41 protein-coding genes are annotated in these 49466 nt (G+C 63.4%); 14 read left to right on the plus strand and 27 right to left on the minus strand.

Going from position 1 to position 49466, the window contains the following annotated elements; genetic code table 11:
* Positions 1 to 197 precede the first annotated feature (197 nt).
* Together NKI38_RS26850 and NKI38_RS26855 are read right to left on the minus strand one after the other, a co-directional pair.
* Positions 198 to 1280 carry an acyltransferase family protein gene (locus NKI38_RS26850; RefSeq protein ID WP_352662975.1) on the minus strand — a complete coding sequence of 361 codons (1083 nt, stop codon included), beginning with the start codon at positions 1278 to 1280 and terminating at the stop codon, positions 198 to 200.
* Between the two features lie 128 nt (positions 1281 to 1408).
* Entirely contained in the window at positions 1409 to 3316 is a 1908-nt protein-coding gene (locus NKI38_RS26855; protein WP_352662978.1) for a propionyl-CoA synthetase, read from the minus strand.
* Positions 3317 to 3456: 140 nt separating this feature from the next.
* Here NKI38_RS26855 and NKI38_RS26860 point away from each other — a divergent pair, with 140 nt between their 5' ends.
* Positions 3457 to 4272, plus strand: coding sequence for a DUF2259 domain-containing protein (locus tag NKI38_RS26860; protein ID WP_352662981.1), 816 nt, complete (start codon positions 3457 to 3459; stop codon positions 4270 to 4272).
* A gap of 354 nt (positions 4273 to 4626) precedes the next feature.
* Here the strand turns inward: NKI38_RS26860 and dhaK are convergent, their stop codons facing one another.
* The 14 genes from dhaK to NKI38_RS26930 form a co-directional block, all read right to left on the minus strand.
* The gene (dhaK, locus tag NKI38_RS26865; RefSeq protein ID WP_352662984.1) at positions 4627 to 5613 is read right to left on the minus strand and encodes a dihydroxyacetone kinase subunit DhaK; all 987 of its coding nucleotides are present in this window, start codon (positions 5611 to 5613) and stop codon (positions 4627 to 4629) included.
* A 95-nt stretch (positions 5614 to 5708) separates the two neighbouring features.
* Complete coding sequence (locus NKI38_RS26870; RefSeq protein WP_352662987.1) at positions 5709 to 6131, minus strand: hypothetical protein; 423 nt, start codon at positions 6129 to 6131, stop codon at positions 5709 to 5711.
* Positions 6132 to 6142: 11 nt separating this feature from the next.
* Complete coding sequence (gene ptsP / locus NKI38_RS26875; RefSeq protein WP_352662990.1) at positions 6143 to 7729, minus strand: phosphoenolpyruvate--protein phosphotransferase; 1587 nt, start codon at positions 7727 to 7729, stop codon at positions 6143 to 6145.
* On the minus strand, positions 7713 to 8015 hold the full coding sequence (locus NKI38_RS26880) for an HPr family phosphocarrier protein (RefSeq protein WP_352662993.1): 303 nt from the start codon (positions 8013 to 8015) through the stop codon (positions 7713 to 7715). The genes ptsP and NKI38_RS26880 overlap by 17 nt, the downstream gene beginning before the upstream one ends.
* Positions 8016 to 8037: 22 nt before the next feature.
* A complete protein-coding gene (dhaM, locus tag NKI38_RS26885; RefSeq protein ID WP_027040441.1) occupies positions 8038 to 8427 on the minus strand; it encodes a dihydroxyacetone kinase phosphoryl donor subunit DhaM in 390 nt (129 codons plus the stop codon).
* Positions 8424 to 9026 carry a dihydroxyacetone kinase subunit DhaL gene (dhaL, locus tag NKI38_RS26890; protein ID WP_352662996.1) on the minus strand — a complete coding sequence of 201 codons (603 nt, stop codon included), beginning with the start codon at positions 9024 to 9026 and terminating at the stop codon, positions 8424 to 8426. The genes dhaM and dhaL overlap by 4 nt, the downstream gene beginning before the upstream one ends.
* A 72-nt stretch (positions 9027 to 9098) precedes the next feature.
* Positions 9099 to 10742, minus strand: a complete 1644-nt coding sequence (locus NKI38_RS26895) for a dihydroxyacetone kinase subunit DhaK (RefSeq protein ID WP_352662999.1) — start codon at positions 10740 to 10742, stop codon at positions 9099 to 9101.
* Between the two features lie 84 nt (positions 10743 to 10826).
* A complete protein-coding gene (locus tag NKI38_RS26900; RefSeq protein ID WP_352663002.1) occupies positions 10827 to 11840 on the minus strand; it encodes an ABC transporter ATP-binding protein in 1014 nt (337 codons plus the stop codon).
* On the minus strand, positions 11833 to 12945 hold the full coding sequence (locus NKI38_RS26905; protein WP_352663005.1) for an ABC transporter ATP-binding protein: 1113 nt from the start codon (positions 12943 to 12945) through the stop codon (positions 11833 to 11835). Before NKI38_RS26905 ends, NKI38_RS26900 begins: the two co-directional genes overlap by 8 nt.
* A gap of 2 nt (positions 12946 to 12947) precedes the next feature.
* Positions 12948 to 13151, minus strand: a complete 204-nt coding sequence (locus NKI38_RS26910; protein WP_352663008.1) for a hypothetical protein — start codon at positions 13149 to 13151, stop codon at positions 12948 to 12950.
* 343 nt (positions 13152 to 13494) lie between these two features.
* Positions 13495 to 14445 carry a carbohydrate ABC transporter permease gene (locus NKI38_RS26915; RefSeq protein WP_056589989.1) on the minus strand — a complete coding sequence of 317 codons (951 nt, stop codon included), beginning with the start codon at positions 14443 to 14445 and terminating at the stop codon, positions 13495 to 13497.
* Positions 14442 to 15389 (minus strand): carbohydrate ABC transporter permease, encoded by a 948-nt coding sequence (locus NKI38_RS26920; RefSeq protein WP_502899393.1) that lies wholly within the window; start codon positions 15387 to 15389, stop codon positions 14442 to 14444. The genes NKI38_RS26915 and NKI38_RS26920 overlap by 4 nt, the downstream gene beginning before the upstream one ends.
* Positions 15390 to 15499: 110 nt before the next feature.
* Complete coding sequence (locus NKI38_RS26925) at positions 15500 to 16831, minus strand: ABC transporter substrate-binding protein (RefSeq protein WP_352663014.1); 1332 nt, start codon at positions 16829 to 16831, stop codon at positions 15500 to 15502.
* 275 nt (positions 16832 to 17106) lie between these two features.
* A complete protein-coding gene (locus NKI38_RS26930; RefSeq protein ID WP_352663017.1) occupies positions 17107 to 17796 on the minus strand; it encodes a PIG-L deacetylase family protein in 690 nt (229 codons plus the stop codon).
* Positions 17797 to 17824: 28 nt separating this feature from the next.
* On the opposite strand from NKI38_RS26930, the gene NKI38_RS26935 reads away from it, so the two are divergent.
* From NKI38_RS26935 to nhaA, 5 genes are all read left to right on the plus strand, one after another.
* Positions 17825 to 18715 carry a DMT family transporter gene (locus NKI38_RS26935; RefSeq protein WP_352663020.1) on the plus strand — a complete coding sequence of 297 codons (891 nt, stop codon included), beginning with the start codon at positions 17825 to 17827 and terminating at the stop codon, positions 18713 to 18715.
* Positions 18716 to 18762: 47 nt separating this feature from the next.
* A complete protein-coding gene (gene hrpB, locus NKI38_RS26940; RefSeq protein WP_352663023.1) occupies positions 18763 to 21375 on the plus strand; it encodes an ATP-dependent helicase HrpB in 2613 nt (870 codons plus the stop codon).
* Between the two features lie 31 nt (positions 21376 to 21406).
* Positions 21407 to 22732 carry an ActS/PrrB/RegB family redox-sensitive histidine kinase gene (locus NKI38_RS26945; RefSeq protein WP_352663026.1) on the plus strand — a complete coding sequence of 442 codons (1326 nt, stop codon included), beginning with the start codon at positions 21407 to 21409 and terminating at the stop codon, positions 22730 to 22732.
* A gap of 85 nt (positions 22733 to 22817) precedes the next feature.
* Positions 22818 to 23381 (plus strand): ActR/PrrA/RegA family redox response regulator transcription factor, encoded by a 564-nt coding sequence (locus NKI38_RS26950; protein WP_183445738.1) that lies wholly within the window; start codon positions 22818 to 22820, stop codon positions 23379 to 23381.
* 226 nt (positions 23382 to 23607) lie between these two features.
* A complete protein-coding gene (gene nhaA / locus NKI38_RS26955) occupies positions 23608 to 24804 on the plus strand; it encodes a Na+/H+ antiporter NhaA (RefSeq protein WP_352663029.1) in 1197 nt (398 codons plus the stop codon).
* Between the two features lie 9 nt (positions 24805 to 24813).
* Here the strand turns inward: nhaA and NKI38_RS26960 are convergent, their stop codons facing one another.
* The 3 genes from NKI38_RS26960 to cueR all read right to left on the minus strand — a co-directional run bounded on the left by NKI38_RS26960 (position 24814) and on the right by cueR (position 27317).
* Complete coding sequence (locus NKI38_RS26960) at positions 24814 to 25314, minus strand: MmcB family DNA repair protein (RefSeq protein WP_352663077.1); 501 nt, start codon at positions 25312 to 25314, stop codon at positions 24814 to 24816.
* A gap of 81 nt (positions 25315 to 25395) precedes the next feature.
* The gene (locus tag NKI38_RS26965) at positions 25396 to 25728 is read right to left on the minus strand and encodes an SMR family transporter (protein WP_352663032.1); all 333 of its coding nucleotides are present in this window, start codon (positions 25726 to 25728) and stop codon (positions 25396 to 25398) included.
* A gap of 1199 nt (positions 25729 to 26927) precedes the next feature.
* Positions 26928 to 27317, minus strand: coding sequence for a Cu(I)-responsive transcriptional regulator (gene cueR / locus NKI38_RS26970; protein WP_352663035.1), 390 nt, complete (start codon positions 27315 to 27317; stop codon positions 26928 to 26930).
* Positions 27318 to 27544: 227 nt separating this feature from the next.
* Here cueR and NKI38_RS26975 point away from each other — a divergent pair, with 227 nt between their 5' ends.
* Positions 27545 to 28162, plus strand: a complete 618-nt coding sequence (locus NKI38_RS26975; protein WP_352634364.1) for a L,D-transpeptidase — start codon at positions 27545 to 27547, stop codon at positions 28160 to 28162.
* A gap of 168 nt (positions 28163 to 28330) precedes the next feature.
* Here NKI38_RS26975 and NKI38_RS26980 read toward each other — a convergent pair whose 3' ends face one another.
* From NKI38_RS26980 to NKI38_RS27000, 5 genes are all read right to left on the minus strand, one after another.
* Entirely contained in the window at positions 28331 to 28900 is a 570-nt protein-coding gene (locus tag NKI38_RS26980; protein WP_352634366.1) for a NifU family protein, read from the minus strand.
* Between the two features lie 188 nt (positions 28901 to 29088).
* On the minus strand, positions 29089 to 29580 hold the full coding sequence (locus NKI38_RS26985) for a universal stress protein (RefSeq protein WP_352634367.1): 492 nt from the start codon (positions 29578 to 29580) through the stop codon (positions 29089 to 29091).
* A 100-nt stretch (positions 29581 to 29680) separates the two neighbouring features.
* A complete protein-coding gene (gene trpS / locus NKI38_RS26990; RefSeq protein ID WP_352663038.1) occupies positions 29681 to 30748 on the minus strand; it encodes a tryptophan--tRNA ligase in 1068 nt (355 codons plus the stop codon).
* 118 nt (positions 30749 to 30866) lie between these two features.
* A complete protein-coding gene (gene murJ / locus NKI38_RS26995) occupies positions 30867 to 32474 on the minus strand; it encodes a murein biosynthesis integral membrane protein MurJ (RefSeq protein WP_352663041.1) in 1608 nt (535 codons plus the stop codon).
* A gap of 46 nt (positions 32475 to 32520) precedes the next feature.
* Positions 32521 to 35325, minus strand: coding sequence for a [protein-PII] uridylyltransferase (locus NKI38_RS27000; protein WP_352663044.1), 2805 nt, complete (start codon positions 35323 to 35325; stop codon positions 32521 to 32523).
* Positions 35326 to 35589: 264 nt separating this feature from the next.
* Between NKI38_RS27000 and NKI38_RS27005 the strand changes: the two genes are divergently transcribed.
* The 3 genes from NKI38_RS27005 to NKI38_RS27015 all read left to right on the plus strand — a co-directional run bounded on the left by NKI38_RS27005 (position 35590) and on the right by NKI38_RS27015 (position 39462).
* A complete protein-coding gene (locus NKI38_RS27005) occupies positions 35590 to 38094 on the plus strand; it encodes a heavy metal translocating P-type ATPase (protein ID WP_352663047.1) in 2505 nt (834 codons plus the stop codon).
* A 43-nt stretch (positions 38095 to 38137) separates the two neighbouring features.
* A complete protein-coding gene (gene copM / locus NKI38_RS27010; protein ID WP_352663050.1) occupies positions 38138 to 38527 on the plus strand; it encodes a CopM family metallochaperone in 390 nt (129 codons plus the stop codon).
* An 89-nt stretch (positions 38528 to 38616) separates the two neighbouring features.
* Entirely contained in the window at positions 38617 to 39462 is an 846-nt protein-coding gene (locus NKI38_RS27015; protein WP_352663053.1) for an aldo/keto reductase, read from the plus strand.
* 142 nt (positions 39463 to 39604) lie between these two features.
* Here the strand turns inward: NKI38_RS27015 and NKI38_RS27020 are convergent, their stop codons facing one another.
* Positions 39605 to 40195, minus strand: a complete 591-nt coding sequence (locus NKI38_RS27020) for a TetR/AcrR family transcriptional regulator (RefSeq protein WP_352663056.1) — start codon at positions 40193 to 40195, stop codon at positions 39605 to 39607.
* Positions 40196 to 40447: 252 nt separating this feature from the next.
* Between NKI38_RS27020 and NKI38_RS27025 the strand changes: the two genes are divergently transcribed.
* Positions 40448 to 41269, plus strand: a complete 822-nt coding sequence (locus NKI38_RS27025; protein ID WP_352663059.1) for a DUF3313 domain-containing protein — start codon at positions 40448 to 40450, stop codon at positions 41267 to 41269.
* 70 nt (positions 41270 to 41339) lie between these two features.
* Complete coding sequence (locus NKI38_RS27030; RefSeq protein WP_352663062.1) at positions 41340 to 41930, plus strand: methyltransferase family protein; 591 nt, start codon at positions 41340 to 41342, stop codon at positions 41928 to 41930.
* Here the strand turns inward: NKI38_RS27030 and mutS are convergent, their stop codons facing one another.
* Entirely contained in the window at positions 41931 to 44660 is a 2730-nt protein-coding gene (mutS, locus tag NKI38_RS27035) for a DNA mismatch repair protein MutS (RefSeq protein WP_352663065.1), read from the minus strand.
* 213 nt (positions 44661 to 44873) lie between these two features.
* Here mutS and NKI38_RS27040 point away from each other — a divergent pair, with 213 nt between their 5' ends.
* On the plus strand, positions 44874 to 47153 hold the full coding sequence (locus NKI38_RS27040; protein ID WP_352663068.1) for an NADP-dependent malic enzyme: 2280 nt from the start codon (positions 44874 to 44876) through the stop codon (positions 47151 to 47153).
* 181 nt (positions 47154 to 47334) lie between these two features.
* A complete protein-coding gene (locus NKI38_RS27045; protein ID WP_352663071.1) occupies positions 47335 to 48426 on the plus strand; it encodes a GGDEF domain-containing protein in 1092 nt (363 codons plus the stop codon).
* A gap of 28 nt (positions 48427 to 48454) precedes the next feature.
* On the opposite strand, the gene NKI38_RS27050 is transcribed toward NKI38_RS27045, so the two are convergent.
* The gene (locus tag NKI38_RS27050; protein ID WP_352663074.1) at positions 48455 to 49156 is read right to left on the minus strand and encodes an antitoxin Xre/MbcA/ParS-like domain-containing protein; all 702 of its coding nucleotides are present in this window, start codon (positions 49154 to 49156) and stop codon (positions 48455 to 48457) included.
* Positions 49157 to 49466 lie beyond the last annotated feature (310 nt).

Genomic DNA, 49466 nt, shown 5'->3' on the forward strand with positions numbered 1-49466 from the left:
GCTACAACTTCTCCCTCCTGCTCAGGTGGCTGAAGGGTTTTTTGTCCCTCTTGATCGCTCTCTTCCAACTCCGGCCCAAGCCGGTCGCCGCTTAGAGCGCGGATTGTTCACGGTCGACTGGTTAGGAACCCCGCAGCGGACAGTACCCCCCTGCGCGGACTGGTTTCCCAGGTGCCCGTTGGTCAAGGAGATCTCGCCTACGCGGCCTTGAGCCGATAGCGGAAGACGGTGTGGTCGAGCAGCAGCCGGATGCGTGGTTCGGCCTCGGTCGCCACCAGCCAGCTTGCCGCGATCATCGTCGCGCCGACGACCGCCATCGAGAAGAGATGCGGCAGTCCCGCGCGGACCAGGACGCCGAGCAGGGCGGCGCCGACGACATCGTGGAGCAGGTAGAGCGGATAGGTCATCAGTCCGATCCGGCGCCAGCCGCTCCAGGACAGGTCGAGCCGCAGCGACCATGCCATCAACGCGAAGCCGACAAGGAAGATCAGGATCGGCGGCGCGAACGGCATCTCTCGCCCGACTTTCAGGATATGAACGTCGACCGAACTGGCGATCTGCAGCACGCCGCCGCCCAGGAACAGGGCGCAGAAGGCAAGGCGGGCGGCTGTCACCGCCTTGAAGCGCATCAGCCACAGCATGACGCCGGTCGCGAAGAAAACGCCGTGGTGCACCAGAAGCAGGTCGAGCGTGCGTGTTTCGGCGAGATCGGACAAGCCGAGCGGGTAGTAGAGGCACCAGAACAGCGTGCTGGCCAGGCCGATGGCGATGGCCACCATTTCCATCAGATGGAAGCGGCCGAGCCGCAGCAGGATCCAGACGATACCGTAGAAGGCGATCTCGATGCCGAGCGTCCAGTAGACGCTATCCACCCATGGCGCGTAGGGGGCGAACAGGCCGGTGCGGACGAGCCGGATGACAGCATCGGTCGGCCAACTGAGGCCGACGGTCAGAAGCACCACCGCGGTGATTGGCGCGCAGATCCACACCGCCGGCGCCAGCCGCTTCACCCTTGCCTCGAAGAACCGCAGCGGCGTCGATGTCTCGGCGCTGAAGGCGATGACGAAGCCGCTGATGACGAAGAATATCTGGACGCCGACCCAGCCGGATTCGACCCAGGCGCCTATTGCCGGCTGCGGGGGAACGCCGCCCGTGGCGCGCGCCGAAACGCCGTCCGGATACGCCCACACCCAGAAGCCATAGTGGTAGACCATGACCATGACGGCGGCGAGAAACCGCAGGATGTCGACGCCGCCAAATGTGATCTTCTTTTGAGCCATACCGTCCCGCCGGATGGCCCCCCACTTCGGACCTTAAGGCGCGTTGCTGCGTTGCACAATAAAAGATTGGATGCAGCAGGTAAGACATTTGCTTCAGCGCCGGCGCTGCCATACGCGATTGGCAGCCGCTAAATCCCGATCCCCCGCGCCTTCAGCGCAACTGCGATCTCGTCGAGGATGACCGGGTCGTCGATCGTCGCCGGCATCGCCCATTCTTCCTTGTCGGCGATCTTTTGCATGGTGCCGCGCAGGATCTTGCCAGAGCGTGTCTTGGGCAGGCGCTTGATCGTCACCACCGTCTTGAAGGCGGCGACCGGGCCGATGCGTTCGCGCACCAGGCCGACCACTTCGGTCTCGATCAGGCCGATATCGCGCGTCACACCAGCATTCAGCACCACGAAGCCGAGCGGAACCTGCCCTTTCATCGCGTCGGCAATGCCGATGACCGCGCATTCGGCGACATCGGGATGGGCGGAAAGCACCTCCTCCATGGCGCCGGTCGACAGCCGATGGCCGGCGACATTGATGATGTCGTCGGTGCGGGCCATGACGTAGAGATAGCCGTCCTCGTCGACCATGCCGGCATCCGCCGTCTTGTAGAAGCCGGGGAACTCGTCGAGATAGGCTTGGCGGAACCGATCATCGGCATTCCACAGCGTCGGCAGGCAGCCGGCCGGCAGCGGCAGCTTGACCACCACATTGCCCAGCGTGCCGCGCGGCACTTCATGGCCGGCATCGTCGAGCACGCGGATGTCGTAGCCGGGCATCGGCACGCCGGGCGAGCCGTATTTCACCGGCAGGAGGCCAAGGCCGGCGGGATTGATCGTCATCGGCGAGCCGGTTTCGGTCTGCCACCAATGGTCGACCACCGGCACGTTCAGCTTCTGCTCCGCCCATTTGATGGTTTCCGGGTCGGCGCGCTCGCCGGCAAGAAACAGCGTGCGGAATTTCGACAAATCGTATTTCTCAATGAACTCGCCCTTCGGGTCCTGCCCCTTGATGGCGCGGAACGCGGTCGGCGCGGTGAACAGTGCGACGACGCCATGTTCCGATATCACCCGCCAGTAGGTGCCGGCATCGGGTGTGCCGACAGGCTTGCCTTCGAACAGGATGCTGGTGCAGCCATGCAATAGCGGCCCGTAGACGATATAGGAATGGCCGACCACCCAACCGACATCGGATGCCGCCCAGAACACCTCGCCCGGCTTGACGCCGAACTCGTTTTCCATCGTCCATTTCAGCGCGACCATGTGGCCGCCATTGTCGCGCACGATGCCCTTGGGCTGGCCGGTCGTGCCCGAGGTATAGATGATGTAGAGCGGATCGGTGGCAAGCACCGGCACGCAGTCGACATTGGCGCCGGCCGCCCGTTCGCGGGCGACGGCATCGGCGTAGTCGATGTCGAAATGCTCCTTCAACTCGCAGCGCAGTTGGTCGCGCTGCAGGACCAGGCAGGCATCCGGCTTATGGCGGGAGATCTCTATCGCCTTGTCGAGCAGCGGCTTGTAGGCGACGACGCGGCCCGGCTCCAGGCCACAGGATGCGGAAATGATCAGCTTCGGCCTGGCGTCGTCGATGCGGGTGGCAAGCTCATGCGAGGCAAAGCCGCCGAACACCACCGAATGCACGGCGCCGATGCGGGCACAGGCCAGCATGGCGATAGCCGCCTCGGCCACCATCGGCATGTAGATGATGACGCGGTCGCCCTTGCCGATGCCGCGGTTCTTCAGCACCGAGGTTAGCGCGACGACTTCGCGCTTCAGTTCGGCATAGGTGAATTTCTTGACCGTTCCGGTAATGGCGCTGTCATGGATCAGCGCGATCTGGTCGGCGCGTCCGCCCGCGACGTGGCGGTCGATTGCGTTGTAGCAGGTGTTGCAGGTGGCGCCGGTGAACCAGCGTCCGTAGACCCCAGCCGTGGCATCGAACACTTTGTTATAGGGCGAATACCAGTCGATGGCGCCGGCCGCGTCCGCCCAGAATTTTTCCGGGTCGCGTTTCCAGCCGTCATAAACCTCGTGATAGCGTGAAGCCATCCGGTTCCTCCCCAGGAATGATTTTCTTCCCTCCAAATAGCGTGCTCTAACCTTGGCCGCAAATGCACGCCATTGTGGTGATGACATTGAGCTGGGGCACTTGGGGGCAAGCTGCTATGAAATTGCGATTTGGGGCTTCTTTGCTTCCATCCTTACTGGGTGTCGTGCTCGCGATCTCCACCGGAGCCGCTCAGGCCGGCGATGCCGCGGCACGGCGTATCATCGGCTTTTCGCCCGACGGTGCTTATTTCGCCTTCGAGCAATATGGAACGCTCGATGCCGGTGCCTCGGATTCAGGCTGGTCGGAGATCGACATCATCGACACGCGCACGGATGAATTCGTCGGCGGCAAGCCGATCCTCGTCGTCGACGAGTCGGAGGAGGCGATTTTGACCCTGGAGCAGGCGAGGGCGCAGGCCGCTGCCAGGGCGGCGCCCGTTCTCGCCAGATATGCCATCGCATCTCAGGGCGAGCAGACAGCTTCCGACAAGTTCACCTTTCCGGGTGAAACGGTTGCCTACAACGACATCTCCCGCCTCGAACAGGTGTCGCAGAATTGGCTGTCGCCGCTCTATGACGAAACGGGCATTTCGACCATCCAGCTCGATCAGATCCTGGCGGCCAGCACGAGCGATTGCTCGGCGAGTTTCGATGCGACGCAGCAAGGCGACCAGGCACTTCAAGGTGAAAAGGCACTTCAAGGTGAGAAGGCGGGCAAGGCGCTCGGCTTCCGGCTGACGCTGCAAGGGCAAGACGGCAAGCCGTTCAAGATATTGCACGAGGACAAGGCCGTGCCGGGTTCAAGAAGCTGCCCGACCTCCTACAGCCTGTCGGAATCCTATAAATTCACCCCGGCCGGCAAGCCGGCGGTGATCGTCGTGCTGGTGCAGCGTTTCAGCCAGGGTTTCGAAGGGCGCGATCGCCGCTTCCTTGCGGTCACCGGCCAGCCGCGCTGACACGACCACGGCCCAAAGTTGCCCGTCGATGACTATTGATTGTTCTAGATCGGCAAGGCCACAAGCATGAAGCCAATGCCGCCAGCGATCAAAATAGCTGTCGCCAGCGCTTTCCTGTGACGTTCGAAGCTCGTCGGAGCCCGCTCCCAATTGTAACGCATACGCAATCTCCCCAAGACCCAGACAGGTTTTACCTTACTCTAGGGAAGAAAAGCAACGGCCGAGCGGTCGGTTCCCTTGCTTGTCGCCTCGCGCTGGCGACTATTTCTGGGGCGATTCCGGCCGGGAACAGGCTGCGGATGTTGCGGATCAAAGGGAGAAGATGGTCGCAGAAAAGCATGGCGGAAGCCAAGGCTACACGCCCCAGCGTAGCGCCGCCGTGTGTACAGGCGCGTCCCAGAATGCGGTCGTCTCGTCGTCGAGCATGGTGAGCGTGATCGAGCAGCCGGCCATGTCGAGCGAGGTGACGTAGGAGCCGACCAGTGAACGGGTCACCGTCACGCCATGCTTCTCGAAAATCGCCCGCGCGCTGTTGTACATCAGATAGAGTTCCATGAGTGGCGTGCCGCCGAAGCCATTGACGAACAGCAGCGCTGGGCCTTTCGCCCTGTCGCCGAGATCGCCCAGGATCGCGGCACAAATCTCCTGCGCGATTGCATCGGCGCTTTTCAAGGTGTCGCGCCGGCGGCCGGGCTCGCCATGGATGCCGACGCCAAATTCCATCTCACCGTCGCCGATGTCGAAAGTCGGCTTGCCCGCCGCCGGCACCGTGCAACTGGTCAGCGCCACGCCCATCGAGCGGGTGGCGGCGTTGACGCGGTCGCCCAGCGCCTTCAGTGGCGCCAGCGCCAGACCATGTTCGGCCGCCGCTCCAACGACCTTTTCCACCACCAATGTACCGGCGACGCCGCGCCGGCCCGTCGTATAGGAAGAATTCTCGACGGCGACATCGTCATTGGTCACGATCTGCTGGATGCCTTCCGACATCTCGGCCGCCATGTCGAAGTTCATCACGTCGCCCTCATAGTTCTTGACGATGAACAGGCAGCCGGCGCCGGTGTCGACGGCTTCCGCCGCCGCCAGCATCTGGTCCGGTGTCGGCGAGGTGAACACCTGGCCGGGGCAGGCGGCGTCCAGCATGCCGTGACCGACAAAGCCGGCATGCAGCGGCTCGTGGCCGGAGCCGCCGCCGGAGATCAGCGCCACCTTGCCCGGCCGCAAGGCCTTGCGGCGGATGAATTTGTGCTCGTCGCCAAGCACGAGGATGTCGGCATGGGCGGCCACGAACCCGTCAAGGCTTTCGGTCAGCACCGTGTCCACCGAATTCATGAATTTCTTCACGGCCGTCTCCTCCCGAAATAGGCCTGACATCAAAGCAATTCCAGGAAAAGTGTGTAACGGTTTTCCGTCCGGAATTGCGTACAAACTCCAAGGGGTCAGCCACCCTTGCCGGTGATGCTGGTGATCTTCTGGATAAAATCGTTCACCGCCCTGTCGAGCGCGGCGTTCTGCTTGTCGTCGCCGAAATCGGGCACAACAAGCGAAACATGCCGCGTCTTCCGCATCCCTGCGGCGACGGACATTTTGCCGGGATGGGCCTGATGGTAGGCGGCGAGAAACTGGTCACGCTCGGCGGGGCTGAAATGGCACACCGAAAATATAGCCGGCAAATGTTTTGACGGAATCGGGATCGAATAGCTGGGGCTCGAAATCTGCGTGACGAAGCTGCGATGTTTGCCGAGCGCATCGGCGAGGCGCTGGCGCATACCGGACGGGCGCTGGTCGATGACGTGCGACAGGATCGTCTTGTAGGCGCGGATCGCCTCTTCGGAACCGGGTTCGGGTTTCTTGTCGATCATGCCAGCCGCGCCTAAATCGAAATGTCGGCGATGGCCGCCTTGGCCATGGCAAGTTGCGCCGGAGCGACGGAAAGGTCGCGCAGGCCGGCCTCGAGCAGTGACGGGATCGAGGCGGGATCGCCGCCGGCATCGCCGCACAGGCTGACCGGGATATTTTCACGTTGGCCAAACGCGGTGACGGCAGCGATCAGCCGCAGCACGGCCGGATGACGGACCGAATTGAGATGTGCCACGGCGACGTTGTCGCGGGCCGCCGCCATGACGTATTGGGTGAGATCGTTGGAGCCGATCGAGAAGAAGGCGGCTTCGGTAAAGGCTTCCGGCACGATCGCGACGGAAGGCACCTCGACCATGATGCCGAGTGGAGGCATCTTGTGTGCGACGCCGCGAGTGACAAGTGCAGCCTGTTCTTCGGCGAACATCGCCGCTGCCTGCCTATATTCCTTCACAATGGCGATCATCGGGAACATCACTTTCAGGCTACCGTGCACGGCGGCGCGCAGCAGCGCACGGATCTGTACACGAAACACCTCCGGTCTTGCCAGCGACAGCCTGATGCCGCGCAGGCCGAGGAACGGATTGCTCTCCTCGACGGTGAAGCCCGGAACCGGCTTGTCGCCCCCGGCATCGACGGTACGGATCGTCACCGGCTTTTCGCCGGCCCATTCCAGCACCTTGCGATAGGCGCGATACTGCGTCTCCTCATCAGGAAGCGTCTTGCCGAACAGGAATTCCGTGCGCATCAGGCCGACACCGTCGCAGGTGGCGATGTCGATACCGTCAACCTCGGACGGGTCGGCGATGTTGACCTGCACGCGCACCGGCGTGCCGGTCCTGGTGGCTGCCGGCCGCGCCAGGAACGTCCCGGCCCGGTCGCGGCGCGTCGAGAACGACGACAACGATTGGCGAAAGGCGTCGATATCGGCCTTGGAGGGCGACAGCACGATGCTGCCATGTTCGGCGTCGAGCAGGGCGATGCCGGCAAGATGAGCCGGCGAAGCCCCAAGACCGACGATCATGGGTACACCGCGCGAGCGCGCCAGCATGGCGACATGGCTGGCCGTGCTACCCGCCCTCAGCGCGATGCCGCCGCCGCTGCTCCAGTCGGTTTCGAGAAAACGCGTCGGTGCGATATCTTCACCATAGAGGATGGCGCCGGCTGGTACCTGGACGTCACCATCCTCGGTCAGCGCCCGCAGCACTTGGTCCCTGATGTCGCGTATGTCGGCGGCACGTGCGCGGAAATAGTCCTGGTCGGAAGCGTCGTAGCCAGCGATTTCGGCGTCGAGCGCCTGCCGCCAGGCTTGATCGGCCGGCTGGCCGGCGTAGATAGCGGCGAAGGCCGGGCTGCTCAGCGCATCATCTTCCAGCATGGCGATCTGGAATTCGAGTATGTCGGCCGCAACGCTCTCAGCCGCGTCTATCAATGCCGTGAGACGAGCCGCCGCAATGGCGATTGCGGTTTCGAGCGCGGTCTTCTCGTCGTCGGCTGTTTCTTTGCCGACATACGATACGATAGTCTGGTCGAGATCGAACAGCGGCCCTTCGGCATAGCCGGCCGAGGCCGAAATGCCTTGCAGCCTAAGCGGTTCGGACATGGTCCGTGCCTTCGTCGAAATCGCGGCGCACCAGCTCGACCAGCGCGTCAACGGCATCATCGGCGCCGTCGCCACTGGCCCGGATGTGTAGCACCGTACCTTTCGGCGCCTTGGTCGCCATCACCTTGACGATGCTCTTGGCGTCGAACCATGGCCCGTTGGCGGCCAGCGCTATTTCCACCTCTGCGGCAAAAGTCTTGGCCAGCTTGGTGAACTTCACCGAAGGACGCGCGTGCAGGCCCACCTCGTGGGTGATTACAACGGTCGCTTCGGCGGATACGGACATGTTCTTCAAGTTTCCCGTTCACTCACGACGGCGACAATTCATGCGCCGTCGCCACCACTTCTTTCAGGGAGGCACCGCCGGACGCCTCGGTCGCCGCCATCACCGCGCCTTCGACGATCGGAGCGTTGCAAACGATGATCTTTTGCGACCGTGGCTCGCCGATCATCTCCACCGCCATTTCTGAGTTGGTCTCGGCGCCGCCGAGATCGACCAGGATGGCGACGCCGGCTTCCGACCAGGCCTTGTCGATGGCGCCCATGATCGCCTCGACATTGGTGCCGAGTCCGCCATGACCGTTTCCGCCGCACCATGCAAGTGGCACTTCATCGCCCACCATCTGCCGCACCATGTCGGCCGTGCCCTCGGCAACCAGCGGCGAATGCGAGACGATGACGATTCCGACATTGCTCATGCGCTTTTTCCGATGGTTTGCGCCACTGTGCGCACCAGCAGTGCGGTTGAGCGCGCGCCGGGATCCATGTGGCCGATCGAGCGGTCGCCGAGGAACGAGGCGCGGCCGCGCAAGGCCTTCATCGGCACGGTCGCATCGGCCGCAGCGTCGGCGATATCGGCGATTTCCGGGGCCGTCTTTCCCTGCAGCAATGCGTCATGCACCAGCTGCAGCACGTCGAGCATTGTCTTCTGCCCGACCTGCGATTTGCCGCGCGCGGCCACCGCTTCGATGGCCTTGCCGAAAGCCGCCGTCACATCGGCGCGATCGGGCTCCGTCGAAATCTCCTTGCCGAGCGCCATAAACAAGGTGCCGAACAGCGGACCGGAGGCGCCACCGACCGTCATCACCAGCTTGGTGCCGATCGCCTTCAGCGCCTCGGGCAGCGATTTGGCGGCAAACTCCTCGGCATCGGCCCGCACTGCCTCGAAGCCTCGCTTCATGTTCAGCCCATGGTCACCGTCGCCGATCGCTTGGTCGAGCGTCGTTAACTCTTCGGCATGCGCGCCAATCGTATCCGCGGCGGCCGCGATCAGTTCGGCAAGGTTCAACGCCGCCATGTCACCTGCGTTCCCGGTTTCCATCTTGCCGGCAGTATCGAAAGAACGCTCATTCGACAACTGGAGCATGTTTCAGGCCGCTTCATGCAGCGCGGCGGCGGCCGCGAAGACTTCAGCCATCGCATAGGCGCCGGGGTCGACCACGCCTTGCAGCTTGCTGCCGACATAGGCGGATCGTCCGGATTTCGCCCTGCCCATGGCGGCCGTAGCCTCGGCACCGAGTCGTGCCGCTGTTGCCGCTTCGTCTAAGCCATTGGCGGCGAGCGCTTTCAGGGCTGGTTCCAAGGCATCAACCATCGTGCGATCCCCCATCTTGGCGCCGCCATAAAACGTCATCCGTTCGAGGCCGGCAAGCAGCGCCTTGGCCAGGTTTGCGCCACCGTCCTGAGCCTGCGCCGCCGCCGTGAAGAAGATCGACAGCAGCACGCCGCTGGAGCCACCCATGGACGCGCTCAGAATGTCGCCTATCGCGCCAAGGGTCGCCGCAGGTTCGGCAAGCGGCAGCGTATCAAGCCGCTCCAGCACACTGCGCGCGCCGGTCGCCACCGTCGAGCCGGTATCGCCGTCGCCTGCCTTGGCGTCCAGTCCGTTCAAGGTAGCTTCGAGCGCGATCAGCCTTTCGCAGATGGCGACGACAAGGCGCCTGGTGCGTGCATTCTGGCTGGGCTTGCGTGTCGCGCTTGCGCTGGCTGGTCTTGCCAGCGGCACTACGGAAGGCGAAACGACGGGTTTTGCCGGCATCCAGGCCTGTGGTCCGACCGGCGCCAGCAAGGCTGTCTCGCGCGCTGCGTCGAGCCGGATCAGCGACAGCGAGAAGCCGTTCATGTTGAGCGCCGTCATCAGCGGGCCTGGGCCGATGGTCAGCTTGATCGCTTTGGCCAGCGGCGAAGCCAGCACCGCGTTGGCGATAACAGACATTTCGAGCGGCGGCACCGAGCCGAGATTGTTGATCAGCAAGGCATGACTGGCTGTGGGATCGATTCGCACCGCCAGGCGCTCCGCCATGGTCGCCACCAGCCTGTCGGCGCTTTGCAGCGCAATCCGCTCGACGCCCGGCTCGCCATGAATGCCGAGCCCGAGTTCGCCATCGTTTTCGCCAAACCTGTCTTCGTGCGGCTGGCCGGGGATCGAACACGACGAAAGCGACATGCCGAGCGAAACGATATCCATCGCTGCCGCGCGAGCGGCTGCCGCGACGGTCGCCAGGTCACGGCCGGTTTCCGACAGATGGCCTGAGATCTTGTGCACGAACAAGGTGCCGGCAACGCCGCGCGGCTGGGTGATATCAGGCAAAGCGATGTCGTCGGCGACGATCACCATCTCGACGCGAAACCCTTCGGCGCGCGCCTTCTCGGCCGCCAGGCCGAAATTGAGGCGGTCACCTGTGTAGTTCTTGACGATCAGCAGGCAGCCGGCCGGGCCGGTCACTGCGCGAATGGCCGCCAGCACGGCTTCGACGCTCGGTGAGGCAAAGATCTCACCCGAGATCGCCGCTGTCAGCATGCCCTTGCCGACAAAGCCGGCATGCGAAGGTTCGTGTCCGGCGCCGCCGCCGGAGACGATGCTGACTTTCATCTTGTCCCACTCGGCACGCAGGATGACCTTGATCTCGGGATAGCCGTCGAGGCGCGCGAGATCGCCTGATCCGATGGTCCGCAACAGACCGTCCAGCGCCTCGGTGACGATCGTTTCCCTGCGGTTGAAAAAGTGCTTCATCGAATTCGTCCCGTACTCGCAAAGTCAAAACCCGGCGCTGAGCCGCTGGCAGGCAAACACCGAAAACCGCTCACATCAGCCCGTTCACATCAGTCTTTGTCCATCGGCGCCGAAATATAGCGGCGACCGATAGCGGATCACCACCTTGTCGCCTTGCGCCAGATCCGTGTCGGGATCGGTCAGCGTCACCAGCTTCTTCGGCCCCACCGTCACATGCAGGTGGTTCTGGTCGCCGAGATGCTCGACCCAGTCGACCACGCCGTCGGCATGGCCATTGGTTGCCTTTTCGATCGTCAGATGTTCGGTGCGCGCGCCGATCGTCTTGGTTCCGGTCGGTGCGCCGCCGTCAGGCAGCAGCCCGGTCGGCAGAAGATTGATCGCCGGCTGGCCGAGCCTTGCCGCGACATGCAGGTTAGCCGGCTCAGAATAGATCGTCCGCGGAGAACCGATCTGCACCAGTTCGCCATCGGCAAGAATGCCGATGCGGTCGGCCATGGTCATTGCCTCGATCTGGTCATGCGTGACGTAAAGCATGGTGGCGCCAAGCTCGGTCTGGATGCGTTTGAGCTCAAGCCTGAGATCCCCGCGCAGCTTGGCGTCGAGCGACGACAGCGGCTCGTCCATCAGATAGATCGAGGGCTTGCGCACCAGCGCGCGGCCGATGGCGACGCGCTGCATTTCGCCGCCCGAAAGCTTGGTCGAACGGTTGGCGAGCTTGTGATGGATGCGCACCATCTTCGCCACCTCCTCGACCCGCCGGCGGATCTGGTCTTCCGGCATTTTCCGCGCCGGCGAGCGCAGCGGGAAGGCGAGGTTGTCGAACACCGACAGATGCGGATAGAGCGAATATTGCTGGAAGACGAAGGCGGTGTCGCGCTCGGCCGGCGACAGTGTCGTGGCATTGTGACCGCCGATTTCGATCGTGCCGGAATCCGGCCGCTCCAGCCCGGCGATGAGCCGCAGAGTCGTCGTTTTGCCGGCCCCGGTCGGCCCGAGCAGCACGACGAACTCGCCATCGGATATATGCAGGTCGAGGCCGTTGACGGCGGCATGATCGCCAAAACTCTTGGTCACGTTCCTGATGTGCACGTCAGCCATGACGGGCCCTCCGCTCAGAGGCGACATCGTGGATCGCGGTTCTCACCGCCCGGCCGGATACTTTCTCGAACAGCGATAGCCGCGCGCTGCTCAGCGTCAGGCCGACATGATCGCCGGTCGAGAGCCGGATTTCGGCCGGCACGCGTGCCTTGATGATGCCGTCCGCCGTCTCCACCGCGACAATCTGCGTGGTGCCGAGATATTCGGTGCCATAGATGGCGCCGCGCAGCTTGGAGGCATCGTCGAAGCGGATGTGCTCCGGGCGAATGCCAAGCGCCATGTCGGCCGGCGCGATATCCTCGCGGACCTCCGGCACCGCCACTTTCGCACCTTGCACGACGATCTCCCTGGCACCCTTGGCAAGTCCGCCGCCGAAGCCCAGAAAATTCATCGGCGGCGAGCCGATGAAATCGGCGACGAACATGGTCGCCGGGCGGTCGTAGATTTCGCGTGGTGTGCCGAACTGTTCGATGACGCCGTGGTTCATCACCGCGATCTTGTCGGCCATCGACATCGCTTCCATCTGATCGTGCGTGACATAGACGGTGGTGGCGTGGATGCGGTTGTGCAGTTCGCGCAACTCATGGACCATCAAATCGCGGAATTCGGTATCAAGGGTCCCCAGCGGTTCATCCATCAGGAAGCATTTTGGCCGCCGCACGATGGCGCGGCCGAGCGCCACGCGCTGGCGGTCGCCACCGGCAAGACCGGAGACGGATTTGTTGAGCAGATGGTCGATGCGAAGCAGTTTTGCCGTCTCCTCGACCCGCGTGCGGATTTCGGCCGACGGCACGCCTTGCGCCAGCAGCGGGAAACCGATGTTCTTGCGCACGTTCATGTGCGGATAGAGCGCGAACAGCTGGAAGACGAAGGCGATGTCGCGCTCGCGTGCCCGCAGCATGGTGACGTCGTCGCCGCCAAGCAGGATCTGCCCGCCGGTCGGCAATTCGAGCCCGGCAATCATGCGCAGGGTCGTCGTCTTGCCGCAGCCTGACGGCCCGAGCATGACGAAGAACTCGCCATCCTCGACGACGAAGTTGGAATCCTGCACGGCGACGAAATCGCCGAAGGCCTTTCTTAGGTGCTGGACGCGGATTTCGGCCATGATTATTCCGGAAACTTCGAGACGATGATGAACATCACGGTGCCGGCGAGCATGGTGATGAAGGAATAGGTGTAGAGCGACAGCGCGAAGGGCTGGAACAGCATCAGGAAGCCGATGGCGATCAGCGCCGTCGCGATGTTTTCCATCAGCCCGCGGCGTGCCCAGAGAGGCCATGATGATTTCCTGGAGATGGCGGCGCGCGTCATACGTAGCCTTCCTTTTCCACGTCCAAAGGGAGAGATGGCCGCCAGGTGGTTCCCCCACTCCGTCGCTGCTCCGCAGCGCTACCTCTCCCCCCTCCGGCGGGCGTGGTAGGGAGCCTGCGTGATTTCGGCTCGCCCCCATCCTCACCCCCGTCGATCGGGGTAGAGGGGTCGAGAAAAGCTCGACGGAGTGGGGGTCGACCTGGCGCGGCGCCAGACGATACATGTGCCCGCTTGCCATGCGCGCTGTCGCTAAATGCTAAGCGTTCGCAAATGTGTCGATCCCGTAGCCGTGAACGAGGAGAGGGGAAACGGTGACACCGGCGGTCTCTTATTCCCACATCAATCATTTGCGCACCGCGCCGAAGGTGATGCCGCGCAGCAGCTGTTTGCGCAGCAGGATTGTGAAGACCAAGATAGGCACCAGGAAGATCGTCGTGCCGGCCGCTACCGCCGGCCAGTCCTGGCCGCCTTCGCCGATGATGGTCGGGATAAAGGGCGGCGCAGTCTGCGCCGTGCCGGAGGTCAGAAGCGCCGCGAAGGCATATTCGTTCCAGGCGAAGATCAGGCAGAAGATGGCGGTCGCGGCGATGCCGGTGGTGGCTTGCGGCAACACGGTGCGCCAGAAGGCCTGCAGCCGCGTATAGCCGTCGATCATCGCCGCTTCCTCATATTCGCGCGGGATCTCGTCGATGAAGCCTTTCAGCAGCCACACCGCCAGCGACACGTTGACCGCCGTGTAGAGCAGGATCATGCCGAGTGCCGTGTCGGACAGGCCAAGCTCGCGGTACATCAGGTATATCGGAATGGCGACGGCGATCGGCGGCATGAAGCGCGTCGACAGGATAAAGAACAGAAGATCGTCGGCGAGCGGCACCTTGAAGCGCGAGAAGCCGTAGGCCGATAGCGTGCCGAGAAACACCGCGCAGAAGGTCGAACCGAAGGCGATGATCAGCGAATTGACGAAACGCGGCAGGAAGTTGGACGGACCTGCGATCACCATGTTGCGCTTGCGCGTGGTCTCGTCGCAGAAGCCCGTCGCCGGGCCTAGCGAGTTGATGTAGTCCGGCGTCTGTCGGGTCCGCGTCGTGAACAGATTGCAGTAGCCCTCGAGGCTCGGCTGGAACAGGATCTTGGGCGGATAGGCGATCGAATCCGGTGGCGTCTTGAAGCTGGTGGCGAAAATCCACAGCAGCGGCACGATCGAGATCAGCGCGTAGAGCACGATGATCGTGCCGGCGATGCGCTTCGAGTTGGCCGAGGGGGCGACGACCGAATGGGCTGTGGTCAGGCTCATCTCTGCTTCACCTTGTTGAGCGCCTTGACGTAGATGTTGGCGAGACCAAACACCGCGACGAACAGGATGATGGCAAAGGCCGAGGAATAGCCGGTGCGCCAGCTTTCGAAGGCCTGCCGTTTCAGCGTGATCGATGCGACCTCGGTGGTCGAGCCAGGCCCGCCGCCGGTCAACAGATTGACCATGTCGAACATCTTGAAGTTCTCGATACCGCGAAACAGGACCGCCAGCATGATGAAGGGCAGCGCCATCGGCAGCGTGATCGACCAGAACTGCCGCCAGTTCGAGGCGCGGTCGACCTCAGCGGCCTCGTAGATGTATTCGGGGATCGAGCGCAGTCCGGCAAGGCAGATCAGCATCACGTAGGGCGTCCACATCCATGTGTCGACGATGATGATCGACCAAGGCGCCAGCGAGACGTTGGAGAGCATCTGGATATCGGTCGGCGGGATCCTCGTGACGAACGAGATGGCATAGGCGAACAAGCCGATCTGCGGCTCGTAAAGGAAGCGCCAGAAATTGCCGACCACCGCCGGCGACAGCATCATCGGCACCAGGATCAGCGTCGTCCAGAAGGCATGGCCACGGAATTTCCTGTCGATCAGCCAGGCCAGCGTGAAGCCGATCAGCGTCTGCAACAGGATGGTCCAGAACACGAAATGCGCCGTCGTCTGCATGGCGATCCAGATATCCTTGTCGCCGAGGATACGCTGGTAGTTGGCAAAGCCGAGATTCTTCACCACCTCGTTCGGCCGGTTGGCGCGATAGTTGGTGAACGACAGATAGATAGCCCAGAACAGCGGAAAGATGTTGATGGCGAGCAGCAACAGGATCGTCGGCGAGATGAACAGCCAGGCGAGGCCCTTGTCGCTGATGCCCCGGACCTTGCGGGCCAACGGCTCCGGGGTCGCCCGGGCAACGTTATCCGCGGTCCGATTGAGCATGGTAAGTCCTGCTTCGGTCACTTGGTCGTCTCTGTCATGGAATTTATCTGAACCGCGTCCCGTGCCAAGGGCGGCACGGGACGCGTCGGTCTTAGCTCGGGAGGAGCCTATTACATCTTGCCGTCGTCCTCGAAGACCTGCGTCCAGTCCTTGACCAGGCCGTCGAGTGCGTCCTTGGCCGAACCCTGGCCGGCGACGACATAGTCGTGGAAGCGCTTCTGCGAGGCCTGCAGCAGCGGTGCGTAGCTGGGCTCGGCCCAGAAGTCCTTCACGATGGCCATCGAGTCGAGGAAGGTCTGCGCGTAGGGCTGGCTGGCCGGGAAGGCCGGATCCTTGACCACCGCGTTGAGGCAGGAATAACCGCCGAGCGACCACCACTTGGACTGCACGTCCTTGTTGGCGAACCACTTGATGTATTTCAGCGCTGCTTCCTGCTTGTCGGAATAGGACACCACCGAGATGCCCTGGCCGCCGAGCTGGGCGAACTGCTCGCCGTCAGGTCCCTTCGGGTTGACGAAGTAGCCGATCTTGTCGCCGCCGACATTCTCGTCCTTCTGCAGGCCCGGCCATGTGAAGGCGAAGTTCATGTGCATCGCCACCTGGCCGGATTTGAAGGCATCGACGCCTTCGCCCATGTAGCTGTTCGAGGCGCCAGGCGGAGTGCAGCAATCATAGAGCGCCTTGTAGAACTCCAGGCCCTTCACCGACTTGTCGGAGTTGACGAAGCCTTCCATTTCGTAGGGCTTCTTGGGGTTCTCGTACTGGAAGCCGTAGCTGTAGAGCACGTCCATGGCGCCCATGGTGATGCCTTCCGAGCCGCGCTCGGTGTAGATCGAAGCGCCATAGACGGTCTTGCCGTCGATCTCGCGCTTCTGGAAGAACTCGGCGACCTGCTTCAACTGATCGAAGGTGGCCGGCGGGCCGAGATCCCAGCCGTACTTCTCCTTGAACTCCTTCTGCAGCTCCGGCTTGGAAAACCAGTCCTTGCGATAGGTCCAGCCGACGACGTCGCCCATGGCCGGCAGCGCCCAGTAGTTCGGCGTGTTCTTCGGCCATTCCGAATAGCCGACGACGGTTGCCGGCACGAAGTCGTCCATGCTGATCTTCTCCTTGTCGAAGAAGTCGTTCAGCTTGACATAGTGGCCGTTCTCGGCGGCGCCGCCGATCCACTGGCTGTCGCCGATGATCAGGTCGCACAGCTTGCCGTGCGAATTGAGCTCGTTGAGGAACCGGTCGGCATAGTTGGTCCACGGCACGAATTCGAATTTCATGCCGATACCGGTTTCCTTGGTAAAATCCTTGGACAGTTCGACAAGCGCGTTTGCAGGATCCCAGGCGGCCCAGCACAGCGTCAGGTCTTCAGCGTGCGCGACGTTCGAGACGGCTGTCGACGCTGTAATCGCCGAGGTGAGTCCCAACGCCAGTTTCAAGCTCGATTTCATGCCTTCCTCCCATTTGCGAAACGCGTCCGGATGACGGTTTCAAAAGCCCTCAACCCCTCTCCTCAGGGGCCCAAACATGGCGGCGCGGCAGCGCGGCAGATGTTTAGTAATTTGTTTAGTGATGCAATTTTTACTAAACAAGGCAAGCGAATTCGTTGCTGCGCCGCAGCATGCCGGGGGCGGTATCTGAAAACGTTGGAAAAAGTGCTGCTCGCTCGTCGGGCGTTCGAAGCCGTGCAGCCAACAGGAGCAGGGCTAAGGGGGCGTCGCGCCGGTCAGTCGACTTGTTTGGTGCTCACCATGACCGGCCGGATCGGCGGCGCTGGCGGCAGCAGTTCGCGGATGTCGGCGAACGGGAAAATGGGCTCGAAGCGGAAGGCCTCGGCCAGTGAACCTGGCGCGCCGTTGCACTGGCATGAGCGAAAAAGGTTCTGCGTTCGCGCGCCGTCGACGAAGCGCTCGGGATCCTGCGACTGATGCTTGCGGATCGCCTTGGCCTTGATGTCGGCATGCGCGGAAATGTCGACATAGTGCGTCGGCGAGAATCCGGTGCCGCCCATTGTGTCGGCATGCAGCACCGGCACGCCGAACGACGCAGCGATACGCACGCCGTCCGACAGCGCGCGATGGTCGGCGTGATAGTCGTTGGGCGCATGCGTTATCGCCAGATCCGGACCGGTCTCGCGAATCAGTGCTTTCAGCGCACCGATCAACGCCGCGTCGGCCACCAGTTCGCCGTCGGGAAAATCGAGGAAGCGCAGCGTCGCCCCGAGAAGCGCAGCCGCGGCCGATGCTTCTGCACGACGAACACGCGCGAGAATAGCGGGATCGCTCGTGCCGCCCCTGGCACCATCCGTGGCTATGGCAAAAGTGAGTTCTGCGCCTTGCGCGGCATAGGCGGCCATCGTACCGAACATGAAGATCTCGATGTCGTCCGGATGCGCACCGAGCGCCAGTATTTTCAAACCACTCTCTCCCCGGAAATGGAAAAACGTGCCGAACGGAATCCTGCTCGCCCTGATTGCCTATGCAAGCTATTCGGGCAGCGATGCCGTTGTCAAAAGCCTGGGCGGACAGCTGACGGTCTTCGAGATCGGATTTTTCATAACCCTGTTTGCAGGTTTCTTCCTCTTCTTCACGCGCCCAGCAGACGAGCGCTGGCGCGATTTCTGGCGCACCAGGCGGCCCTGGGCAGTGCAGGCGCGTGCCTGGGCGGGTATCGCCTCCGGCGTGCTCAGCGTCTATGCCTTCACCACCATTCCATTGGCGGAGTCCTACGCGCTGATCTTCCTGGCGCCACTCTGCGTCACCATCCTCTCCACGGTGATCCTCAAGGAGAAGGTTGGCCCGTGGCGCTGGCTGGCGGTGGTCGCCGGCTTTGCCGGCGTTATGCTGGTGGTGCGGCCGGGGTTTCGGGAGCTTAGTCTTGGCCACCTTGCCGCCTTCGGCGTCGCCTTCCTAGCCGCCACCAGCGTCATCCTGATGCGCTCGCTGGCGCAGCAGGAAAAGCGCACGACGATGCTGGGCGTGCTGGTCGGCTACGGCTTGGCGTTCAACGGCATCGGCGCCGCGGCCACCACGTTCACCGTTCCCGACGGAAACCAACTGGTGTGGCTGGTGATGGCCGGCGCCTTCACGGCAGGCGGACAATTCCTGCAGCTGCTGGCCATGAAATACGCTCCTGCCAACCGGGTCGCGCCGACGCATTATTCGCAGATCGCCTGGGCGGTGATCCTTGGCGCGTTGTTCTTCCAGGAATACCCCGACGGGCTGACGCTGGTCGGCCTGGCGGTCGTCGGTGGAGCCGGCCTGCTGACCATGGTGCGCGAGGAAGCGCGGCTGGGTACCGTGCGCTGGAACCCGTTTTCGCGCACCCGGCTTTAAGCCGGCACCGGTTGCACGGCGACCGTCAGCGCTGATATGCGGACGCGATGACGACAAAGTCCTTGCCTGAGCTTCCTATTTCCGCCGTGCTGCCGGCGCTGCACGAGGCGCTCAGCCATGGCAACAGCGCCGTGTTGGTGGCGCCGCCCGGCGCCGGCAAGACGACGCTGGTGCCGCTGGCGCTGCTCGACGCATCCTGGCTGGGCGCCGGTAAGATCGTGTTGCTCGAACCGCGCCGGCTCGCCGCGCGCGCCGCCGCCCGCCGCATGGCGCAATTGCTTGATGAGGAGCCCGGCGCCACCGTCGGCTACGCAATGCGCATGGAGAACCGCACTTCGGCAAAGACCAGGATACTGGTCGTCACCGAAGGCGTACTGGCGCGGATGATCCTTGACGATCCCGAACTGCCCGGTGTCTCGGCGGTCATTTTCGACGAATTCCACGAGCGTTCGCTCGACGGCGATTTCGGTCTTGCGCTGGCGCTCGACGTGCAGGGCGCGCTGCGGCCGGATTTGCGGCTGCTGGTGATGTCGGCGACGCTCGACGGCGCGCGCGTCGCCAAACTTCTGTCGGGCGCCCCGGTGATCGAGAGCGAGGGCCGCGCCTTTCCTGTCGACATCCGCTATGATGAGCGCCCCGCTGGCACCACCATCGAAGACGCCATGGCCAAGGCGATCCGCACCGCCCTTGCCGATGAGAGCGGCAGCGTGCTTGCCTTCCTGCCCGGCCAGCGCGAGATCGAACGCACCGCCGAGCGACTGGCCGGCAGGATCACTGCCGATACCGACATCGTGCCGCTCTACGGCATGCTCGACGGCAAGGCGCAGGACGCGGCGATCAAGCCGGCGCCTTCAGGCCGCCGCAAGGTGGTGCTGGCCACCTCGATAGCCGAGACCTCGATCACCATCGATGGCGTGCGGGTCGTCATCGATTCCGGCCTGTCGCGGCTGCCGCGCTATGAGCCGGCCAGCGGCCTTACGCGGCTGGAAACCGTGCGCGTCAGCAAGGCCTCCGCAGATCAGCGCGCCGGCCGTGCCGGGCGCACGCAAGCTGGCGTCGCCATCCGGCTGTGGCGGGCCGAGCAGACAGCTGCGCTCCCGGCCTTCACGCCACCCGAAATCTTGGAGGCCGACCTGTCCGGCCTGCTGCTCGATTGCGCCGCTTTCGGCGTCGCTGATCCGACAAAGCTCGCCTTTCTCGATCCGCCGCCGCCGCCGGCGCTCAATGAGGCAAGGGCGCTGCTGCATGCACTGGATGCCATAGACGAGGCAGGCCGTCTGACGGAAGCGGGCACGGCGATGCGCAGGCTCGCTCTACCGGTGCGGCTGGCGCATATGGTCGCCGAGGCAGCCAGCAGCGGCCACGCCTTCGAGGCGGCCATGCTCGCCGTGCTGCTGACAGAACGTGGGCTTGGCGGTGACGGCGCCGATCTGGAGCGGCGGCTGATGCGCTTTCGGTCGGAACGATCGCCGCGTGCAACGGCCGCGCGGCAACTTGCCGAGCGGCTGGCGAGGCAGGCCTCACCCTCCCCCTTGTGGGGAGGGTCGGCGAGCGAGCAAAGCGCAGCGACGCGAGGGAGACGGGGTGGGGTCGCCGATGGCGTGCCCGAAACGACCCCACCCCGATCCGCTACGCGGATCGACGTGCCGGGGCGAGCCACGGGTCTCGCCCGTCCTTCGGACCCCCTCAAGGGGGAGGGTGCCGGCGCCCTCTTGATCCACGCCTGGCCGGACCGCGTCGCCAAGGCGCGCGGTGAGCGCGGCCGTTTCGTGCTGGCCAACGGTTCGGGCGCCATGCTCGACGCCGCCGACGCGCTGGCGGGAGAGCCGTTTCTGGTCGTCGCCGACTTGCAGGGCAAGGCACAGAATGCGCGTATCACGGCGGCAGCTTCCATCAGCGAGGACGATGTCCGCGCCGCGCTAGCGGACAGGATCGAAACACGCAGGCAAACGAGCTTCGACCGCGACAAGCGCGCGGTGCGCGTGCGCGAGACCGTTCGCCTTGGCGCCATCACGCTTGCCGAGCGCATGCCGCCGCCGCCGACCGGCTCTGACGCCGATCGCGCCGTCCTCGAAGCCTTGCGCGAGCATGGGCTGTCGCTGCTGAGCTGGAGCAAGGAGGCGCAAACGCTGCGCCAGCGACTTGGCTGGCTGCATCGCGGCCTTGGCGCGCCCTGGCCCGACATGGCGGATGCCGCCCTCATCGAGCGCCTCGACGACTGGCTGCTGCCGTTCCTGTCCGGCGCGGCATCGTTTGCCGCCATCGATGCCGGCACTGTCTCGGCCGGATTGGCCACACTCGTGCCGCACGATCTGCAGCGCAGGATCGACACGCTGGCGCCAACCCATTTCGATGCCCCGTCGGGCAGCCATGTGCCGATCCGCTATGACGGCGAATGGCCGGTGCTGGCGGTTCGCGTGCAGGAGCTGTTCGGCCTCGACCGCCATCCCGCCATTGCCAATGGCACCGTGCCGCTGACACTCGAACTCCTGTCGCCGGCACACCGGCCGATCCAGACGACGCGCGACCTGCCCGGCTTCTGGCGCGGTTCCTGGGCCGATGTGCGCGCCGACATGCGCGGCCGCTATCCCAAGCATATCTGGCCGGAAAATCCGCTGCTCGCCGCTGCTACTGCCCGGGCAAAACCCAGAGGTACCTAGCCTTTGCCGCTCCGCGGCTGTATTTCAGGTCATGATCAGCGTTTTGCGTTCGCCCGATTTCCAGCAGAGCCAGAGACTGCGCCTCAACACGCTCATCCGGCTGCGCTGGCTTGCCATCGTCGGTCAGAGCGTTGCGGTTCTCGTCGTCGCCTATGGCTTGAAGTTTCCGCTGCCGGTCAGCCTGTGCTTCGCCCTGATCGCCTGTTCGGCCTGGATGAACCTGTTTCTCGCCTTCCGTTTTCCGGCGGCACACCGGCTCACTCCACTTGCGGCCTTCGGTATCCTTATCTTCGACAGCCTGCAGCTTGCTGGCCTGCTCTACATGACCGGCGGCCTCACCAACCCGTTCTCGCTGTTGATGACCGTGCCGGTCGTCATTTCGGCGACCTCGCTGCCCCTGCGCCTGACCGCCATCCTCGGTGGGCTGGTGATGTCGGCGGCGACCTTGCTGGTCTTTGTCCATCTGCCGCTGCCCTGGCATGAGGACGCGCCGCTGGAGATGCCCTTCATCTACGTCGCCGGCATGTGGATGGCGGTGCTGTCCTCGATCGCCTTCACCGCCATATACGCCTTCCGCGTGGCTGCCGAAGCAAGGCTTCTGGCCAATGCGCTCGCCGCCACCGAGTTGGTGCTGCAGCGCGAGCAGCACCTCTCGGCGCTCGACGGGCTGGCCGCGGCCGCTGCGCACGAGCTTGGCACCCCGCTCGCCACCATCGCGCTTGTCACCAAGGAGATGGAAAAGGCGCTCGGCAACGATCCGAAATACGGGGAAGACATGAAGCTGCTTCGCTCGCAGAGCGAGCGCTGCCGCGAAATCCTCAAGCGCCTGACCAGCCTGTCGTCCGAGGGCGAGGCGCATCTTTCGCGGCTACCATTGACCTCGCTGGTCGAGGAGGTCACTGCCCCGCATCGCGATTTCGGCATTTCGATCAAGCTTCGGCCTGGCGAGCGCATCGGGCCCGAGCCGGTCGGGCGCCGCAATCCGGGCGTCATCTACGGCCTCGGCAATCTGGTCGAGAACGCAGTCGATTTCGCCCGCAAGAGCGTCACCGTAGGCTGGAGCTGGAACGAGGCCACCGTCACCTTCTCGATCATCGATGATGGACCGGGCTTTCCGGCCGAGATCATCGACCGCATCGGCGAGCCCTATATGTCGACGCGCCAGGGCAATGAAGCCGGCGGCGGCCTGGGGCTCGGCCTGTTTATCGCCAAGACCTTGCTCGAACGCTCGGGCGCGACGCTCGATTTCCGCAATTCGAGCGGCCTGGGCGAGGGCGCCGTGGTACAGATATCGTGGCCGCGTGGTGTGTTCCTCAATCCGGAAATCACTTCGGCCAGCATGTTCGACACCGCCTGAGAGCCTTGAAGGAGCTCTAAAAATTGGACAATGAAGCTCAGGAACTATATCTGCGTAAAATTAAGGCAGCAGGAATTTTGAGACTATGACAGGCGACGAAAATATTGGCGCAATGGTTGAAGGCGAGGACACCTCGCTGCTCATCGTCGATGACGACAAGCCGTTCCTCACGCGCCTGGCCCGCGCCATGGAAACCAGGGGCTTCGTGGTCGAGACGGCCGAGAGCGTCGAGGAGGCTGTTGCCAAGGCACGCGCCAATCCGCCCGCCTACGCCGTGGTGGACATGCGGCTGGGCGACGGCAACGGCCTCGACGTGGTCGCGGCCATTCGCGAAAAGCGTCAGGATTCCCGCACCATCATCCTGACCGGCTACGGCAACATCGCCACCGCGGTGACCGCGGTGAAGCTCGGCGCCGTCGATTATCTCTCCAAGCCCGCCGACGCCGACGATATTTTCGCGGCGCTCACCCGCACCGCCGGCGAACGTGCTGCACCCCCCGAAAACCCGATGTCGGCAGACCGCGTCCGCTGGGAGCATATCCAGCGCGTCTATGAAATGTGCGAACGCAACGTCTCGGAGACCGCGCGCCGGCTCAACATGCATCGCCGCACCTTGCAGCGGATACTGGCCAAGCGCGCACCGCGCTGAGAGACTGCTTGGAAACTCTACTCTGGCGGCCATCTGATGGCGTTTTCTGCGCTTCCGTTGCTCACGGACCAAATGTCCGCTGCGCTACGGTTCTCGAAACCACCACCATATGACTCGCCAGAGCGAATTTCGAAACAGTCTCTAGGGGCGCGGAACACAGTCCGATGCTTGCTCCACTGCCGGAGTTTGAGCATCATCGTGAGTGACGTGGCTTAACGGAGGCGAGATGCAGGATCTGAAGCAGCGGCCGGTTTCCGTCTTCCGCGAATTTCTCGATAGTGAAGCGGCCGGCGGTATCATCCTGATGGTGGCGGCGGCACTGGCTCTGATCGTCGCCAATTCGCCGCTCGCCGAAACCTACTTTGCCGCCCTCCACGCCTATCTAGGTCCGCTCAGCGTCTCGCATTGGGTCAATGACGGGCTGATGGCGGTGTTCTTCCTGCTCGTCGGGCTGGAGATCAAGCGCGAGATGCTGGACGGCCAGCTTTCCACCTGGCCCCGGCGCGTGCTGCCTGGCGTCGCCGCTGCCGGCGGCATGGTGGTTCCGGCGCTCGTCTATGTCGCCATCAACCGCAACAATACGGCGGCGCTGTCCGGCTGGGCGATCCCGACCGCCACCGACATCGCTTTCGCGCTCGGCGTGCTGTCGCTGCTCGGCAGCCGCGTGCCGGCCTCGCTGAAGGTGTTCCTCACCGCGCTTGCCATCATCGACGATCTCGGCGCCGTCATCATCATCGCCATCTTCTACACCAGCGGCCTGTCGCTGGCATATCTGGGGTCGGCCTTCGCGGTCATCGCCGCGCTTGTTGTGCTCAACCGCATGCGGGTGATGACGCTTGTACCCTACCTGGTGCTCGGCGCGATCCTGTGGGTGCTGGTGCTGAAATCGGGCGTCCATGCCACGCTTGCCGGCGTCGCGCTGGCGCTGACCATTCCGCTCGAACGCTCCGCCGGGATCGGCCACGATCTCGACCATTCGCCGCTGCACCGGCTCGAGCACGGCCTGCACAGAATAGTGCCCTTTGTCGTCATCCCGATCTTCGGCTTTGCCAATGCCGGCGTTTCGCTCGCCGGCCTGAGTTTTGGCGCGCTGATCGAGCCGTTGACGCTGGGCGTCGCCGCCGGCCTCGTGGTCGGCAAGCTGGTCGGCGTGTTCGGCTCCTCGGCACTTGCCATCCGGTTCGGCCTTGCCGATCTGCCCGCCAATGCCGGCTGGACGCACATGATCGGCATCTCGCTGCTGTGCGGCATCGGCTTCACCATGAGCCTATTCATCGGCCTGCTCGCCTTCGCCAGTGACGTGGCGCTGCAGGACGCGGTCAAGGTCGGCATCCTCGCCGGCTCCTTCATCGCCGCCATCCTTGGCGCCGCCGTGCTTTTGCTGGCGCCGATGGTTGGTGGGGTGGACGAGGGCGAAGAGTAAGACGAAAACCTACTCGCTCTCACCTTCAAGCACCGGCACCGACACACCGGCGAGTTCGGCCGCCAGCAGCCGTGAAGCGCCGGCCCGCGCGATCCGCAGCATCAGCGCCTTGCGCGTGGCCGCCGCCATGCGGTGTTCGGGCGCATCGCGCAGGACCTCGGCGCCATAGCCATCGGAGAGGATGAAGCCGCACTCCTCTGGAAAGATCTCCGAGGGCACGCCGGGATGGGTGGCGAAGAAGAAGCGGTCGGAGTGCAGCCGGTAGTCGGGCCATTTGCGGTCGACCCTGAAATCCTCGATCGAGGACTTTATCTCGATGATCCAGATGTCGCCTTGCCGGGTCAGCGCGACGAGGTCGGCACGGCGGCCGGTGGCCAACGACAGCTCGGGCAGCACATGCGCGCCCATCTCCATGAGCAGCCGCTGCACGCCGCGCCGCACCAGCATGGCACGTTCGGACTGGCGACCGTCGATGAGTGGGTTGATTTGAATGGGAGAGATGATCGGCATGGCGGCACCATGCCAGACCTTGTTCACGGTTTGAACCCTTTTTATACGGGCGATTATCCGGTTGACAAACCCCGGCCCAAGTTAATGGGCGCTCGTTTTGGACAGCAGGTTTAAAACCAATACACCAGCCATGATCAGGCCCATGCCGACGAAGCCTGCCAGGTCGGGCTTTTGCCCATAGACAATCCAGGCGACCAGCGCGACCAGAACGATGCCGCCGCCCGCCCATACCGCGTAGGCGACGCCGACCGGTATCCGATCCAGTACCTGGGATAGGAAGAAGAATGCCGCAGCGTAACCGAGCAGCACCAATATCGACGGGCCAAGCCTGGTGAAGCCCTCGGAGGCTTTCATCGCGCTCGTTGCGACGACCTCGCCGACAATAGCTAAGGCAAGAATGGCATAGGCAGGCATGCGGGGAACCTCCATTGATGGGAGGCATCCAATGATCAGAACTCTACAACGGCGTCACGTTCACTTTCCCGTGATGAGCGCTACCCGGCTGCGGGTGGTGCGCAGCCTCATCGACCGCAGGCTGCTCTTTAAATTAGCTAGCGCGCATATAAGAAAAAAGTGGTATTTTGGGAGGCAGCCGGAGCTCCCCCATTACACCCCGCTCCGGTCAGGCCCGGTAGCGGTCCACCCAAAGGAAAGGCTGCCGGGCCGCCGCTTCTATCTACTGCGGGGCAAAGTGGGCCAAAGCCTGAGGTTCACACAAAATCTGACAGTCCGGAGATGTCCATTGGACGTGCCTCAGTTGGCCGACATGTAGGCAGCGCCGACCCAGCCCACCAAAGGTAACGCCGGTCATCAGGATGACAACTCACCCTCGCGCCTCAAATGGATATTCGTCGCCAAAATGGCCGACGCGGATGCCGGTGAGACAACATTGCCTAAGTCGCGTCGGCCATCTGCGGCGGATTTGGATTGCCGCGCGTCAAGTCTAGCGCGGCTCAAAAGGTGGGCAATGCGCGTCACGGCTTGGTTAAGAACGTACAATCGAGTCCCCGTGTGCCTTTTTGCAACCAACCCATGGCCCGCTCGTTGACCCATTGCCGGGTTGATCCCCTGGCACTCCAGAGACTGCCCGCCGCCCTACGGCGGCGGGCCTTTTTTGCCTGATTGGAAGTCTAGCCAACAGCAACAGCGAAGGCCTCGGCGGATGCCGAGAGCCTTCGCGTTTGCCGGCTTTCGTCAGAAGCGGATCCAGAAGGATCGGCGGAAACATCTGCGGCGCCAATAACCATGACGCCAATAGCGACGGCAAACCCGTCTCCAATGGCGACGGCGGCCGCGGCGGTGCCACCTGCGATGCCGCACGAACTCGATGCCGTCCTGGACGTCAGGAGTCTCCTGGTCGAGGATATCGTCGGACGGTCTGTCGAGTTCATCGAGAATGCCGGGTCCCGTATTCGGGATGCCGGCCAACGCAGTGGCAGGACGCGCAAGTGCGACCACGGTCGCGGCCCCTGCCATTCCAAGCATTCCAGTCAGAAACAATCGCCGATCCATGCCAACCTCCGTCCTTGATCATTGCGACAAGGATGAAATAGTGCGGTCGATTGACGCGCCCAGATATGGAGGGAAATTGTGCCGATCGAACTGTCGCTGGGTTACGCAGCCCCCGCCATGTCATCAAGGATCGGGCAATCCGGCCTTTCGTCGCCATGGCAGGCGTGAATCAGCTTTTGCAGGGTCGAGCGCATCGACTGCAGTTCGCGCACCTTCTCCTCGATCGCCGTGACATGGGCGGCGGCGATCTCGCGCACGTCGTGGCTGGCGCGGCTGCGGTCCTGATAAAGCGCCATCAACTGACGGCAATCGTCGATGGAAAAGCCGAGATTGCGTGCGCGGCGCAAAAAGGTCAGCCGGTGAATGTCGTCTCCGGAATAGTCGCGGTAGCCGTTGACGGCCCGCGCCGGGGCGATCAGGCCGATCTCTTCGTAGTAGCGGATGGTCTTGGCCGGCAGGCCCGAGCGGTGGGCGGCGTCACCGACATTCATGACGATTCTCCTCGATTCCTGACGAAGCCGTTGGCCCGGTCATTGAATTTCCTCCACAATCCTGTGAGGGCTGTTGCCGAAATGCCATAGTGATGCGCTTACCAGCACGTCAACTCCGGCATATAGGCATCGCGCGCTTGGCAAGCAAAGCAAATGCCAGCATGAATGATGGTGAGAAAGCGGCCGACTCGTGCCGCCGAAGTTGGGGCGGGGCACCGGATCACCTGATGCGCATGAAGTCGTTTGCAATCGTCGCCGCACTGGCGCTTTCCACTGCTATCGCCGGTTGCAGCACCATCGGCTCGCAGCTGTTCTCCAACAGCTATGGCGCGGTCACCGACGCCGGTTACCAGCTGCCGCGCATCCCGATCGAGAAAGTGCCGATGAAGTATCATCGGCAGGAAGTGAACTACGACAGCCCGGAAAAGCCGGGCACCATCATCGTCGATACGCAGAACAAGTTCCTATACTTCATCGAAGGTGACGGAAGGGCCATTCGCTACGGCATCGGCGTTGGTCGCGAAGGCTTCGAATGGCACGGCACCGCCCATATCGCGCTCAAGCGCGAATGGCCGACCTGGACGCCGCCGCGGCAGATGATCCAGCGCCAGCCCGAATTGGAAAAGTTTGCCGGCGGCATGGAGCCGGGCCTGAAGAACCCGCTCGGTGCGCGCGCCATGTACCTGTTCAACAAGGGCGGTGATTCGGGCTATCGGCTGCATGGTAGCCCGGAATGGAATTCGATCGGCAAAGCAATGTCGTCGGGCTGCATCCGCCTGATGAACCAGGACATTATCGACCTCTATGACCGCGCCTCGGTCGGCGCCAAGGTCATTGTTCTTTAGATCATGATCCCGAGAAACCGGTATCGGTTCTCGGAAAAATCATGATCAGGTAGAGGCAGCTTTCGTACGCGGACCGTCTAGGCAACAACGGACGTCCCAAACAGAAAACCGGGCAATTTGGCCCGGTTTTTTGTTTTTTGCTTTGCTGTAGCTTCGACGCAATGGGCGTCAGGAGACCTGCTCGACCTGCTGCACCTCCGGCACGAAGTGTCGCAGAAGGTTCTGGATGCCGTGCTTCAGCGTCGCCGTCGATGACGGGCAGCCGGCGCAGGCACCTTTCATGTGCAGGAACACTGTACCGTTCTCGAAGCCGCGGAAGGTGATGTCGCCGCCATCCTGGGCGACCGCCGGACGCACCCGCGTATCGAGCAATTCCTTGATGGTGATGACCAGCTCCTCGTCGGCCTTGTCATAGAACTCGCCGGTCAGGCTGGTCTCGGCGGCAGGGCCGGCCTTGGCCATGACAGGCGCGCCGGACATGAAATGCTCCATGATGGCGCCGAGGATCGCCGGCTTCAAATGCTGCCAGTCGGGACCATCCTTGGTCACGGTGATGAAGTCATAGCCGAAGAAAACACCGGTAACGCCGGGAATCTCGAACAGCCGGCCCGCCAGCGGCGAGGCAATTGCAGCACTGTCGGCATCGCGGAAATCGGCGGTGCCTTCCAGAAGCACTTCCTTGCCGGGCAGGAATTTCAGCGTCGCCGGGTTTGGCGTCGATTCGGTCTGGATGAACATGGCCATCTCCGTGCCCGTTTCGGGCAGCTAGTTTGGAATAATTCTAAATAGGCTTAATCGGCTGAACATTCAAGCGAAACACATCGCCGGAATGGCTGGCTGGCGGAATGTTTTTGCGCGCCCCGGGACGCGCTCGAAGGTCTGTTGAGATGCAGGTCAGGCTGGCCTCACCTGAATATCAGCACACCTCAGGCGAGGCTGTCGATCTCCTCATCCGACAGATTCTGCGGCACCACGGTCACCGGAATCGGGAAGGCGGCACCCTTGCCGGCCACAGCGCCGACCAACGGCCCCGGGCCTTCCTTGCCAGCACCGGCGGCCAGCACCAGGATGGCGATGTCCTGATCTTCCTCGATCAATTTGTGGATCTCTTCCGTCGGCTTGCCTTCGCGCACCACCATCTCCGGCTCGATGCCAAGCTTCTGGCGCACCTTGCTGGCATAGCTGTCGAGTGCCGCGCGCGCCGTGGCGGTCGCCTCCTCGCGCATGATCTTCTCGACGCCCAGCCAGTGCTGGAAATCGTCCGGCTCGATGACATAGAGCAGCACCAGCGTGCCGCTGGTGCTCTGCGCCCGCTTCGAGGCGTAGGCGACGGCGCGCTCACACTCGGGCGTGTCGTCGATGATCGCCAGGAACTTGCGGCGATGGCCGGCTTCGCGGCTGAGGCGTTTGGAGACCATATCTATCTACTCGGTGTTACTGAGGCCGCAATCTGCCACCGGCGCAGACCGGCGGCAAGCCGCCGGCCTTAGGCCAGTATGGTGCAGTGCGACAGCGAGATCAGGCCTGCAGCAGCCCGATGATGTCGCGCACGGTCTTCATCGTCGCCTCGGCCAGCACGCCGGCGCGCTCGCCGCCGTCCCTGAGCACCGCGTCGACATAGGTGCGGTCGTCGGAAATGCGGCGCATCTCGCTGGCGATCGGCGCCAGTTTTTCCACCGCAAGGTCGGCCAGCGCCGGCTTGAACACCGAAAACTGCTGGCCGGCGAATTCCTTCAGCACATCCGCCTTCGACATCTCGGCGAGGCCAGCATAGATGCCGACCAGGTTTTCCGCCTCGGGCCGGGCGGCCAGGCCGTCCAGCTCGCTCGGCAACGCTTCCGGGTCGGTCTTGGCCTTGCGGATCTTCTTCGAGATGGCGTCGGCGTCGTCGGTCAGGTTGATGCGCGACAGGTCCGACGGGTCCGACTTCGACATTTTCTTGGAACCGTCGCGCAGCGACATGATGCGCGCCGCTGGCCCGCCGATGACCGGCTCGGTCAGCGGGAAATAGCCGTTCACGGTTTCTTCGCCGACCTGCATCTCGACGCCGACGCCAAGGGCGGCGATGCGGTCGGAGAAGTCGTTGTTGAATTTCTGCGCGATGTCGCGGGTCAGCTCCAGATGCTGCTTCTGGTCCTCGCCCACCGGCACATGGGTGGCGCGATAGAGCAGAATGTCGGCGGCCATCAGGGAGGGATAGGCTAGCAGGCCGAGCGATGCGTTCTCGCGGTCCTTGCCGGCCTTGTCCTTGAACTGCGTCATGCGGTTCATCCAGCCGATGCGCGCCACGCAATTGAAGATCCATGCGAGCTCCGCATGCTGCATGACCCGCGACTGGTTGAAAACGATGTGCTTCTTCGGGTCGATGCCCGAGGCCAGGAACGCCGCGGTGATCGACCGCGTCTGGTCGGCGAGGTCTTCATAAACGAGTTGTGCCGTCAGCGAATGCAGGTCGACGACGCAATAGATGCAATCGGATGTTTCCTGCAGGGCGACGAATTTTTTGATGGCGCCGAGATAGTTGCCGAGATGCAGATTGCCGGTCGGCTGGACACCGGAAAAGACGAGTGGCTTGAAGGCGGTCATGATTGTCCTCATGGCTTGTGGAGGGCCGTTTCGCGCGCGGCGAAAGTCTTTCGACGGCGCGCTTATGGACGAACACAGCGTTGCGATCAAGACCGGCGTTGCCGACCGGTTGCCCGGTCTATTCGTCCGGTTCGATTCTTGCGGCAGGGGGTGCTCCCTTGGCCTCGCCCCGTTTGACATTGCGACGGATCATGCCGAAATCGGCGCCGCCGGTGGCAAACGCGGTGATGAAGTAGAGCAGCGCTCCGCCAGCAACCAGCGACAGAAGCGTCGTCGCCTTGACGACCAGCGGCGAGCCGGGGCCGAGCCTGATGGCGAACCAGTGCTCGGCAAAATAGAGCGCCGCCCCCATCACCGCCGCCGACAGCACCAGCCGTGGAATGCGCTTCATCAGGGGCACGTCGCGCCCCCAATGGCCGCGCCGGATCAACATGCCGAGCAGCATCACCGCGTTGACCCAGCCGGCGACGGCCGAGGCCACCGCGATGCCGGGCGCGCCCATCCTTGGAAACAGCGTCAGTGCCGTCGTCACGTTCACCGCCACCGAGATGGCGGCAAAGATCATCGGCGTGCGCGTGTCCTCGCGGGCGAAATAGCCTGGAGTGAATGCTTTGATCAGCACGAAGGCCGGCAGGCCGAGGCCGAAGATCGCCAGGATCGCCGCCACCGCCGGCGTCGAACCGTTGGCGGCAAACGCGCCCCGCTCATAGACCAGCCGCACGATCGGTTCCGACATCACCCAGAGTGCGGCTGCTGCCGGCAAGGTCAGGAACAGCGTGAATTCGACCGAACGGTTCTGCAGATTGGCCGCCTCGATCAGATTGCCCGATTTCAGCGCCCGCGACAGTTCGGGCAACAGCACGATCGCCACCGCGACGCCGACCACGCCGAGCGGCAACTGGTAGATGCGGTCGGCATAAGCGAGCGAGGACACCGCGCTGTTCTGTGCCGAGGCGATCGCCGTGCCGATCAGCTGGTTGATCTGAGTGATGCCGCCGGTGATTGCCGCTGGCAGCGCCAGGATCAGCAGCCGCTTGACCGCGGGCGTCATTTTCGGACGGCGGAAGCCGATCGAGATGCCGGCATGACGCACCGCCACCCAGACGATCGCCAGTTGCACCAATCCGGCGGCAAGCACGCCCCAGGACAGCCCGTAGCCGACGGTGACCGCGTCGGAGCCCCTGTACCAGGCATAAGCGAGCACGCCGATCAGGATGACGTTGAGGAACACCGGTGCTACCGCGGCGGCGAAATAGCGGCGCAGCGAATTCAGCATTCCCGCCATCATGGCGCCGAGCGACATGCAGATCAGATAGGGGAACATGATCGTCGCCAGCGTCACCGTGGTGTCGAATTTCCCCGGCGTGCCGGCAAAACCGGGCGCCACCAAATAGCGCACGATCAGCGGCATCGACAGTTCCATGATGATCGTCAGCGCCAGCAGAGCCGTGAACAGGACGCCGAAGACTTCCTCGGAGAAGCGCTTGGCGCCATCGGTACCGTGGGTCTCGATCTCCTTGGCGAACAGCGGCACGAAGGCGGCGTTGAAGGCGCCCTCGGCAAACAGCCGGCGAAAGGTGTTGGGAAACTGGAAGGCGGCATTGAAGGCATCGGCGACCGGCCCGGTGCCAAGCGCTGCGGCCATCAGCATCTCACGGCCGAAACCGAGCGCGCGGCTCATCAGCGTGCCGGAAGCGACCGTTGCGAATTTCTTGACGAGGCTCATGCGTTTGGAGACTGCCTACAGGATAAGGACAAAGTGATGGTGGCGGTCACTCGGCGGCCGCCACCTTGGCCTTGCCGCCGCGTTCGGGCACGATGCCTTCGAGCGTTGCCATCAGCCGGTTGCGAATGGTGGCGATGCGGGCCGGGCTGTCGATCTTCTGGCCGGTGAGATCGGTGACATAGAAGGTGTCGATGACCTTTTCACCAAAGGTGGTGATGTGGGCCGATGCGATGTCGAGCGACAGGTCGGAAAGCGTCCCGGTGATCTCCGACAGCAAACCCGGCCGGTCCAGGCCTTCGACCTCGACGACCGAAAAACGGTTCGACAGTGTGTTGCGGATTTCGGCGCGTGGCGGGATCTTGAACACCTTGGCGCCGCGCCGTGGCTTGGTGCGCTTCTCGATCATCTCCGGCAGCCAGCTCTTGCCGGACAGCACGTCCTCGATCAGCCGGCCGACACGCTCGGCACGCCGGCGCTCGTCCTCGTCGCGGTCGAATTCTCGCGAGATCAGGATGGTGTCCAGGGCGCGGCCGTCCGACGTCGTGAATATCTGCGCGTCGACGATGTTGCCGCCGGCTCCGGCGCAGGCCCCGGCGATGACCGAGAGCAGGCGGGGATGGTCCTGCGCCAGCACGGTAATTTCGGTCACTGCCTCGAACTGGTGGGTCTTGACCATGGTGGCAAGCTTCTTGCCCGCCACGTCGGCCTCGCGGATGAATTCAGCATGGCGCAGCTGGTCGGCGAGATCGACGGTCAAAAGGTAGTTCTCGTAGTGTTGGCCGACATAGCGCTTGCGGACCTTGTCCGGCCAACTGGCAAGTGCCTCGGCGAGAAGCTCGCGCGCCGCCGCCGTGCGCTGGGCGCGCGACACTTCCGAAAATCCGCCGGTGAGCAGCAATTCGGTCTCGTAATAGAGCGTGCGCAGCAACTGGCCCTTCCAGCCGTTCCAGACACCGGGTCCAACGCCCCTGATGTCGCAGACGGTCAGGATCAAAAGCAGCTTCAGCCGCTCGACTGACTGCACGATCGCGGCGAAATCCTCGATGGTCTTGCGGTCGTTGAGGTCGCGGGTCTGCGCCGTCATCGACATTACGAGGTGGTTCTCGACCAGCCAGGCAACGGTTTCGGTATCGGCCGGGGACAGCCCCATATGCGGGCAGATGCGACGTGCGATCCTGGCGCCGGCCTCGGAATGATCCTCCGGCCTGCCCTTGGCGATGTCGTGCAGCAGCACCGCGACATAGAGCGCCTCGCGGCTCTTCTTCAGTCCCGGCATCAGCGTGTGCGACAGCGGATGGACCTTCTCGCCGTCGCCGCGTTCGATCTCGGCCAGAACGCCGATGCAGCGGATCAGGTGCTCGTCCACCGTATAATGGTGGTACATCGAGAACTGCATCATGGCGACGATCTTGCCGAAATCCGGGATCAGTCTGCCGAGCAGCCCGGCCTCGTTCATGCGCCGCAGATTGAGTTCGGCGTTGCGGTCCGAGGTCAGGATGTCGAGGAACAGCCGGTTGGCCTCCTCGTCGCGCCGCAGCGATTTGTTGACCAGGCCGAGCGAGCGGGTCAGCAGCTTCAGCGCATCGGGGTGGAACTCCAGGCCGTGCTTGTCGGCGAACCAGAACAATCTCAAAAGATTGACCGGATCGCGTTCGAACACCTGGTCGTCGGCGATGTTGATGCGGTGGTTGTCGACAATGAAGTCCGACGTGCCGGCCAGCTTGCGCTTGCGGCGCGAGAAGGTGAGGAAGATACGGTTGAAGCCCGGCACGTGCTTGGCCTGCTCTTCTTCGAGCGCGGCGCAGAAGATGCGGGTCAGGTCGCCGACATCCTTGGCGACGAGGAAATAGTGCTTCATGAAGCGCTCGACCGCCGACAGGCCGGGGTGAGTGGTATAGCCGAGCCGTTCGGCGATCTCGCGCTGGATGTCGAAATGCAGCCGTTCCTCGGCCTTGCCGGTGAGAAAATGCATGTGGCAGCGTATCGCCCACAGAAAATCCTCGGCCTTCTGGAACTCCCGGTATTCGCCCTCGGTGAAGACGCCCTTGTCGACCAGTTCCTCGCCGGTGCGCACCCGGTAGAAATATTTGCCGATCCAGAACAGCGTCTGCAGGTCGCGCAGGCCGCCCTTGCCGTCCTTGACGTTGGGCTCCACGAGATAGCGGCTTTCACCGGCCTTGGCATGGCGGTCATCACGTTCGGCAAGCTTGGCCTGGACATATTCGGGGCCTGTCGTGCGCACCACCTCATGGTCGAAGCGCAGCATCAGCTCGTCATAGAGTTTTTCCTCGCCCCACAGGAAACGGGCTTCGAGGATCGAGGTGCGGATGGTGACGTCGTTGCGCGACAGCCGCAGGCATTCGTCGATGTTGCGGGTGGCATGGCCGACCTTCAGCCCCAGATCCCAAAGCATGTAGAGCATATATTCGACGGTCTGTTCGCCCCACGGCGTCTGCTTGTAGGGCAGCAGGAACAACAGGTCGATGTCGGACCCAGGCGCCAGCGTGCCACGGCCATAGCCGCCGACAGCGACGACGGCCATGCGCTCCGCCGAAGACGGGTTCTTGGCCCGGTAGACATGGGTGACAGCGAAATCATAGAGCGCCCGGATGATCTCGTCCATGAGATGCGACAGCCGCGCCGCGCAGGCGCTGCCGCTGCCGTCGTCCCTGAGCATCCGTTCGGCAATGGCGCGCCCCTCAGCCAGCCGCCCCTTGAGCAGCTGAAGCACACCGCTGCGCGCAGCCAGTCCGGAGCCGTCGCCTGCCGTGGCCGCGGTCAGCGCGGTCATCTCGCGGCGCAAGGCTTCGCCGTCGATCAGTTCGTCGAGCTTCAGGGAGATTCTTGCCATATGTACAGGTCGGCCTTGCCTTTTCGGCGGCGTCTATAGCGCGTTTTCGCGGCGCTGGGTATGGGGCGGGAGGACGAGCCCTCCGCGGTGGTCGAATGGGATGATTCTTTCTTCTTTCGAACAGGATCCATGCATTTGGGTTGGAGAAGCGGCGGCCTCTTAGCACGCGCGCGCCATGAAATGAGAAAATTTTATCCCTTGACCTTCCAGTTACTGGAAGCCCTATCTCCGCGCCACACACCGACCCATCGAGGCATTTTTCGCATGACGCTTTCCGATCACGATCATCACACGCATGGCAGCTGCTGCTCGGCAAACGGCGCAGCGCCTGCCGCGAAAGCCGTCGTCCGCGACCCGGTCTGCGGCATGACCGTCGACCCGGCCGCCGGCAAACCGACGGCCGAGCATGATGGCCATCTCTACCATTTCTGCAGCCAAGGCTGCCGCACGAAGTTCGTCGCCGAGCCGGAAAAATTCCTGACGGCCACCGATCCGGTGTGCGGCATGAGCGTCGACCGCGCGACAGCCAGGCACTTCGCCCGCCACGAAGGTCAGGGGTTCTACTTCTGCTCGGCCGCTTGCCACGCGAAATTCGAGGCGGAGCCGCAAAAATATCTCGGCGACAGGCCGGCGCCCCAGGATATGCCCAAGGGCACGCAATACACCTGCCCGATGCACCCTGAAATCGTCCGCGACAAGCCCGGTTCCTGTCCCATCTGTGGCATGGCCCTGGAGCCGATGGGCGTGCCGACAGGCGATGAAGGGCCAAATCCCGAGCTGGTCGATTTCACCAGGCGGTTCTGGGTCAGTGCCTCGTTGTCGGTTCCCTTGCTGATCGTCGCCATGGCCCCGATGCTCGGACTGACGTTTTCGTCCCTTATCGGCGAGCGGACGATGGTCTGGCTGGAGCTGGCATTGGCCAGTCCTGTCGTACTGTGGGCGGCGCTGCCTTTCTTCCATCGCGGCTGGGAGTCGCTCGTCAACCGCAGCCCCAACATGTGGACGCTGATCTCGCTCGGCGTCGGTGCCGCCTATCTCTACAGCGTCGTCGCCACCCTGTTTCCGGACATTTTCCCGCATCAGTTCCGCGGCCATGGCGGTGCCGTGCCGGTCTATTTCGAGGCTGCCGCCGTCATCGTCGCACTGGTCTTCCTCGGCCAGGTGCTGGAGCTGCGCGCCCGTGAAAAGACCGGATCGGCAATCCGCGCCTTGCTCGATCTCGCGCCGAAGACTGCGAGGCTGATCGCCGCCGACGGTTCCGAAAGCGATGTGTCGCTCGACACGGTCAAGGCCGGCGATCGCCTGCGCATCCGCCCCGGCGACGCGGTGCCGGTCGACGGCATCGTACTGGAAGGCCGTTCCTCGATAGACGAATCGATGATCACGGGCGAGCCGTTGCCGGTCGAGAAGACCGAGGGCGATGCGCTGACCGGCGGCACGCTCAACAAGAACGGTTCGCTGATCATGCGCGCTGAGAAGGTTGGCGCCGAGACGACACTGGCGCGCATCGTCGAACTCGTCGCCAAGGCGCAACGCTCGCGCGCGCCGATTCAAGGGTTGGCCGATCGCGTTTCTTTCTACTTTGTCCCGGCCGTCGTCCTTATCGCGATTGCTGCTTTCATCGCCTGGGCTGTGTTTGGACCCGAGCCCAGCCTGATCTTTGCCATCGTCTCGGCGGTGTCGGTGCTGATCATCGCTTGTCCCTGTGCGCTCGGCCTCGCCACGCCGATGTCGATCATGACCGCCACCGGGCGCGGGGCGCACGCCGGCGTGCTGATCAAGGAAGCCGCAGCACTCGAACGCTTCGCCTCCGTCGACACGCTGATCGTCGACAAGACGGGTACGCTGACCGAAGGCCGGCCGAAACTAACCGATGTCGTTGCGGCAAGGGGCATTTCCGAAGACGAATTGCTGGCGCTTGCCGCAGGTCTGGAGAAGGGGTCGGAGCATCCACTGGCCGAGGCCATCGTCGACGGCGCCGCCACGCGCGGTGTGACCGTTGCCGAGGCCAGCGGCTTCGAGGCGGTCACCGGCAAGGGCGTTTCCGGTACCGTGTCGGGAAAGAAGGTCGCGCTCGGCAATGCCGCGATGATGGCCGATCTCGGAATCGACACCGCATCCATATCGGCTCAGGCCGAGACGCTGCAGACAGAAGGCAAGACGGCGATGTTTGTTGCCGTCGACAAGAAATTGGCCGGCATTGTCGCTGTCGCCGATCCGGTCAAGACGACCACTTCCGAGGCGATCAGGGCGCTGCATGAGAGCGGCTTGAGGATCATCATGGCGACCGGCGACAATGAACGCACGGCCAACGCGATCGCCAGAAGCCTTGGCATCGATGAGGTTCGCGCCGGCCTGCTGCCGGAACAGAAGGCAGCCCTCGTGGAGGAACTGCGCGCCAAAGGCGCGGGCGTCGCCATGGCCGGCGACGGCGTCAACGATGCGCCCGCGCTTGCCGCGGCCGATGTCGGCATCGCCATGGGCACAGGCGCCGACGTCGCCGTCGAAAGCGCCGGTATCACTCTGGTCAAGGGCGACCTCAACGGCATCGTCCGCGCCCGCACGCTGGCCCAGGCGACGATCCGCAACATCCGCCAGAACCTGTTCTTTGCCTTCCTCTACAACGTGCTTGGCGTGCCGGTCGCTGCCGGCGTGCTCTATCCGCTCACTGGCACGCTTTTGTCACCGATGCTGGCGGCAGCGGCGATGAGCCTGTCCTCGGTGTCGGTGATATCAAACGCCCTGCGGCTTAGAACATTGAAACTCTGATCCAAGCCCCCAAATACGAAACCCAATCAACAGGAGACCTGGAATGACCTTGGCTAAGAAAATCGTGCTTTTGCTGATGGCGGCCGGAATGCTGGTTGCCGTCTTCCTCGAAAGCGTTCCGGCGCAGAGCGAAGAGATGAAACACGACATGGGCGCCATGGCGACGGACGCGACCAGCCCTTCGACGGAAGGCTACAAGGCGATGGACAAGATGCACACCGACATGATGGCGTCCGAGTACACCGGCAATGCCGACGTCGATTTCGTCAAGGGCATGATCCCGCACCATCAGGGTGCCATCGACATGGCCAAGGTCGAGCTTGCCAACGGCAAGGATCCGGAAATCCGCAAGCTGGCCGAAGGCGTCATTGCCGCGCAGGAAGCCGAGATCAAGCAGATGCAGGCCTGGCTCGCCGCCCATCCGGTGAAGTAGGCCTTTTCGCGAATAGGAATTCGGCGAGAAGTCCTCTGGATTTCTCGCCCGGCCTGTGATGCGATCCGGCCCCCAATTGGAGGCCCGCCATGTCATCGACCATCAGAACCACCACGCTGCCCTCGGGTGAAGCCGTTCAGGTGCTTGGTCAGGGGACATGGAAGATGGGCGAGGCTATCGGCCGCCGTACCGATGAGGTGAATGCTCTCAAGCTCGGCCTCGACCTCGGCATCACGCTGATCGACACCGCTGAAATGTATGCCGGCGGCGGCGCCGAGGAGGTGGTGGCCGAGGCTATTGCCGGGCGCCGCGACGAGACCTTTCTGGTCTCGAAAGTTCTACCATCAAACGCTTCGCGCGCGGGCGTGCAGCGCGCCTGCGAGAACAGCCTGAAACGCCTGCGCACCGACCGCATCGATCTCTATTTGCTGCATTGGCCCGGCAGCGTGCCGCTGACGGAAACGGTCGCGGCCTTCGAGGCCCTGAAAAAGGCCGGCAAGATCCGCCACTGGGGCGTCAGCAATTTCGACGCCGACGAGATGGAAGAGCTGGTCGGCTTGCCCGACGGCGGTAATGTCCAGACCAACCAGGTGCTCTACAATCTGGTCCGGCGTGGCCTCGAATTCGATCTGGCGCCCTGGAGCCGGCAGCGCGGCATTCCCTTGATGGCCTATTCGCCGGTCGAGCAGGGTGCATTGGCGCGCAACGCCAGGCTCGACGCAATTGCCACCCGCTACAATGCGACCCCGGCGCAAATCGCTTTGGCCTGGGTGATGCATCAGGAGGGCGTCATCGCCATTCCCAAGGCAAGCAGCCAGGAACATGTCCGCCAGAATGTCGCGGCGCTGGACATAATGCTTACAGCGGAAGACCTCGCAGATCTCGACCGCGCCTTCCCGCCGCCGAAATGCAAGCGCGGCCTGGAGATGATTTAGGCATAACCGTCGCGCAGAGACGTGACATTGATGTCTCCGATCTTGTAGACCGTGTGACGCGTGCCGGCTGAGATTCGTTCCAACGCTTGCTCTCTTTCTACCGCAAATTCCGGATTGAGTTTTTCGCTTCAGCGGGCTGGACTTATCGAATCTCGGTTTTCAGCTTTTCAAAGGCATCCCGGACATATCCTGCCAGCGGATGCCTGGCGTTTTGCTGCTGCCATGTTTCGACAGCCAGGCGCAGCGCGACGATTGCCACCAAGGAGACCAGTCGCAAACTGTCGCGCGCCTGGTCTGGCCGCAACTCGCGTAAGCCGTCGAAAATGGCTTGCTCGAACTGCAGGTAGCCGGTGTGCCTGCGCGAGCGCAGCGTCTTGCTTTCCCGCATGACCTTGGCTGTCGCCATCATTTCCGATCCCAGCAAGCTGCCGACAAGATTGAGCAATGCGCCGCGGGCGATGTCGATCGCCGCTCCGGTGGGCGGCTCGGCGAGGATCGACGCTTTGACCATGCTTGCGTAGTTGCTCAGATTCGCAAACAGAACCTCGTCCTTGCTCTCGAAATAGTGGAAGAACGTCCGGCGCGAGATGCCTGCGGCCGCGGCTATCTCGTCAAGCGTGGTCGTGTCATAGCCATTGGCCAGGAAAGCCTTCAGGCCGGCTTCGGCGATGCGGTGGGCCGTTTCTCGCCGCTTCCGCTCGCGCAGGCCCTCTGGTTTTGGCGCATCGGTCATGGAGCGTTCCTGTCATGAACGTTCCTCAAATGCGACAAGAAATTTGGTGCACGTTCAAGCCCCGTCGTCACGCCTCGCCATAATGGCGCCATCAATTTATTGCACTGAGTGCAAATATTGACGCTCCCCCAACACGTCCCGCAGGGCGAACCCAGACAGAGGCATCCATGGCAGCTTGCTTGGCGTTCCCGTCGCGAGGCTCACATCAGTCATGGCCCGGTCGATCCGCGAGCGTGCCGCGCGGACCATCGCATGTTTGTGCTGGTCTTGAGCATGCTCGCGGTCGGCTGCGCATCCGCGCCCCTGGATCAGGTAGGCTCACTGCAATCCTATGACGAGTTGAAACCGTCGGACGGTTTGTTAGCCCGCTCACTAATGCGGGTGAGCAGGGACGACGTGCTTGCAGCAAAAACCGTTCGAATCATTCCGACGGGCTTTTCGCAGCCCGCCGCCGGAAAATCGACACTGACACCGGCCCAGCGCGGCCTGATCACGAATGCCGTCGACAGGACCGTTTGCTCCGGCCTGAGCCGGCGCTTTCAACTGGTCGCCCTGACCGAGCCGGCCGACCTGACGGTCCACGCGATGGTAACGCGTGTGGCGCCGACGAATGCGTTGGCAGCAGGCGTTTCGAAAGTCGCGTCCACGGCGGTTTCCGTCGCGCTGCCCGGCATGCACATTCCGGTTCCGCGCCTGCCGATCGGATTGGGCAGCCTGTCGCTTGAAGCCGAAGCGATTGGTGACAACGGCAAGCAGGCGGCGGCCATGATCTGGGGACGTGGCGCGAACGCCCTACTGGATTCCGGCCGGGTCGCCCGAGAGGGCGATGCCTACAACCTGGCGGCGAAGTTCGGGGACGATTTTAGCAAGCTCCTGGTCACCGGCAAGACGCCGTTCGGCAAACTGCCGTCGCTCCCCACCAGGTCGGAGCTACGCGCCATGTTCGGTGGCGAACCCAAATATCCGGCCTGCAAGGCATTCGGCAAATCGCCCGGCCTGGTCGGCTTCCTCGGCGATCGGATGGGATTGCCGCCGGCCTGGATCGACAAGGGAGCCGCGGTGCGCAACGACTAAGGCGGTCACGCAAGTGCAGAAAAAGTCCCCAATGCCGCTTTCCGCGACGGCTTTTCAACAGGGCAGAAGGATGCGCTTCCTTTGGCTGGTTGCCCCGGTCGTCCTGGCGCCGGCCCTGTTTGCGGAGAGTGGGTGGCCGCAAGGCAGCACCTCTCGCGAAATGCTGGAATTTCTCGGTACCGTACTGATCCTCATCTGTATCGGCGGTCGCTGCTGGGCATCGCTGTATGTTGGCGGACGCAAGAACCGGGAACTCGTCACAACCGGCCCCTATGCCTATACGCGCAACCCCCTCTATTTCTTCTCAGCCCTTGGACTGGCTGGCGTCGGGCTGACATTCGGGTCGTTGATCCTTTCGGCGTTTCTCCTTGCCTTCACCTATCTGGTCTTTTCCTATGTCGCGACGCGCGAAGCGATCGCGCTGGACACGATCTTTGGCGAGGCCTATCGGTGCTATTGTCGAAGCGTGCCGGCTTTCTTTCCTCGTCTGCGGCGCGATTACGACGACGTCTTGGACCCGTCGCCCGTCACGTTCGACTCGGTGGCGCTGAGGCGGACCGCCATCGACAGCTCTTACTTCCTTGTGGCGATACTGGCGGTCGAATTGCTCGGCTGGCTCCAGTCGGCAGGAGTGGTGACGCCGATGTTCCGATTGTTCTGATTACCGGTCCGCCAGCCCCTTCAGCCGGTAGAGCGCCTCCAGCGCCTCCCTTGGCGTCATCTCGTCAGGATTGATCTCACCCAGCGCCGCGCCCAGCGCGTCGTTCTTCACCGGCTTGGGCGCTTCCCGCTTTACCGCCACCGAAAACAGCGGCAGGTCGTCGACCAGGCGGTTGGTCTTGCCGGAAACCTCGCCTTCCTCCAACTGGTGCAGCACTTCCTTGGCCCGGTCTACCACCGCCTCCGGCAGGCCGGCCAGCCGCGCTACCTGCACGCCGTAGGAGCGGTCGGCGGCACCCTTGCCGACCTCGTGCAGGAAGACGACGTCGTTTTCCCATTCCTTGACTCGCATGGTGACATTGTGCAGCCGCGCCAGCTTGCCGGCGAGCGAGGTCATTTCATGGAAATGGGTGGCGAAGATCGCCCGGCAGCGGTTTTTCTCGTGCAGGTATTCGACCGCCGCCCAGGCGATCGACAGGCCGTCGAAAGTGGCGGTGCCGCGCCCGATCTCGTCGAGGATCACCAGTGCCCGTTCACCAGCCTGGTTGAGGATCGCAGCCGTCTCGACCATCTCGACCATGAATGTCGAGCGGCCGCGCGCCAAATCGTCCGAGGCGCCGACGCGCGAGAACAGCCGGTCGACGACGCCGATATGGGCCGATGTCGCAGGCACGAACGAGCCGGTCTGCGCCAGGATGGCGATCAGCGCGTTCTGTCGCAGGAACGTCGACTTGCCGCCCATATTCGGGCCGGTCAAAAGCCAGATGGCGCCGTTCTTGGAGCTACCCTCCGGCGACAGGTCGCAATCATTGGCGACGAATGGGCCTTCGCCCGAACGGCGCAAGGCCTGCTCGACCACCGGATGCCGCCCGCCAGCAATCTCGAAGGCAAGGCTGGAATCCACCACCGGCCGGCACCAGGCTTCGCTTTCCGACAAAAGCGCTAGCGCCGCCGACACGTCGAGCACGGCCAGCGCATCGGCCCCAGAGCGGATCTTTTCTGCCTCGCCGACCGCTTCCGCCGTCAGCGTTTCGAAGGCGGCCAACTCGATGCTGAGCGCCCGGTCAGCGGCATTGGCGATCTTGGTCTCGAGTTCGGCAAGCTCGGTCGTCGTGAAACGCATGGCGTTGGCCATGGTCTGGCGGTGGATGAAACGCGCCTTGGCGCCGTCGCTGCCGGTCATGATCGCATGATGGTTGGCGGTCACCTCGATGTAGTAGCCGAGCACATTGTTGTGCCGGATCTTCAGCGAGCGGATGCCGGTCTCGTCGATCAGCGAGCGCTCCAGCCCGGCGATCACCTTTCGCGATTCGTCGCGCAGCGCCCGCATCTCATCGAGTTCGGCGTGATAGCCGCCGCGAACGAAGCCGCCGTCGCGCTTGAGCAGCGGCAGTTCCTCGCCAAGCGCCTGCGTCAAATGCTGGGTCAGCGCCCGAGGCAGCGCATGGATGGCGGCGAGTGCGGCCGCGAGTTCCAGGGGCAGGGCGGTCGCGGCAAAGATTTCGGCGATCGCGCCTGCCGCCTCGAAACCGGCACGCAGCGCGCCAAGATCGCGCGGGCCGCCACGGTTGAGCGCCAGCCTGGACAGCGCGCGCGGCATGTCGGCGACGCTCTTCAGGCTCGACCGTACCGCCTGGCACAGCCGCGTCTCGGAACGGAAGAACGACACCGAATCCAGTCTGGCGCCGATCGCGGCCGGGTCGGTCAGAGGCGCCATCAGCCTGTCGGCGAGCAGTCTTGCACCGCCGCCCGTCACCGTCCGGTCGATCGCCTTGAACAGCGAGCCTTCGCGGCTGCCCGACAGCGTGCGCAGCAGTTCGAGATTGCCGCGCGTCGCCGGATCGATGAACAGGGTCGAGCCCTGCTCCTCGCGCTCGGGCCGCGACAGCGGTGGCCGCTCGGCCTTTTGCGTCTTTTCGACATAGGCGATGGCGCCCGAGATCGCCGACAGCTCGGCGCGCGAAAAGGCGCCAAAGCTGTCCGGCGTCGCCACGTCGAAGAAACGGGCGATGCGCCCGGTGGCCGAGGCCGAATCGAACAGCGACGGCGGCTGCGGGCTGGCGACGCGGCCGAGCACGTCGAACACCGGCTTCAGCTCCGGATCATGGAACACTGGCTCGGCAACGATCAGCTCGCGCGGATCGACGCGGAAGATGTCGGCCAGCAGTCGGTCGGCGGTGGTGTCGGTGACGCGAAAGGCGCCGGTCGAGATATCGATCCAGGCCAAGGCAAAGCTATGATCGGCGCCACCCTTCACGCGCCCCAGCGCCATCAGAAAACTCGATTCCGACGGCGCCAGCAATTTGTCCTCGGTGATGGTGCCCGGCGTCACCAGCCGCACCACGTCGCGGCGCACCACCGATTTGCCGCCGCGTTTCTTCGCCTCGGCCGGATCCTCGATCTGCTCGCAGACGGCGACGCGAAAACCCTGGCCGATCAGCTTCTGCAGATAATCGTCGGCCGCATGCACCGGCACGCCGCACATCGGAATGTCGAGCCCCTGGTACTTGCCGCGCTTGGTCAGCACGATGCCCAGCGCCCGGCTCGCCTTCTCGGCATCGTCGAAGAACAGCTCGTAGAAATCGCCCATGCGATAGAACAGCAGCGAGTCCGGGTTCGCCGCCTTGATCTCGATGAACTGCTCTATCATCGGCGTGGCGCCGGCGTGGGCGGTGGGCACCGGTGTCATCGCAGCGGGGGCGTCCGGCTCGTTCGGGCTGTGCATGTTCATGCGCTGCACGCTAGCAGATGTGATCGCGCGGTTTAATGCCGGGGCTTCGAAAAGCAGGGGACGACCGGGCTACCGGGTGTTCGCAATTTCCTGGACGATCCGCGATTCCCAAGCGCTGGCGGTTTACACGCGGCGGCGCGTGGTCTTAATTCGAATCGAAACAAAGCACCCGCCTCAACGAGGTGCTGCACCGGCGAGGAAATCAAGAACATCATGGCCAGGAAAACCGAGAACAACGGTCCATCCGTCAGCGCGCAGGAAGCGCTCGAATTCCACGCCATGGGCCGCCCCGGCAAGCTGGAAGTCGTCGCCACCAAGCCGATGGCAACGCAACGCGATCTGAGTCTCGCCTATTCGCCTGGTGTCGCGGTTCCGGTTCTGGCCATCGCCGAGGACCCCAGCCGCGCCTTCGACTACACGACACGCGGCAACATGGTCGCCGTCATCTCCAACGGCACCGCGATCCTTGGCCTCGGCAATCTCGGCGCGTTGGCTTCCAAGCCGGTGATGGAAGGCAAGGCAGTGCTGTTCAAGCGCTTCGCCGATGTCGATTCCATCGATCTCGAGGTCGATACCGAGGACGCCGAGGAGTTCATCAACTGCGTGCGGTTCCTCGGCCCGTCCTTCGGCGGCATCAATCTCGAGGACATCAAGGCGCCGGAGTGTTTCATCATCGAGCAGCGGCTGCGCGAATTGATGGACATCCCGGTCTTCCACGACGACCAGCACGGCACCGCCATCATCTCGTCCGCCGGCCTGATCAACGCGCTGGAGGTCACCGGCCGCGACATGAAGACCACGAAGATGGTCTGCAACGGCGCCGGTGCCGCCGGCATCGCTTGCATCGAATTGATGAAGGCGATGGGCTTCACGCCCGAAAACATCATTTTGTGCGACACCAAGGGCGTGGTCTTTCAAGGCCGTACCGAAGGCATGAACCAGTGGAAATCGGCGCATGCGGTCAAGACCGAGGCGCGTAGCCTCGCCGAGGCGCTCGACGGCGCCGATGTCTTCCTTGGTCTTTCCGCCAAGGGTGCGCTGACCACCGCAATGTTGCGGTCCATGGCCAAGAACCCGATCATTTTCGCTATGGCCAATCCCGACCCGGAGATCACGCCGGAGGAAGTGGCCGAGATCCGCACCGACGCCATCATGGCAACCGGGCGTTCCGACTATCCTAACCAGGTCAACAACGTGCTCGGCTTCCCCTACATTTTCCGCGGTGCGCTGGATGTCAGGGCCACCACCATCAATGACGACATGAAGATCGCCGCCGCCCAGGCGCTTGCAGCACTTGCGCGCCAGGACGTGCCCGACGACGTCGCCGCCGCCTATCAGGGCAATCGGCCGAAATTCGGGCCCAATTACATCATTCCGGTGCCGTTCGACCCTCGCCTGATCTCGGCCATCCCGATCGCGGTGGCCAAGGCGGCGATGGATAGCGGCGTCGCCCGCAAGCCGATCCTTGACCTCGACCGCTACGCGCAGGAACTGTCCGCCCGCCGCGACCCGATCGCCTCGACCCTGCAGCGCATCTACGACCGCGTACGCCGCCAGCCCAAGCGCATCGTCTTCGCCGAGGGCGAGGAGGAGCAGGTCATGCGCGCCGCGGTCTCCTATGTGAACCAGCGGCTCGGCACCGCTATCCTGCTCGGCCGCGACGACGTCATCAAGGAAAACGCCAGGCACGCCGGCATCGACCTCAACAAGCAAGGCATCGAGATCATCAATGCACGGCTGTCGCGCCGCAACGGCGTCTACACCGATTATCTCTACGAGCGCATGCAGCGCAAAGGCTTCCTGTTCCGCGACTGCCAGCGGCTGATCAACAACGACCGCAACCACTTCGCCGCCTGCATGGTGGCGCTGGGCGACGCCGATGGCATCGTCACCGGCGTCACCCGCAACTACTCGACCGCGCTCGACGACATCCGTCGCGTCATCGACGCCAAACCCGGCCACCGCGTTATCGGCGTCTCGATCGTGCTCGCGCGGGGTAAAACGGTCCTCGTCGCTGACACCGCCGTGCACGACATGCCGAATGCCGAGCAGATCGCCGACATCGCCGAGGAGGCCGCAGGCTTTGCACGCCGCATGGGCTACGAGCCGAGGCTCGCCATGCTCGCCTACTCGACCTTCGGCCATCCGCAGGGCGAGCGCTCCGAACGCGTCCAGGAAGCGGTGCGCATCCTCGACAAGCGCCGCGTCGATTTCGAATATGACGGCGAAATGGCCGCCGACGTCGCCCTCAACGCCCGCGCCATGGCGCAATATCCGTTCATCCGGCTCACCGGCCCGGCCAATGTGCTGATCATGCCGGCGTTCCACTCGGCCTCGATCTCGACCAAGATGCTGCAGGAACTCGGCGGCTCGACGGTGATCGGCCCGCTGCTGGTCGGGCTGAACAAGCCTGTGCAGATCGTGTCTCTGAACGCCAAGGACAGCGACATCGTCAACATGGCGGCGATCGCGGCTTATACAGCGGGGGCTTGAAAAACCGTCCGCCAAAACGGGCGGACAGCCAACGATCCGGCTTTCGAACGAGGTCGCGCCCAGACGCCGCTGGGCCTCAACCTATAAGAGATTGATAATATTCAGCTGATATAGGGAATGTCCTGCCGACTTGCCGTTACGGCATTTACGGCGCGCTCAGACCGCCAAACGGGGGTGCGGCATGAAGCTTGACGGAGTTCCAGCATCCGTGGTCGGCCAGGGAGCCTATCACGACGAGCGCCTGGATGCGCTGCTCAGCATTACCGGCCGGATGGACGGCTATCTCTACCGCTGCCGCAACGATGCGTCCTACACCATGCTCTATATCAGCGACGGCATACTCACCGTCAGCGGTTATCGGCCGAGCGATTTCATTCACAACGCGGTGCGCGACTATGTCTCGGCCATCCACCCGGATGATCTCGCCGCCGTCTATGCCGCCGTCGACGCCGCGCTCGAGGCGCGCTGCAACTGGAACGTCGACTACCGCATCGTGCCGCAGGTCGGCGAACCGCTCTGGGTCCGCGAGATCGGCGGCGGTGTCTGGGACGACACTGGTGAACTCGAATTCCTGGAGGGCTTCGTCGTCGACATCAGCGACCGCAAGGTTGTCGAGGACCTCAATTCGCAGCTGCTGCTGGATCTGAAGACCGCCAACGAGGAGTTGTCCGCGCAAAAGCGCGAGATCGAGCTGGCGAAGCTGCAGAGCGACCATTCGGCCAACCACGATCTGTTGACGGACCTGCCCAACCGGCGTGCCTTCCACAACGAACTCAAATCGGTGGTCGCCCGCTGCGGCGCCACCGGCGAGGCGGCCGGTCTTCTGTTCATCGACCTCGACCGGTTCAAGCAAGTCAACGACACGCTCGGCCACGAGGCCGGCGATGCGCTGCTGCAGCGCGTCTCGAGCCAGCTTCGCTCGATTCTGCGCAGCGTCGATTTCGTCGCCCGGCTTGGCGGTGACGAGTTCGCCTTCCTGTTCTCGGGCGACGCCGATCTGGCGCAGCAGAAGGCCGTGCGCGTCGCTGAACGCATCTTGGAAAGGTTGCGGATCAAGGTTCCTACGCCGAATGGCGAGATCCAGGTCGGCTGCACCGTTGGCGTGGCCATGTATCCGGCGGAAGCCGCCGATTCCGAAGCGCTGATCGCACTCGCCGACCGGCTGATGTACATCGGAAAAAAGAGCGGCCGCAACCGGTTGGTCACCGCCAGGGAAATGGCGCCGCAACAGCCATCGTCCGGTCCTCGCCACCCGATTCGCAAGACCGCGTAGCGCTATCAGGGATCTGCACCAAAGCCCATCAAGCAGGCGCGAACACGCGTGCAGCCTCGACGACGTCATCGACCTGATCCTGCCGCAGCAGGTCGATGGGAACGCGGCCGTCAAGCTGCGCCGAGGGGCGCGTCAGCCATAGCCAGGCCAGCCTCGGATTGCTGATCTGGGACAGCACCCCAGGGATGCCCGCGACCGGCCTGCCGTCGACGAACTGCGCCAGCGGGAAGACATGCTTGCGGCCGCCCTTGCGCAAGGCGATGACCTCGCCCCGCCTTTGCCAACGATGCAGGGTCGAGCGGGCGATGCGCAAATTTTCTTCCAGATAGGTCGATCCGGCGACGCGGCCGGCCCAGTCCTCGATCAGCATCGATTCGAGATCGTCGGACTTTGGGAGCGAAGGGGGCTCAACATTGGCCAACAGGATGATCGTCGGATTTGTCGCGCCAGCAATACCGGCTTCGCTGCGGCGCGCGGCCTCAGCCGCCAGCGCGCGCACGAATTTCGAGGCCAGGCCGGGAAGGTCGGCATGGATGGCGTCGATGGCGCGCTGGTGCTTCGGCGACAGCAAGGTGACGGCGGACGCTATGCTGCCGGCGATCTTGCCGACCGAGACCATGGTGAGATTGTTGATGGCCTCGTCATAGTGGGCAAGCGCGCGTTCGATGTCCTCCGCGACCATCTCTGCGAAGTCGTCCTGCTTGATGTCCTGGATCAGAAATTTGTTCATGCATCTGTCTTCCGGGCCGCGCGCTCCTCCCAGCGGCCGGTTGTTGAACTTCTAGTGCGGAAAGCGGAAATCGCGGCAACAGATACAGCGGCCCGACAGTTTGCTGTCTTGCATTTTCGACACCCCAACTGGCTATTGGCGCCCGAAATGTCAGTCGCAGGGCGCCTCGACTGCGTGTAGGTGCGATGTGTGACAACCGCGCGACGGTGAGGGCACAGGGCAATCGCTTCGGGTTAACGGGAGGTGCGTATGGGATGCGAATGTGATTCATGAGGGGCTTCGTGATTTGCGGAGCCCTCGATGTCGCGCC

Origin of the sequence: Mesorhizobium sp. M0621, from assembly GCF_040320745.1 — a bacterium.
In the GTDB taxonomy this organism is placed as follows: domain Bacteria; phylum Pseudomonadota; class Alphaproteobacteria; order Rhizobiales; family Rhizobiaceae; genus Mesorhizobium.

What these genes read in the sequence shown, in the direction of transcription:
- NKI38_RS26910 (WP_352663008.1), bottom strand. Translation starts at nt 13,151, where the DNA reads ATGACGCGCGCCGCCATCTCCAGGAAATCATCATGGCCTCTCTGGGCA.
- NKI38_RS27020 (WP_352663056.1), bottom strand. Translation starts at nt 40,195, where the DNA reads ATGACCGATGCGCCAAAACCAGAGGGCCTGCGCGAGCGGAAGCGGCGA.
- NKI38_RS26920 (WP_502899393.1), bottom strand. Translation starts at nt 15,389, where the DNA reads ATGCTCAATCGGACCGCGGATAACGTTGCCCGGGCGACCCCGGAGCCG.
- cueR (WP_352663035.1), bottom strand. Translation starts at nt 27,317, where the DNA reads ATGAATGTCGGTGACGCCGCCCACCGCTCGGGCCTGCCGGCCAAGACC.
- nhaA (WP_352663029.1), top strand. Translation starts at nt 23,608, where the DNA reads ATGCAGGATCTGAAGCAGCGGCCGGTTTCCGTCTTCCGCGAATTTCTC.
- NKI38_RS26925 (WP_352663014.1), bottom strand. Translation starts at nt 16,831, where the DNA reads ATGAAATCGAGCTTGAAACTGGCGTTGGGACTCACCTCGGCGATTACA.
- ptsP (WP_352662990.1), bottom strand. Translation starts at nt 7,729, where the DNA reads ATGTCCGAACCGCTTAGGCTGCAAGGCATTTCGGCCTCGGCCGGCTAT.
- NKI38_RS27000 (WP_352663044.1), bottom strand. Translation starts at nt 35,325, where the DNA reads ATGGCAAGAATCTCCCTGAAGCTCGACGAACTGATCGACGGCGAAGCC.
- NKI38_RS26965 (WP_352663032.1), bottom strand. Translation starts at nt 25,728, where the DNA reads ATGCCTGCCTATGCCATTCTTGCCTTAGCTATTGTCGGCGAGGTCGTC.
- NKI38_RS27005 (WP_352663047.1), top strand. Translation starts at nt 35,590, where the DNA reads ATGACGCTTTCCGATCACGATCATCACACGCATGGCAGCTGCTGCTCG.
- NKI38_RS27045 (WP_352663071.1), top strand. Translation starts at nt 47,335, where the DNA reads ATGAAGCTTGACGGAGTTCCAGCATCCGTGGTCGGCCAGGGAGCCTAT.
- trpS (WP_352663038.1), bottom strand. Translation starts at nt 30,748, where the DNA reads ATGACCGCCTTCAAGCCACTCGTCTTTTCCGGTGTCCAGCCGACCGGC.
- NKI38_RS26985 (WP_352634367.1), bottom strand. Translation starts at nt 29,580, where the DNA reads ATGGTCTCCAAACGCCTCAGCCGCGAAGCCGGCCATCGCCGCAAGTTC.
- NKI38_RS26950 (WP_183445738.1), top strand. Translation starts at nt 22,818, where the DNA reads ATGACAGGCGACGAAAATATTGGCGCAATGGTTGAAGGCGAGGACACC.
- NKI38_RS26880 (WP_352662993.1), bottom strand. Translation starts at nt 8,015, where the DNA reads ATGTCCGTATCCGCCGAAGCGACCGTTGTAATCACCCACGAGGTGGGC.
- NKI38_RS27040 (WP_352663068.1), top strand. Translation starts at nt 44,874, where the DNA reads ATGGCCAGGAAAACCGAGAACAACGGTCCATCCGTCAGCGCGCAGGAA.
- NKI38_RS27025 (WP_352663059.1), top strand. Translation starts at nt 40,448, where the DNA reads ATGTTTGTGCTGGTCTTGAGCATGCTCGCGGTCGGCTGCGCATCCGCG.
- NKI38_RS26870 (WP_352662987.1), bottom strand. Translation starts at nt 6,131, where the DNA reads ATGATCGACAAGAAACCCGAACCCGGTTCCGAAGAGGCGATCCGCGCC.
- NKI38_RS26915 (WP_056589989.1), bottom strand. Translation starts at nt 14,445, where the DNA reads ATGAGCCTGACCACAGCCCATTCGGTCGTCGCCCCCTCGGCCAACTCG.
- dhaM (WP_027040441.1), bottom strand. Translation starts at nt 8,427, where the DNA reads ATGAGCAATGTCGGAATCGTCATCGTCTCGCATTCGCCGCTGGTTGCC.
- hrpB (WP_352663023.1), top strand. Translation starts at nt 18,763, where the DNA reads ATGACGACAAAGTCCTTGCCTGAGCTTCCTATTTCCGCCGTGCTGCCG.
- NKI38_RS26900 (WP_352663002.1), bottom strand. Translation starts at nt 11,840, where the DNA reads ATGGCTGACGTGCACATCAGGAACGTGACCAAGAGTTTTGGCGATCAT.
- mutS (WP_352663065.1), bottom strand. Translation starts at nt 44,660, where the DNA reads ATGAACATGCACAGCCCGAACGAGCCGGACGCCCCCGCTGCGATGACA.
- NKI38_RS26975 (WP_352634364.1), top strand. Translation starts at nt 27,545, where the DNA reads ATGCGCATGAAGTCGTTTGCAATCGTCGCCGCACTGGCGCTTTCCACT.
- NKI38_RS26850 (WP_352662975.1), bottom strand. Translation starts at nt 1,280, where the DNA reads ATGGCTCAAAAGAAGATCACATTTGGCGGCGTCGACATCCTGCGGTTT.
- copM (WP_352663050.1), top strand. Translation starts at nt 38,138, where the DNA reads ATGACCTTGGCTAAGAAAATCGTGCTTTTGCTGATGGCGGCCGGAATG.
- NKI38_RS26960 (WP_352663077.1), bottom strand. Translation starts at nt 25,314, where the DNA reads ATGCCGATCATCTCTCCCATTCAAATCAACCCACTCATCGACGGTCGC.
- NKI38_RS26980 (WP_352634366.1), bottom strand. Translation starts at nt 28,900, where the DNA reads ATGTTCATCCAGACCGAATCGACGCCAAACCCGGCGACGCTGAAATTC.
- dhaL (WP_352662996.1), bottom strand. Translation starts at nt 9,026, where the DNA reads ATGGCGGCGTTGAACCTTGCCGAACTGATCGCGGCCGCCGCGGATACG.
- NKI38_RS26905 (WP_352663005.1), bottom strand. Translation starts at nt 12,945, where the DNA reads ATGGCCGAAATCCGCGTCCAGCACCTAAGAAAGGCCTTCGGCGATTTC.
- NKI38_RS27030 (WP_352663062.1), top strand. Translation starts at nt 41,340, where the DNA reads ATGCGCTTCCTTTGGCTGGTTGCCCCGGTCGTCCTGGCGCCGGCCCTG.
- NKI38_RS27015 (WP_352663053.1), top strand. Translation starts at nt 38,617, where the DNA reads ATGTCATCGACCATCAGAACCACCACGCTGCCCTCGGGTGAAGCCGTT.
- NKI38_RS26855 (WP_352662978.1), bottom strand. Translation starts at nt 3,316, where the DNA reads ATGGCTTCACGCTATCACGAGGTTTATGACGGCTGGAAACGCGACCCG.
- NKI38_RS26945 (WP_352663026.1), top strand. Translation starts at nt 21,407, where the DNA reads ATGATCAGCGTTTTGCGTTCGCCCGATTTCCAGCAGAGCCAGAGACTG.
- murJ (WP_352663041.1), bottom strand. Translation starts at nt 32,474, where the DNA reads ATGAGCCTCGTCAAGAAATTCGCAACGGTCGCTTCCGGCACGCTGATG.
- NKI38_RS27050 (WP_352663074.1), bottom strand. Translation starts at nt 49,156, where the DNA reads ATGAACAAATTTCTGATCCAGGACATCAAGCAGGACGACTTCGCAGAG.
- NKI38_RS26895 (WP_352662999.1), bottom strand. Translation starts at nt 10,742, where the DNA reads ATGAAGCACTTTTTCAACCGCAGGGAAACGATCGTCACCGAGGCGCTG.